This is a genomic window from Marivivens marinus (assembly GCF_035969385.1).
Lineage (GTDB): Bacteria > Pseudomonadota > Alphaproteobacteria > Rhodobacterales > Rhodobacteraceae > SELP01.
In genome coordinates, this window is the sequence record NZ_JAYKKJ010000002.1 from 171,832 (window position 1) to 226,863 (window position 55,032).

The 55,032-nt window shown below is 60.1% G+C and carries 58 protein-coding genes and 2 tRNA genes (1 of these 60 only partly in view); 37 read left to right on the plus strand and 23 right to left on the minus strand.

Annotated features, from left to right (window positions below):
* Positions 1-82: 82 nt before the first annotated feature.
* Positions 83-1,471, minus strand: coding sequence for a sensor histidine kinase RegB (gene regB, locus U3648_RS03455; protein ID WP_420858098.1), 1,389 nt, complete (start codon positions 1,469-1,471; stop codon positions 83-85).
* Between the two features lie 88 nt (positions 1,472-1,559).
* On the opposite strand from regB, the gene U3648_RS03460 reads away from it, so the two are divergent.
* Positions 1,560-2,189, plus strand: a complete 630-nt coding sequence (locus tag U3648_RS03460; protein WP_420857848.1) for an SCO family protein — start codon at positions 1,560-1,562, stop codon at positions 2,187-2,189.
* 61 nt (positions 2,190-2,250) lie between these two features.
* A complete protein-coding gene (locus U3648_RS03465; RefSeq protein WP_420857849.1) occupies positions 2,251-2,802 on the plus strand; it encodes an ActR/PrrA/RegA family redox response regulator transcription factor in 552 nt (183 codons plus the stop codon).
* Here U3648_RS03465 and U3648_RS03470 read toward each other — a convergent pair.
* Both U3648_RS03470 and U3648_RS03475 read right to left on the minus strand, forming a co-directional pair.
* The gene (locus tag U3648_RS03470; RefSeq protein WP_420857850.1) at positions 2,799-3,275 is read right to left on the minus strand and encodes a GNAT family N-acetyltransferase; all 477 of its coding nucleotides are present in this window, start codon (positions 3,273-3,275) and stop codon (positions 2,799-2,801) included. The genes U3648_RS03465 and U3648_RS03470 overlap by 4 nt on opposite strands.
* Complete coding sequence (locus tag U3648_RS03475; protein WP_420857851.1) at positions 3,275-3,865, minus strand: HD domain-containing protein; 591 nt, start codon at positions 3,863-3,865, stop codon at positions 3,275-3,277. Before U3648_RS03475 ends, U3648_RS03470 begins: the two co-directional genes overlap by 1 nt.
* A 108-nt stretch (positions 3,866-3,973) precedes the next feature.
* On the opposite strand from U3648_RS03475, the gene ahcY reads away from it, so the two are divergent.
* From ahcY to U3648_RS03490, 3 genes are all read left to right on the plus strand, one after another.
* The gene (gene ahcY, locus U3648_RS03480; protein ID WP_420857852.1) at positions 3,974-5,362 is read left to right on the plus strand and encodes an adenosylhomocysteinase; all 1,389 of its coding nucleotides are present in this window, start codon (positions 3,974-3,976) and stop codon (positions 5,360-5,362) included.
* 176 nt (positions 5,363-5,538) lie between these two features.
* Positions 5,539-6,102, plus strand: a complete 564-nt coding sequence (locus U3648_RS03485; RefSeq protein ID WP_420857853.1) for an extensin-like domain-containing protein — start codon at positions 5,539-5,541, stop codon at positions 6,100-6,102.
* Between the two features lie 143 nt (positions 6,103-6,245).
* Positions 6,246-6,587, plus strand: coding sequence for a DUF2853 family protein (locus tag U3648_RS03490; protein ID WP_420857854.1), 342 nt, complete (start codon positions 6,246-6,248; stop codon positions 6,585-6,587).
* 244 nt (positions 6,588-6,831) lie between these two features.
* Here the strand turns inward: U3648_RS03490 and U3648_RS03495 are convergent, their stop codons facing one another.
* The 6 genes from U3648_RS03495 to tsaD are packed head-to-tail and all read right to left on the minus strand — an operon-like array spanning position 6,832 to position 11,311.
* Positions 6,832-8,130, minus strand: coding sequence for an FAD-dependent oxidoreductase (locus tag U3648_RS03495; protein WP_420857855.1), 1,299 nt, complete (start codon positions 8,128-8,130; stop codon positions 6,832-6,834).
* A gap of 12 nt (positions 8,131-8,142) precedes the next feature.
* Positions 8,143-8,535 carry a DUF1761 domain-containing protein gene (locus U3648_RS03500; protein ID WP_420857856.1) on the minus strand — a complete coding sequence of 131 codons (393 nt, stop codon included), beginning with the start codon at positions 8,533-8,535 and terminating at the stop codon, positions 8,143-8,145.
* 40 nt (positions 8,536-8,575) lie between these two features.
* Positions 8,576-8,995, minus strand: coding sequence for an EVE domain-containing protein (locus tag U3648_RS03505; RefSeq protein WP_420858099.1), 420 nt, complete (start codon positions 8,993-8,995; stop codon positions 8,576-8,578).
* Entirely contained in the window at positions 8,995-9,267 is a 273-nt protein-coding gene (locus tag U3648_RS03510) for a YciI family protein (RefSeq protein ID WP_420857857.1), read from the minus strand. The genes U3648_RS03505 and U3648_RS03510 overlap by 1 nt, the downstream gene beginning before the upstream one ends.
* Before the next feature lie 2 nt (positions 9,268-9,269).
* Positions 9,270-10,232 (minus strand): NAD(P)H-dependent glycerol-3-phosphate dehydrogenase, encoded by a 963-nt coding sequence (locus U3648_RS03515; protein WP_420857858.1) that lies wholly within the window; start codon positions 10,230-10,232, stop codon positions 9,270-9,272.
* Positions 10,229-11,311, minus strand: coding sequence for a tRNA (adenosine(37)-N6)-threonylcarbamoyltransferase complex transferase subunit TsaD (gene tsaD / locus U3648_RS03520; protein ID WP_420857859.1), 1,083 nt, complete (start codon positions 11,309-11,311; stop codon positions 10,229-10,231). The genes U3648_RS03515 and tsaD overlap by 4 nt, the downstream gene beginning before the upstream one ends.
* 73 nt (positions 11,312-11,384) lie before the next feature.
* On the opposite strand from tsaD, the gene U3648_RS03525 reads away from it, so the two are divergent.
* From U3648_RS03525 to U3648_RS03560, 8 genes are all read left to right on the plus strand, one after another.
* Complete coding sequence (locus tag U3648_RS03525) at positions 11,385-12,083, plus strand: uroporphyrinogen-III synthase (protein ID WP_420857860.1); 699 nt, start codon at positions 11,385-11,387, stop codon at positions 12,081-12,083.
* A gap of 69 nt (positions 12,084-12,152) precedes the next feature.
* A complete protein-coding gene (locus U3648_RS03530; RefSeq protein WP_420857861.1) occupies positions 12,153-13,358 on the plus strand; it encodes a hypothetical protein in 1,206 nt (401 codons plus the stop codon).
* Positions 13,359-13,365: 7 nt separating this feature from the next.
* The gene (locus U3648_RS03535) at positions 13,366-14,817 is read left to right on the plus strand and encodes a heme biosynthesis protein HemY (protein ID WP_420857862.1); all 1,452 of its coding nucleotides are present in this window, start codon (positions 13,366-13,368) and stop codon (positions 14,815-14,817) included.
* Positions 14,818-14,889: 72 nt separating this feature from the next.
* Positions 14,890-14,965: transfer RNA gene (locus U3648_RS03540), tRNA-Thr, on the plus strand.
* 271 nt (positions 14,966-15,236) lie between these two features.
* Positions 15,237-15,695, plus strand: coding sequence for a hypothetical protein (locus U3648_RS03545; RefSeq protein WP_420857863.1), 459 nt, complete (start codon positions 15,237-15,239; stop codon positions 15,693-15,695).
* A 141-nt stretch (positions 15,696-15,836) separates the two neighbouring features.
* Complete coding sequence (locus U3648_RS03550) at positions 15,837-16,058, plus strand: hypothetical protein (RefSeq protein WP_420857864.1); 222 nt, start codon at positions 15,837-15,839, stop codon at positions 16,056-16,058.
* Between the two features lie 602 nt (positions 16,059-16,660).
* Positions 16,661-17,074, plus strand: a complete 414-nt coding sequence (locus U3648_RS03555) for a hypothetical protein (protein WP_420857865.1) — start codon at positions 16,661-16,663, stop codon at positions 17,072-17,074.
* Positions 17,075-17,394: 320 nt separating this feature from the next.
* Entirely contained in the window at positions 17,395-18,549 is a 1,155-nt protein-coding gene (locus tag U3648_RS03560) for a tyrosine-type recombinase/integrase (RefSeq protein WP_420857866.1), read from the plus strand.
* Between the two features lie 169 nt (positions 18,550-18,718).
* Here the strand turns inward: U3648_RS03560 and U3648_RS03565 are convergent, their stop codons facing one another.
* The gene (locus U3648_RS03565; protein ID WP_420857867.1) at positions 18,719-18,934 is read right to left on the minus strand and encodes a hypothetical protein; all 216 of its coding nucleotides are present in this window, start codon (positions 18,932-18,934) and stop codon (positions 18,719-18,721) included.
* Between the two features lie 255 nt (positions 18,935-19,189).
* A complete protein-coding gene (locus tag U3648_RS03570) occupies positions 19,190-19,501 on the minus strand; it encodes a hypothetical protein (RefSeq protein WP_420857868.1) in 312 nt (103 codons plus the stop codon).
* Between the two features lie 123 nt (positions 19,502-19,624).
* On the opposite strand from U3648_RS03570, the gene U3648_RS03575 reads away from it, so the two are divergent.
* Positions 19,625-20,128 carry a hypothetical protein gene (locus U3648_RS03575; protein ID WP_420857869.1) on the plus strand — a complete coding sequence of 168 codons (504 nt, stop codon included), beginning with the start codon at positions 19,625-19,627 and terminating at the stop codon, positions 20,126-20,128.
* Positions 20,129-20,304: 176 nt separating this feature from the next.
* On the opposite strand, the gene U3648_RS03580 is transcribed toward U3648_RS03575, so the two are convergent.
* The 3 genes from U3648_RS03580 to U3648_RS03590 form a co-directional block, all read right to left on the minus strand.
* Positions 20,305-23,268, minus strand: coding sequence for a type I restriction endonuclease subunit R (locus U3648_RS03580; RefSeq protein WP_420857870.1), 2,964 nt, complete (start codon positions 23,266-23,268; stop codon positions 20,305-20,307).
* Between the two features lie 229 nt (positions 23,269-23,497).
* Complete coding sequence (locus tag U3648_RS03585; protein WP_420857871.1) at positions 23,498-24,823, minus strand: restriction endonuclease subunit S; 1,326 nt, start codon at positions 24,821-24,823, stop codon at positions 23,498-23,500.
* Positions 24,820-26,841, minus strand: coding sequence for a type I restriction-modification system subunit M (locus tag U3648_RS03590; protein WP_420857872.1), 2,022 nt, complete (start codon positions 26,839-26,841; stop codon positions 24,820-24,822). The genes U3648_RS03585 and U3648_RS03590 overlap by 4 nt, the downstream gene beginning before the upstream one ends.
* A gap of 280 nt (positions 26,842-27,121) precedes the next feature.
* On the opposite strand from U3648_RS03590, the gene U3648_RS03595 reads away from it, so the two are divergent.
* The 7 genes from U3648_RS03595 to U3648_RS03625 all read left to right on the plus strand — a co-directional run bounded on the left by U3648_RS03595 (position 27,122) and on the right by U3648_RS03625 (position 34,412).
* Positions 27,122-28,471, plus strand: coding sequence for a hypothetical protein (locus U3648_RS03595; protein ID WP_420857873.1), 1,350 nt, complete (start codon positions 27,122-27,124; stop codon positions 28,469-28,471).
* The gene (locus U3648_RS03600) at positions 28,468-29,310 is read left to right on the plus strand and encodes a hypothetical protein (protein WP_420857874.1); all 843 of its coding nucleotides are present in this window, start codon (positions 28,468-28,470) and stop codon (positions 29,308-29,310) included. Before U3648_RS03595 ends, U3648_RS03600 begins: the two co-directional genes overlap by 4 nt.
* Positions 29,310-30,419: a hypothetical protein gene (locus U3648_RS03605; protein ID WP_420857875.1), complete on the plus strand. Its 1,110-nt coding sequence runs from the start codon at positions 29,310-29,312 to the stop codon at positions 30,417-30,419. The genes U3648_RS03600 and U3648_RS03605 overlap by 1 nt, the downstream gene beginning before the upstream one ends.
* 2 nt (positions 30,420-30,421) lie before the next feature.
* Positions 30,422-32,242, plus strand: a complete 1,821-nt coding sequence (locus U3648_RS03610; protein ID WP_420857876.1) for a thermonuclease family protein — start codon at positions 30,422-30,424, stop codon at positions 32,240-32,242.
* A gap of 424 nt (positions 32,243-32,666) precedes the next feature.
* Positions 32,667-32,870: a helix-turn-helix transcriptional regulator gene (locus U3648_RS03615; RefSeq protein WP_420857877.1), complete on the plus strand. Its 204-nt coding sequence runs from the start codon at positions 32,667-32,669 to the stop codon at positions 32,868-32,870.
* Positions 32,870-33,376 (plus strand): helix-turn-helix domain-containing protein, encoded by a 507-nt coding sequence (locus U3648_RS03620; RefSeq protein ID WP_420857878.1) that lies wholly within the window; start codon positions 32,870-32,872, stop codon positions 33,374-33,376. Before U3648_RS03615 ends, U3648_RS03620 begins: the two co-directional genes overlap by 1 nt.
* On the plus strand, positions 33,354-34,412 hold the full coding sequence (locus U3648_RS03625; protein WP_420857879.1) for a tyrosine-type recombinase/integrase: 1,059 nt from the start codon (positions 33,354-33,356) through the stop codon (positions 34,410-34,412). Before U3648_RS03620 ends, U3648_RS03625 begins: the two co-directional genes overlap by 23 nt.
* A gap of 6 nt (positions 34,413-34,418) precedes the next feature.
* On the opposite strand, the gene U3648_RS03630 is transcribed toward U3648_RS03625, so the two are convergent.
* From U3648_RS03630 to U3648_RS03640, 3 genes are all read right to left on the minus strand, one after another.
* Entirely contained in the window at positions 34,419-36,269 is a 1,851-nt protein-coding gene (locus tag U3648_RS03630) for a 7-cyano-7-deazaguanine synthase (protein ID WP_420857880.1), read from the minus strand.
* Positions 36,244-37,023 carry a hypothetical protein gene (locus U3648_RS03635; RefSeq protein WP_420857881.1) on the minus strand — a complete coding sequence of 260 codons (780 nt, stop codon included), beginning with the start codon at positions 37,021-37,023 and terminating at the stop codon, positions 36,244-36,246. Before U3648_RS03635 ends, U3648_RS03630 begins: the two co-directional genes overlap by 26 nt.
* Before the next feature lie 134 nt (positions 37,024-37,157).
* Positions 37,158-37,233, minus strand: a tRNA-Lys gene (locus U3648_RS03640).
* A gap of 96 nt (positions 37,234-37,329) precedes the next feature.
* Between U3648_RS03640 and dapF the strand changes: the two genes are divergently transcribed.
* Genes dapF through U3648_RS03665 form a run of 5 tightly spaced genes read left to right on the plus strand, consistent with a single transcriptional unit; the run spans position 37,330 to position 41,312 of the window.
* Positions 37,330-38,145: a diaminopimelate epimerase gene (dapF, locus tag U3648_RS03645; protein ID WP_420857882.1), complete on the plus strand. Its 816-nt coding sequence runs from the start codon at positions 37,330-37,332 to the stop codon at positions 38,143-38,145.
* Positions 38,146-39,399 carry a tRNA (N(6)-L-threonylcarbamoyladenosine(37)-C(2))-methylthiotransferase MtaB gene (gene mtaB / locus U3648_RS03650; RefSeq protein WP_420857883.1) on the plus strand — a complete coding sequence of 418 codons (1,254 nt, stop codon included), beginning with the start codon at positions 38,146-38,148 and terminating at the stop codon, positions 39,397-39,399.
* Positions 39,396-40,031 (plus strand): glutathione S-transferase, encoded by a 636-nt coding sequence (locus U3648_RS03655; RefSeq protein WP_420857884.1) that lies wholly within the window; start codon positions 39,396-39,398, stop codon positions 40,029-40,031. Before mtaB ends, U3648_RS03655 begins: the two co-directional genes overlap by 4 nt.
* 34 nt (positions 40,032-40,065) lie before the next feature.
* On the plus strand, positions 40,066-40,713 hold the full coding sequence (locus tag U3648_RS03660; protein ID WP_420857885.1) for an FMN-binding negative transcriptional regulator: 648 nt from the start codon (positions 40,066-40,068) through the stop codon (positions 40,711-40,713).
* On the plus strand, positions 40,710-41,312 hold the full coding sequence (locus U3648_RS03665) for a glutathione S-transferase family protein (protein ID WP_420857886.1): 603 nt from the start codon (positions 40,710-40,712) through the stop codon (positions 41,310-41,312). Before U3648_RS03660 ends, U3648_RS03665 begins: the two co-directional genes overlap by 4 nt.
* Before the next feature lie 4 nt (positions 41,313-41,316).
* Here the strand turns inward: U3648_RS03665 and U3648_RS03670 are convergent, their stop codons facing one another.
* Genes U3648_RS03670 through U3648_RS03680 form a run of 3 tightly spaced genes read right to left on the minus strand, consistent with a single transcriptional unit; the run spans position 41,317 to position 43,103 of the window.
* On the minus strand, positions 41,317-41,679 hold the full coding sequence (locus tag U3648_RS03670) for a hypothetical protein (protein WP_420857887.1): 363 nt from the start codon (positions 41,677-41,679) through the stop codon (positions 41,317-41,319).
* Positions 41,680-42,270, minus strand: coding sequence for an MlaC/ttg2D family ABC transporter substrate-binding protein (locus U3648_RS03675; RefSeq protein ID WP_420857888.1), 591 nt, complete (start codon positions 42,268-42,270; stop codon positions 41,680-41,682).
* A complete protein-coding gene (locus tag U3648_RS03680; RefSeq protein WP_420857889.1) occupies positions 42,267-43,103 on the minus strand; it encodes an MlaA family lipoprotein in 837 nt (278 codons plus the stop codon). The genes U3648_RS03675 and U3648_RS03680 overlap by 4 nt, the downstream gene beginning before the upstream one ends.
* A gap of 168 nt (positions 43,104-43,271) precedes the next feature.
* On the opposite strand from U3648_RS03680, the gene U3648_RS03685 reads away from it, so the two are divergent.
* The 7 genes from U3648_RS03685 to U3648_RS03715 all read left to right on the plus strand — a co-directional run bounded on the left by U3648_RS03685 (position 43,272) and on the right by U3648_RS03715 (position 49,976).
* Positions 43,272-45,008: a type I secretion system permease/ATPase gene (locus U3648_RS03685; protein WP_420857890.1), complete on the plus strand. Its 1,737-nt coding sequence runs from the start codon at positions 43,272-43,274 to the stop codon at positions 45,006-45,008.
* Positions 45,005-46,300 carry an HlyD family type I secretion periplasmic adaptor subunit gene (locus tag U3648_RS03690; protein WP_420857891.1) on the plus strand — a complete coding sequence of 432 codons (1,296 nt, stop codon included), beginning with the start codon at positions 45,005-45,007 and terminating at the stop codon, positions 46,298-46,300. Before U3648_RS03685 ends, U3648_RS03690 begins: the two co-directional genes overlap by 4 nt.
* A gap of 84 nt (positions 46,301-46,384) precedes the next feature.
* Positions 46,385-46,849: a RidA family protein gene (locus U3648_RS03695; protein ID WP_420857892.1), complete on the plus strand. Its 465-nt coding sequence runs from the start codon at positions 46,385-46,387 to the stop codon at positions 46,847-46,849.
* Between the two features lie 3 nt (positions 46,850-46,852).
* Positions 46,853-47,608 carry a glycerophosphodiester phosphodiesterase family protein gene (locus tag U3648_RS03700; protein ID WP_420857893.1) on the plus strand — a complete coding sequence of 252 codons (756 nt, stop codon included), beginning with the start codon at positions 46,853-46,855 and terminating at the stop codon, positions 47,606-47,608.
* 48 nt (positions 47,609-47,656) lie between these two features.
* Positions 47,657-48,838, plus strand: coding sequence for a GNAT family N-acetyltransferase (locus tag U3648_RS03705; RefSeq protein ID WP_420857894.1), 1,182 nt, complete (start codon positions 47,657-47,659; stop codon positions 48,836-48,838).
* Positions 48,835-49,134, plus strand: a complete 300-nt coding sequence (locus U3648_RS03710) for a 4a-hydroxytetrahydrobiopterin dehydratase (protein WP_420857895.1) — start codon at positions 48,835-48,837, stop codon at positions 49,132-49,134. Before U3648_RS03705 ends, U3648_RS03710 begins: the two co-directional genes overlap by 4 nt.
* A complete protein-coding gene (locus tag U3648_RS03715) occupies positions 49,134-49,976 on the plus strand; it encodes a mechanosensitive ion channel family protein (RefSeq protein ID WP_420857896.1) in 843 nt (280 codons plus the stop codon). The genes U3648_RS03710 and U3648_RS03715 overlap by 1 nt, the downstream gene beginning before the upstream one ends.
* 6 nt (positions 49,977-49,982) lie before the next feature.
* Here the strand turns inward: U3648_RS03715 and U3648_RS03720 are convergent, their stop codons facing one another.
* Positions 49,983-50,468, minus strand: coding sequence for a peroxiredoxin (locus tag U3648_RS03720; RefSeq protein ID WP_420857897.1), 486 nt, complete (start codon positions 50,466-50,468; stop codon positions 49,983-49,985).
* A gap of 86 nt (positions 50,469-50,554) precedes the next feature.
* On the opposite strand from U3648_RS03720, the gene U3648_RS03725 reads away from it, so the two are divergent.
* Positions 50,555-51,766 carry an NAD(P)/FAD-dependent oxidoreductase gene (locus U3648_RS03725; protein WP_420857898.1) on the plus strand — a complete coding sequence of 404 codons (1,212 nt, stop codon included), beginning with the start codon at positions 50,555-50,557 and terminating at the stop codon, positions 51,764-51,766.
* Positions 51,763-52,323 (plus strand): 16S rRNA (guanine(966)-N(2))-methyltransferase RsmD, encoded by a 561-nt coding sequence (gene rsmD, locus U3648_RS03730; RefSeq protein ID WP_420857899.1) that lies wholly within the window; start codon positions 51,763-51,765, stop codon positions 52,321-52,323. Before U3648_RS03725 ends, rsmD begins: the two co-directional genes overlap by 4 nt.
* Positions 52,324-52,333: 10 nt before the next feature.
* Here the strand turns inward: rsmD and map are convergent, their stop codons facing one another.
* The gene (gene map, locus U3648_RS03735; protein WP_420857900.1) at positions 52,334-53,176 is read right to left on the minus strand and encodes a type I methionyl aminopeptidase; all 843 of its coding nucleotides are present in this window, start codon (positions 53,174-53,176) and stop codon (positions 52,334-52,336) included.
* Positions 53,177-53,197: 21 nt separating this feature from the next.
* The gene (gene sfsA / locus U3648_RS03740) at positions 53,198-53,899 is read right to left on the minus strand and encodes a DNA/RNA nuclease SfsA (RefSeq protein WP_420857901.1); all 702 of its coding nucleotides are present in this window, start codon (positions 53,897-53,899) and stop codon (positions 53,198-53,200) included.
* A 41-nt stretch (positions 53,900-53,940) separates the two neighbouring features.
* Between sfsA and U3648_RS03745 the strand changes: the two genes are divergently transcribed.
* Positions 53,941-54,663, plus strand: coding sequence for a competence/damage-inducible protein A (locus U3648_RS03745; RefSeq protein WP_420857902.1), 723 nt, complete (start codon positions 53,941-53,943; stop codon positions 54,661-54,663).
* Positions 54,660-55,032 carry the 5' portion of a GNAT family N-acetyltransferase gene (locus U3648_RS03750; RefSeq protein ID WP_420857903.1) on the plus strand. It continues 353 nt past the right edge of the window, so the window shows 373 of its 726 coding nt (coding positions 1-373); the start codon lies at positions 54,660-54,662; its stop codon lies beyond the right edge, outside the window. The genes U3648_RS03745 and U3648_RS03750 overlap by 4 nt, the downstream gene beginning before the upstream one ends.

Below are 55,032 nucleotides of genomic sequence, written 5' to 3' on the forward strand. Positions count from 1 at the left end.
CACCATGGCCCGACTCCAATATGAACAATTGGAAACAGAAGGTGCGTTACTTTGGTTAACGGGGCGTTAAGCGCCGGAACCGCTACGAGAATTCGATTTGTTTGTTGTCGCCCAAGGGCCCATGGCCGTCGTCCCGTCCGGGGTCGACGCTGTCGCGCGGCCAGCGGACAAGAACGATCGCTCCACCGCCCGCCCGACCCAGCGCGCGCGCGCCGCCATTCGAAAACGATAGCTCTGCCCCGGACCGTTCAAGAAGGGTCTTGGCGATGAACAGCCCGAGCCCCATGCCCTCGTATCCGGGCCGCCGTTCCGCGTCTTCGCCGCTGCGTCGGCGCCGAACAAAAGGATCGCCGATCCGGCCGATCACCGATGTGGGATAGCCCGGACCATCGTCGCTGATCCGGATCGAGATGGTGTCGGCGTCCCAACTCGTTTCAACTTCGACCGCGCTTTCCGCGAAGTCGACCGCGTTTTGAACGAGGTTGCGCAGGCCGTGGATGATCTCGGGCCGCCGCCAGATGACCGGCTGCCGCTGCGGGTGGTCGGTTTCGTCCGATACGCGGATGATGATCGTCTTTCCCCGGTTCATATGGGGTTCGGCGGCTTCGTTGATCACCCCTTCAAGCGGGACGCGCCGCATGTGCAGGTCGTCTTTCCCCGCCCGCCCCATGGACCGCAGGATGTCGCGGCAGCGGTCGGCCTGACTGCGGATCAGGGCCAGATCCTCGGCAAGTTCCGGATTGTCCTGCACCTCATCAAGAAGTTCAGAGCTGACCAGTTTGATCGTCGCCAGCGGGGTGCCCAATTCGTGCGCCGTTGCGGCGACAACCCCGCCGAGGTCGGTCAGTTTCTGTTCGCGGGCGAGGGCCATTTGTGTGGCCAGCAGGGCATCGCCCATCGAATGCATCTCGCTTGTGACCTGCCGAGCATAGACCCCAAGAAACAGAACCCCGATCAGAAGCGATACCCAAAAGCCGAACAGGAACAGGCCAGGCAGCCGCAGTTCTGTGCCCGCCGTGGTCAGGACGGGATAGTGAAACTGACTGAGCAGGGAGAGCATCAGGATCGCTACTGAAGCGATCAGAACCGTATAGCGCAACGGCAGGAAGGTGGCTGCAATCGTCACCGGAACCAGCGCCAGCAGGGCAAAGGGGTTGTTCAGCCCGCCTGTCAGAAGCAGGAGCATCCCGAGCTGCAACAGATCGAACAAAAGCATCAGCGTGGCGTCGCGGTCCGACAGCTTTTGGTTTCCGGGGGCAAGGAAGGTTGAAAACAGGTTGGCGAGGATCGAGGCGCCGATGACGATCGAGATGAACCCGACCTCAATCACCAGATCGAAGAAACGAACCGCAACCACCAGCGCGGCAATCTGCCCAAGGATCGCGATCCAGCGCAGGATCACCAAGGTTCTGAGCCGCACCCAGTTGCTGCGGGTCCGGTCCTGTAGGAATGCCGGGTCGGACATGGCCATGGGCGGGCTTTCGGTCTGCGTCAAGCTGATGCATTGTTAAGCGCAGGGCGAGGCACGATCAATGCGACCGACAAGACAGGAGCAGTAGATGGACCGGAAACTTATTGCGATCGGGGGCGCGTTGTCCCTTGCGGTGCTGATTGCCGGGACCGGCATCGCCATCATGACAGGGCGCCAGAACGACCAGTTCGCGGATTGCGGGGGCAGTGCCGTTGCCGGTAGCGCCATTGGTGGACCGTTCGAGTTGCTGAACGCCCAGGGGCAAACCGTGACAGATGCCGACATCATCACCGGGCCAACGATCCTGTATTTCGGCTATACCTTCTGTCCGGATGTCTGCCCGCTGGACAATGCGCGCAACGCACTTGCCGTCGATATTCTTGAAGAACAGGGGATTGATGCGACCCCCGTTTTCATATCGATCGACCCGGACCGCGACACGCCCGAGGTGGTCGGAGAGTTCGCCTATAACTTTCATGACCGGATGATCGGCCTGACCGGATCGGCCGAGCAGGTCGCCGCCGCATCCCGTGCCTACAAGACATTCTACCAGAAAGAGGCGGATGGCGATCCGCAGTATTACCTCGTCAGCCATTCGACCTTTAGCTATCTGGCCCTGCCCGGATACGGGGTCGTCGACTTCTTCAAGCGCGACGACAGTGCCGAGGTTGTGGCGGATCGCACAGCCTGTTTCGTCGAAGCCGCCGGGGCAAGCTGAATTGACCTGACCCCGACCGGGCGCTACCTGTTGTTTGCGCGAAGACTGAAGGGCCTTTGAAATGGATACAGACCAACTGGATCTGGGCGATGATACGTCCCTTCTTCTTGTGGACGATGACGAGGCGTTCCTGAAACGTCTGGCCCGCGCCATGGAAAAGCGTGGATTTTCCGTGGAAACTGCCGGGTCCGTCGCTGCGGGAAAGGCGATTTCAACCGCCCGCCCACCCGCCTATGCGGTCGTCGATCTGCGGCTTGAGGACGGCAACGGGCTCGATGTCGTGGAAACCCTGCGTGAAAAACGGCCCGATGCCCGGATCGTGGTGCTGACCGGATATGGCGCGATTGCGACGGCTGTTGCCGCGGTGAAGATCGGCGCGACCGATTACCTGTCCAAGCCCGCCGACGCGAATGATGTGATCCATGCCCTGCTGGCGAACGGTGATGAGCTGCCGCCGCCGCCGGAAAACCCGATGAGCGCCGACCGTGTGCGGTGGGAGCATATCCAGCGGGTTTATGAATTGTGCGACCGCAACGTCAGCGAAACCGCCCGGCGGCTGAACATGCACCGCCGGACCTTGCAGCGCATTCTGGCCAAGCGCAGCCCGCGCTAGGGCCGATAGGCCTTGGATATGGTTTCCGTTCCTTCTGCGTGGTCGACAAATCCCATCCTTGAATAATAGGTCAGCCCGGCCCGGTTGTAGCGCCGAATGGTTGCGTCGATTGCGGCGACTCCGACCTGCCTGGCCATTCGGCGGGTTTCGTCGAAAAGCGCCGCGCCAATGCCCTGCCCCTGTGCATCCTTGCTGACGAAGCTGGCGATCACGGCCCAGTCGTCGGGCAACTTGCCCGCGCCCGTCCAATCTGGGTCAGCCCACTCAAGCGCCTGAAACCCTAGCGGCACGTCGTCCGACAGGGCAACGGCGCAGGAAATGGACCTTTGTGGCGCAATGTAGTGGCGGATCATCCGGTCTGGCGTGAAGGGTGTCTTGTGGGCGGTGGTGCCCCCGGCGGCAATCAGCGGGTTGATGATGTCGCACAGGTCCGGGGCGTCAGCGATGACCGCTTGTCGGATCAGGATAGGCATCAGAGCTGCCGCAACAGAGTGTTGTGCCGCGCGGTGTAGTCGGCACGCACCTCGACCGGCGGGCGCAGGCGGATTTGCAGCGATTGGGCCATGTCAGGGTCTATTTTTCCAAAGAACCTGTTCGACTCTTCGACCGAAAACCCGGCGATCTGGGTCGCCTCCAGCCAGGCGCTGATCTTGTCGGCTCGCTTGATCTGTTTCTTGACCTGAACCGGGATCTGGGCCGGCAGGCCGAACCGGATGTGGATAGCGGCGGTCAGGCGAAGGTCCAGCTCTCCATAGCCTGGACCAACGGCGGCCTTCACCGGGCTGATCATATCGCCGATCACGTATTCGGGCGCATCGTGCAGCAGGGCGGCCAGACGCCATTTTGCGGGGGCGGCAGGGTATAGGCGGGCGTAGATCTCTTCGACCAGAAGGGAATGTTCTGCCACCGAATAGGCATAATCACCCTTCGTCTGGCCATTCCAGCGCGCAACGAAGGCCAGCCCATGGGCGATATCCTCGATCTCGATATCCATCGGGGTCGGGTCCAGCAGGTCCAGCCTGCGACCCGACAGCATCCTTTGCCACGCACGCGGTTGTTTCATTTTTGCCCCCATTCTTCGGGCCGCCAACCTACGCCCGGGGTGCGGACGTTGTCGAGATGGGATGCCAGTGCTATCTGACCCTCAAACCGAAGTGAAGGAGTTTGGCCAATGGCCGAGGATTACGTCGTCAAGGATATCTCGCTGGCCGAGTTTGGCCGCAAGGAACTGAACATCGCCGAAACAGAAATGCCGGGCCTGATGGCCTGCCGCGAAGAGTTTGGCGACAGCAAACCGCTGAATGGCGCGCGCATCGTCGGGTCGTTGCACATGACCATCCAGACGGCTGTTCTGATCGAAACGCTGGTGGCGCTGGGCGCCGATGTGCGCTGGGCATCCTGCAACATCTTCTCGACGCAGGACCACGCCGCGGCGGCGATTGCGGCGGCGGGCGTGCCCGTTTTTGCGGTGAAGGGCCAGACGTTGGAGGAGCATTGGGACTATCTGGACAAGTCGTTCATGTTCCCCGAGGGCGCGAACATGATCCTGGACGATGGCGGCGATGCGACGCTTTACGTTCTTCTGGGCGCGCGGATGGAAGCAGGCGAAGACGTGCTTGCCGTGCCAGCATCGGAAGAAGAGGCCGTAATCAAGGCCCAGATCCAGAAGCGGATGAAGGAAAGCCCCGGCTGGTTCGCCAAGACCAAGGCAGCGATCAAGGGCGTGTCCGAGGAAACCACCACCGGCGTTCACCGCCTGTATGACCTGCACAAGAAGGGCCAGCTTCCCTTCCCGGCGATCAACGTGAACGACAGTGTGACCAAGTCGAAGTTCGACAACAAATATGGCTGCAAGGAAAGCCTTGTCGACGGCATCCGCCGCGCCACGGACACGATGATGGCCGGCAAGGTCGCGGTGGTTTGTGGCTATGGCGATGTGGGCAAGGGATCGGCCGCCAGCCTGCGCGGCGCGGGTGCCCGCGTGAAGGTGACCGAAGTGGACCCGATCTGCGCGCTTCAGGCCGCGATGGACGGATTCGAGGTTGTCCTGCTGGAAGATGTGGTCGACAGCGCCGATATCTTCATCACTACCACCGGCAACAAGGATGTGATCCGCATCGAGCATATGCGCGAGATGAAGGACATGGCCATCGTCGGCAACATCGGCCATTTCGACAATGAAATTCAGGTGGCCAGCCTGCGGAACCACAAGTGGACCAACATCAAGGATCAGGTGGATATGATCGAGATGCCCTCGGGCAACCGGATCATCCTTCTGTCCGAAGGTCGCCTGCTGAACCTTGGCAACGCCACCGGCCATCCGTCCTTCGTGATGTCGGCCTCGTTCACCAACCAGGTCTTGGCGCAGATCGAGCTGTGGACCAAGGGCGAGGATTATGCCCCCGGCGTCTACATCCTGCCCAAGCATCTGGATGAAAAGGTGGCCCGCCTTCACCTTGCCCGGATCGGTGTGAAACTGACCGAGCTGCGGAAGGAACAGGCCGATTATATCGGCGTGACCGTCGAGGGGCCATTCAAGCCCGAGCATTACCGCTACTGATGGGTCAGCCGGACCCGACACATCCACGCCGCCCAGCATTGCGCTGGGCGGCGTTCTTATTTTGCCTGATCGGTCTTGCCCTTGGGGCCCATCAATTGCTTTTCCATCCCAGAACGCCCCTGCCGCCGGAATGGAATCCCACTTTTCCGCTGCGGGTTGCTGACCCGATTACCCCATTGACCGATTGGAAATTGTCACGCGCGGCCGCAGACGACGCCATGTGCCTGTCCGCACTGACAGAGGCGGCCCGGGCAGAGCCAATGCCCGATCTTCTGGTTTCGGACGACTGCGGTGTGACCAACCGCGTTTCGGTTACCGAAGTCGGCAGTGCCCGCATTGACCGGATCGAGACAACCTGCGCAATCGCGCTGCGCATGGCGATGTGGGAACGTCACAGCCTTCGCCCCGCCGCGCAGCGCCATTTCGGCCAGGACATTGCGGTGATCCGCCAAATCGGCAGCTACAATTGCAGGCGAATGCGGACCAGCGCGGGTGTCGGGCGCCAGATGAGCACGCATTCGACCGCGGAGGCGATCGATATCACCGGCTTTGATCTGTCCGACGGGCGGTCCGTTCGTTTGCTGGGCGGCTGGAACGGTGATACCGACGAAGCGGCCTTTTTGCGTGATATTCGCGACGGCGCCTGTGACTTCTTTCGAACCACGCTTTCGCCCGACTTCAACGCCCTCCACGCGGACCATTTTCACCTGCAATCTCGTGGATGGGGAACCTGCCGCTAGAACAGAAAGCGGTGCGAATGGGCCGAAAATTCCCCCCGGAATATCCTTTACCGCCGGATGTTTCGCGTCCTAGGGTCGGGCCAGCCGGTTAGCCCGGTATTGGTGAACGGGCCTTTGGCCCATGCAAAGAGTGGGGATTGCTTATGGGCAAGAGAGATGACCTGATCGCGAAATACGCGGACGACCTGAAGTCCAAATGCGGCATGACGCCGGACATGGACCTGCTGACTAAGGTGACCATCGGCTGCGGCCCGTCGATCTATGACGCGGATGCCTCGACCGTCGCCGCCTCGCAGCCGAGCGAGCTGGAAACTGTCAAGAAGAACTTCCTGATGAAGAAACTGGGCCTTTCCGACAGCCCGGACCTGATGGCTGCGATCAAATCCGTTCTGGAAACCTATGGCATGTCCGAACGGAACAAGTATCGCGCTGTGGTCTATTACATGCTGGTAAAGCACTTCGGCAAAGAAGCCCTCTACCGCTGAGTTTGCCGTAGATCTGGACCTGCGCCCACCGGCCACCGGTGGGCGTCTGCATGTCGAGTTGACTAAAATCCTTCCGGCAATTCCTTTGCGGAATCGGCGCTGGCTGCGCTAGGCATAAGTCACGGCCAGGACGGCCCGGACCTAGAAATTCAGATCGCGTGTGGTGCGTAGGGAGCACGCGGGGTGAGAGGGGTCCGGCCGGGGTGGCTGGACCCCTTATTTGTCAAAGAAGGCTTTGCTGCGGTCAGGCGAGCGCATCTTGTCCCAACCCCCGAACGCCTTGCGCCTGTAGGAGGGCAACGACCTTTTTCACGTCCACGTTCTGGATCGCCGTGCCGGACGCGATGGCCAATGCCGCCGCCGTTCCCGCTGCCTGCCCCATTCCCATGCATTGCGGCATTCCCCGGACCGAGGCAAAGGCCGTAGCATCCGCCGAAATGATCCGACCCGCGAACATCAGGTTTTCAACATCACGCGGCATAAGGGACCGAAGCGGGATGGTGTAATATCCGCCCTGCCCGACGATAGCGTCATGGGTCATTGCGTTCGATGTGCGCATCACATCGTCAATCGGGTTGTCGCAACAGACGATCCCGTCATCGAACCGGGTAGACGCGGCAAGATCCGCCCCGGTGACCCGATAGACCCCTTCAAGTTTGCGCGTTTCACGGACACCGACCGTTGGGCCAAGGGTTGTCAGATAGGCGTTTTCAAAGCCCGGCACATCGTTGCGCAGGAACGTGGCGAGTTGATGGGCCCGCCGCCGGCCCTCTTGCGTCGCGCGACTGACGGCGGCCGGGTCGGTTCCGTCCACACCGCGGATCACGACGGAATTGCAAAAGACCGTCCCGGCGTGAAATCCCCGCATCAGGTAAAGCTGGGCAAGGTCCGGATGCAGCCGACCTTCGGCGATGCCCTTGGCGGCAAATTCGCGGAAGTAAGGGTCCGGGTCGGCAAAGACCCTGTCCCAATCGGCGTTTGCCATGAAGAAGGACAGGGTGACGCCCATCATCGCCCCGGTTTCATCCCCAAGCGAATAGGGAACACCAGCTTTGGCCGAGATATCGGCGTCGCCCGAACAGTCGATCACGAAGCGGCAGGAAAACCTGATCGGGCCGCGCCGGTCGCAGGCCTCGATCCCGGCGATCCGTTTGCCAGACATCACCGGGGACAGGGCGAAGGTGTTCAGGTGCAGATCTACCCCCGCCTCCTCCAGCATGTCGAACATGGTCAGCGTGGCAATGTCGTGGTCGTACTGGATTTCAGGACCAAAGTTTTCCAGCGCGCAGGGCCGCATTTCAGCAGCGGGCGGTGACATGGCGAAAAGCCGGTCGGCAAGTTCTTCCATGATACCGCCGATGATAACGCCCTTGGGATAGGCTGCGCCCCAGGGCATGCCGGGACAAAAGGCCATAACGCCGCCGATCTTGCTGGTTCCTTCCAGAAGCCGGACAGACAATCCCTGCCGTGCGGCGGCGATGGCCGCGCCAAATCCAGCAGTGCCGCCGCCGACCACAACGACATCTGTTTCGATTTCAGTCATGAAACCCGCCGATCAGAACAGGGTCAGGACCGCCCCGATGATCGCGCAGCCAAAGGTGGAATAGCCGCCGTCGATCAAGGTGAGTTTGAAGGGCCGCATACCGTAGGCGTTGTTGATCATCGTCCAGGGCGCGATGAAGAACAGCCCGATCCCGAGCCCAGCAATCACCCCTTTGCCGACCGTGTTGATATCTGCCATGCCGAAGATATGGCGCATCATGCCGGCGACGATGATCATGCAGATGGCCGAGAGGATGAAGGGTGTCGCGCTGCCCCCTTTGGGGCGGCCGTTTTCATCACATTCAATCCCTGATGCCTCCAACCATGGCTTCGACAGCGCCATGTACCAGACAGCCCCAAACACCCAGGATGCCGCCGCGGCGGCCAACACATTGATCAGTTCCATTCGTCCCTCCGAGTTTGTTTTCGGAAGTCTAGGCCAAGGATCAGGGCTCTGTCTTGCCCAATTCGCAGATCAGCTGCCATTCTGTATCGCTGACCGGCTGCACGGACAGGCGCGAGTTCTTGACCAGGACCATGTCGGCAAGGCGTGGGTCCGCTTTGATCGTCTGCATCGAGACAGGTTCGACGAAGGGGCGCAGCGCCCGGACATCAACACAGTCCCAACGCGGATCGTCGGTGCTGCTGTCGGGGTGGGCGGGGGCGATCACCTCGACAATACCGACGATCTCGAGCCCGGACCGGGAATGGTAGAAGAACCCCAAGTCGCCAACGTCCATCGCCCGCATATTGTTGCGGGCCTGATAGTTGCGGACCCCGTCCCATTCTTCGCCTGCCGCGCCTTTGGCGACCAGATCGTCCCAGCCGAAAACGTCGGGTTCGGATTTGAACAGCCACTTGGCCATCAGCCGATCACCTTTTTCCATTCCTGGATACGGACATCCGAAAACAACCCGGCCTTGGCGTAGGGGTCACTGGCGGCCCAGTCGTGGGCGGCGGCAAGGTCGGCAACATCCAGCACGATCAGGGACCCGCACATGGTGCCCGCGTCGTTCAGGAACGGCCCCGCCATTTCGACAACGCCGGTTTCTTCGATATAGGCAAGGTGGGCTGCCCGGTTGTCGAGACGGGTCTGAAGCGCCCCGTCCTTATCCGTCGTCATGATTGCAACACGCATTTCTATTCCTCCTTCAATGGCCGGGACAAAAGCTGCCGCAGCGCCTCTTCCACGGTGATGTTTCGGCCAACAAGATCCGCGACGACAAAGCTGATTGGCAGCTCCAGCCCATCGCGTTTGGCCAATTTAGTGACTGCTATTGCTGTTTTCGCGCCTTCAACCGTGACCGATGGATCAAAGTCTTCGCCGCGACCGATGGACAGTCCGAACTGGTAGTTGCGCGACAGGTCAGACGTGCAGGTCAAGGCCAGATCTCCCAGACCCGACAAGCCCATCAGCGTTTCAGGCCGGGCGCCGTTCGACAGAGCAAGCCGCTGCATCTCGGCAAAACCGCGGGTCAGAAGCGCGGCGCGGGCGCTTTCCCCAAGGCCGGCGCCGATGCAGGCGCCACAGGCAATGGCCATGACGTTCTTCAACGCGCCGCCAAGCTCTGACCCGACCACATCGGTTGTTCGGTAGAGCCGGAGGGTGGCTGTCGACAGGGCGGACTGAAGATAGGCCCCTTCGCTGTCATCGGCACAGGCGAGCGTCAGAGCGGTGGGAAGCCCGCTTGCAATATCCGCCGCAAAGCTCGGGCCTGTCAGGGTTGCAACAACCGCATCCGGGACAAGCGATTCGATGCTTTGGCTTGGCCCGCGCATCGTTTCGATATCGATGCCCTTGCAACAGGCGACAAGCCGCTTGCCCGCAAGCCAATTCGCGTTTGCGGCAAGGAACCCGCCGATGGCCTGTGCTGGCATCGCCAGAAGAACCACGTCGCACCCCGCCAGACGGTCGATATCATCGGTTGGGTGTACCGTTCCGGGAATGGTCTTCCCGGCAAGGCGCGGGCTTTGCCGGGTTTCGCGCATGGTCTGAACTGTGGCCTGGTCCCGCGCCCAAAGAATGACCTGTCGGCCATCCAGCCCGATTGTTATGGCGAGCGCCGTGCCGAACGCGCCCGCACCCGCGACACCAATCTTCATGCCTTCGCCCCCTTCTTGCCGGACCCGAGAAGCGCCGGGGCGGTCTGATCCAGTGGCCAGCGTGGCCGTGCCGAAAGCGTCAGATCGTCCACTTGTCCCATGCCATGCAACGCACCGCCCGCATAGGCGATCATCGCGGCGTTGTCGGTGCAAAGATCAAGGGGCGGCGCGGTGAAGACAGTCTCTGTATTGGCGCAAAGCTGTTGGAGTCCCGCCCGGATCGCGCCGTTTGCCGCGACCCCGCCAGCCACCGCAAAGCCCCGGTTGACGGGCTTATCCTCCAGATAAATCGCCAGCGCGCGGCGTGTCTTTTCCGTCAGGATGTCGACAACGGCCTGTTGAAACCCTGCAGCAAGGTCGGCCTGATCCTGTTCGGTGATCCCGCCCTTTTCCGCACCGATTGAATCCCGTGCCCGCAACATCGCGGTCTTCAGCCCGGAAAAGGACATGTCGCAGCCGGGACGATCCAACAGAGGGCGCGGCAAGGCGAACCGCCCGGCATCGCCAGACTGCGCGGCCCGTTCCACATTCGGCCCGCCGGGCTGCGGCAGGCCAATCAGGCGGGCGGTCTTGTCAAACGCCTCTCCGGGGGCGTCGTCAATGGTGCCGCCGATCCGGCGGAAGCTGTCCGGCCCCTCCACGATCAGGAACTGGCAGTGCCCCCCCGATACCAGCAGCATCAGATAGGGAAACGGAAGATCGTCGGTCAGCCGGGGCGTCAGCGCGTGCCCGGCAAGGTGGTTGACCCCGATCAGCGGTTTGCCAGTGGCCGCGGCAAGCCCCTTTGCGCACATCACGCCAGACAGCACTCCGCCGATCAGCCCCGGACCGGCGGTCACGGCGATGGCGTCGACCTCGGCCAGAGTCAGTTCGGCACTGGCGAGCGCCTGTTCGACAGCCAGGTCGATCTTTTCGGCATGGGCGCGTGCCGCGATTTCCGGCACCACGCCGCCAAAGTCGGCGTGCAGTTCCGTCTGACCAAACACCACCGAAGACAGCACCGTCCGACCGCGCACCACAGCGGCGGCGGTGTCGTCGCAGCTTGATTCGATGCCAAGAATAGTCAGCGGGTCTGTCATCGGGGTTCCGGTTGCGTCTGTCGCTTTCGCAGGTAACACTCGGGCGTTGCGCAAACAATGGTTGCGAGGGGCGATGGCGACACTTCTGATCACGCGGCCAGAGGCAGCGGCCCGAAGGTTCCTGTCGGCCGTCGAGGGCGAGATGAGGCCCGGCGTTCGGGCGGTTCTTTCGCCCGTGATGCGGATCGTCCCGATCCCGGACCTGTCCGCACCCGCCTGCGATGCGCTGGTTGTAACCTCGGAAAATGGGGTGAGCGCCGCGCGCGCGCTTGGGGTCCCCGCCGGAACCCGGTGCTATTGCGTCGGCGACCAATCAGCCCTGACCGCCCGCGCAGCAGGATATGACGCCATTTCGGCAGGCGGTGACGCCGAGACGCTTTTGGCGCTGTTGGCGAAAGAGCGGCCGACGGGCCGCCTGCTGCACCTTCGGGGCGAACACGCGCGGGGCGCCGTCGTTTCGCGGCTTCGGTCGATGGGCCTTGAGGCGCAAGAGGTGATCGCCTACCGGCAAGAGCCAATTCCGCTGACCGATGCGGCCCAAAAGCTGCTTGCGGGGAATGATCCTGTCGTCCTTCCCCTGTTTTCTCCGCGCTCTGCCTCCATATTCGTTAAAGCCGTCGATATTCGTGCACCGCTGCACATCGTGGCGATGAGTCACGCGGTCGCGGCAGAGGTGGCGGATCTTGGGGCCGATACCGTTGTGGTTGCCGACCGGCCGGACGGACCTGCGATGATTGCGGCGACGTGTCGCCGCTTGGACGCGGTGGATTGACTGTGGGTGCCGCTTGAGGCTGCCACGGGGGCGGTCTAGGCTGATGGAGCATCAGGAAAGGGGTTGCAGGTGGCGAAGCGAGGAACAAAGGGGCAGGACGCAGCGCAACCGAATGGCTCGGACGAGGGTGTGACAATCGAGGTTGAAGCAGCGGAAAATGCGGCGCCAGAACCAGAGATCCTGCCGGATCCTGAAGACGAGGTGGCGCAGCAGGATGAACCGCAACCAGAAGCGGAGGCTGAACCGTCGATTGAAGACACGACGCCTGTTGCCCCTGAGCCATCAGTAGAACGGCAAGTCGCCCGGCCATCTCTTGTCCTGCCGATGGCGGTTTCGATTCTTGTGGGCGCCGGGCTTGGCTATGGCCTTGCCTATTTTCAGTTCGGGCCAGTGGAACAGCGGCTAGAGGCGACGATCGCTCAGCAGGCCGCTCGCATCGACAACCTTGACTCCGGCCTTGCCGCGCTGGCGGAAACGCAGGCAAACCTTGATATCGATGGGGCGCTGGCGGGTGTCGAAGCGGGCGCGGCGGCGCGGGTGGCCGAGGTCCGGTCAGAGTTGGATGCCCTGCGCGGGCAGGTGACGGAACTGGAACGGCAACCCAACGCCGATGGCACCCTGTCGCCCACGGCGCTGGCCGCCTACGAGGCTGATATCGCTGCCCTGCGGGGCGAGATCGCGGCGCAGGAGCAGCGGATGCAGGCGCTTGCCGCCGATGCAGCGGCCCAGCTGGAAGAAACCCGCGAGCAGGCCGAACAGATTGAACAGACCGCCGCGGGCGCCGCCAATGCCGCCGCGGCCCGCGCCGCGTTGGCCCAGATTCGCGCGGCGGTGGAAAGTGGCGCACCCTTCGACAGCGCCCTGCCCGATCTGCGGGCGGCAACAGGTGACATTCCACCCGCCCTGACACGCGCTGCCGCCGACGGGGTGCCAACGCTGGACGATCTTCAAGCGACATTCCCGGACGCGGCGCGTCAAGCGCTGTCAGTTGCGCGGGCCGAAGGCGTGGCGGGTGAGGACGAAGGCGGGATCGGATCGTTCCTGCGGGAACAGTTCAACGTCCGCTCTGTCGAACCCCGTGACGGCGAAAGTGCCGATGCGATCCTGTCCCGGGCAGAGGCGGCGTTGCGCGGCGGGCGCCTGACCGATGCCTTGGCCGAGCTGGCCGCGCTGCCCGAGGTCGCCCGTGCCGAGCTTTCGGAATGGATGGGCATGGCAACCGTTCGCGCAGATGTCGTTTCGGCCCTCGAAGCCCTGACCCTTAGCCAGGATTGATGAACTGATGTTGTGGTCCCTGATAAAGATTCTCGCCTTCGTCGTGCTGGTCACCGCCCTGACCTACGGGGCTGTCCAGCTTCTGGAGGCCTCGGGTCAGGCAAAGATTACCGTGGCCGGATACGAGATCACGCTGAACGCGCTTGAAATGGCGGCGGCCGGTTTGGCGCTGATCCTGCTGGTCTGGATCGGCTTGAAACTGCTGGGCATCCTTGGCGCTGTATTCCGGTTCCTGAACGGGGATGAAACCGCCCTGTCCCGCTATTTCAGCCGCAACCGGGAACGAAAGGGATTCGAGGCGCTGTCCGAGGGGATGATGGCGCTGGCGTCCGGCGAAGGGCATCTTGCGTTGGCCAAGGCAACGAAAGCGGAACGCTATCTGGAACGGCCGGAATTGACCAACTTGCTGACGGCACAGGCCGCTGAACTGGCCGGGGATCGGAAGAAGGCGGAAGAGACCTATAAGAAGCTGCTGCAGGACGACAAGACCCGCTTTGTCGGGGTGCGCGGCATCATGAAACAGAAGCTCGCGGACGGAGATACCGACACCGCGATGAAGCTGGCACAAAAGGCCTTTGCCCTTAAGCCAAAGCACGAAGAGACACAGGACATCCTGTTGCGGCTTCAGGCGGACAAGGGGGATTGGTCCGGGGCCCGCACCACCCTTGGGGCCAAACTGCGACATGGAACGCTGCCCCGGGACGTGCACAAGCGGCGCGATGCGGTCCTTGCCCTGTCCGAGGCGAAGGCGATTCTGGAAGAAGGCGCAACGGTCGAGGCGCAAGAGGCTGCGATTGCCGCCAACCGGCAGTCACCCGATCTGGTCCCGGCGGCGGCGATGGCAGCCCGCGCCCATCTGGAGAAAGGAGACAAGCGTAGCGCCGCGAAAATCCTGACAAAGGCGTGGAAGGCACAACCCCACCCCGACCTTGCCGCCGCCTTTGCCGAGGTCGAACCGGACGAGGACATCGCGGCAAGAATTAAGCGGTTCCGCGCGCTGACCAAGCTGCATCCCGAACATTCGGAAACCCGGATGTTGCTGGCTGAACTGCATATTGCGGCCGAGGATTTCCCCGAGGCGCGCCGTGCGCTGGGCGATCTTGTCGAAACAGACCCGAACGCGCGGGTTCTGGCCCTGATGGCGGCCATCGAAAAGGGCAGCGGCGCCACTGAGGCGGCGGTGCGCGGCTGGCTGACCCGGGCCCTGTCTGCCCCACGCGGCCCGCAGTGGGTGTGCGACAAATGCCACAGCATCCACGTCACCTGGACCCCGGTCTGTGGAAACTGCCAGGCCTTCGACACTCTGTCGTGGAAACGGCCACCAGAAGATGCGACGCCCGTCGCCAGCACTGCCGAACGCCTGCCACTTTTGGTCGAACCGGCAGGGCAAACGGCGGAAGACCCTGTCGATACGCCCGAGATCGAAGTCATCGACCCGGACTCGGACCCGGAAAAATAGGCCTTTTCCACTCCCGACAGGGGTGCTATGAGCCGCGCGTTGGATGTTCCTGACGTCCAACAAAAGAGGAGTGCCGCTGTAGCTCAGCTGGTAGAGCACGTCATTCGTAATGATGGGGTCGGGGGTTCGAGTCCCTTCAGCGGCACCATTCCTCACCAAACTCTCAAAGAGCCATACCCACTGAAAGAAACACGACCATCTGCAATCTGCGTGGCGTGTGTAGCCTTAGGAGGTCCTCTGGACCGGGGTTTGGCCTTTTGGGTCTTGTGGTAACCTGATGCAATGATTGGTGCTTTGGTCTCCCGCTCAGCCTGAGTGGCGATTGAGCGGGTCCGGTTTTCTCTGCTTCCCCGCGTTTCCTGGGTGCTTCCCCGGGTTTTGCGTGGGTGTGTTTCCTGAAGCGGAGAAGGATTGCCCCAATGGCACAATCACAAAGTAGAACCCGCGCAGCGCGGCGGGCGAAGACCCCGCGGACCCGGCCAGACAGCCGGGACGCGTTCATCTGGGACACGGAGGTTCCGCAACTGGCCGAGCGTCGGCGCGGCGCGGCCCGCAGCTGGATCGTCCAGACCCGCGCGGGCGGGCGCAGCCTGCGCCGCAAGATCGGCGATGTGGAGGAGATGCCCTCAGAGGTCGCCCGGGCACTGGCCCGCGAGGTGCTGGCAGTGCTCTCGTCGATGATGCGCCATGCGGAGCTGTTGGGTCTGCGTCCCTCCGGTGCCAACCCCTGCGCCGGGCTGCGGCGGCACAAGTCCGACTTTGCCGCCGATTTTCTGGACCCGGCGGGATATGCGGTTCTGGGCCGAGTGCTGGACCGCGCCGCAGACCGCTTTCCGCTTGCCGTACCCTTCGTCCGCTTCGTGGCCCTGGGCAACTAGCATGTCGGACCAGATGGCGGAACCCATATACGTCATCCCAATCACCGGGGGCGAATTTGGACAGCGGCATGGGCGGAAGGTGCAATGAGACGCGCTTCGTCAGAATTGCCATTCTATGGTCGAAACACGCCAAGCATGTAGGTGACCAAGGAGGACGGCGACATCACATATGTTAACGGGCGTGCATACCTCCGCGAGACCGCGCGCCACGACCCTGACAACACGATCACGCCCGATGAACAGAAGGTGCTTCGACAGAGCCAATTGGCCGAGGCGAAGGATCGGCAAGCCCGCAAAGAGGCGATTCTCGCCGGCGTGCTGCGCCTTGGTGAAGCGTTGCGCGTGTTGAAGGGCGAGACTTGACCGCATGCCAAGCGCCCGCACCCTCTTGAACGGTGTCGCTCGACTGGAACACGCACGAGCGCCCAAGCTCTCGCGCATCGCTCGCGCCTAAGGGAGCTTTGATACCTTCGCAGAGCTGGTGCGCGCTGAAATCGAAGCTGGTGTGTTGGACCGCGACTTTCCGTTGCCGCACTTCAAAAGGTGGGAACGGGAGAAATTGAATTGACCGGCGAGTTGGAGTGGCGCATAGCCGATGCAGGTTCGCCACCTGCCCGTCCCAAAGGAAACCGTTGGATGCGAAACAAACGGAACCAGCTCGAGCGGGTCATCTCCTTGTCCGTGATCTAGTTAGCGCCCCGGAACATGGTTCCAAGGCGTTTCGCATAAGCCCTTATCGTCGTTGAGTTATGTCGCTTGGCATGGCACAGATGAAACGCGGAGCAGCCAATTCTGCCCGTGGGGCGTAGAATCCCCTCGTTGCGCATCTCGGTCGAATCTTCGGCCGGGTGACCGTCGCGTATGTCCGGGCGCACGCTTAAGGCGGCGGTGCCTCGGGCTACGCACGGGGATTCCAACACCGGGCTTTGATCCTGGCAGCCTCTCAGTTGATGAAGGCTGCGCCCATGAACACTGGAAGCTCACCGCCAAAGAGGCACCAAATCACCGGCAACTCCGGCCTGAACTATGCAGCATGGCAGCTCTCGCGTCGAGGTTGGCACGTGATGCCCACCATACGAAATGCACGCGGCTCAGACTTGATCGTGACAGATGCAGCCGAGGTCGTGTTTTTTGGTGTTCAGTCCAAAGCGCTTGCCAAGCGCGGTGCCGTTCCTCTCGGAATGAGCCTCGACAACCTGCGATCCGAATGGTGGATCATTACGATGAACGCCAATTCGGATGAGCCAACCTGTTACGTGTTGCGGCTCGAGGAGGTGCGTAGGCTTGCCACCCAAGACAGGAACGGCGGCAGATGGTGGCTAGAACCGAAGGACTATGATCGCGATGAATATCGCGAAGGTTGGAATCGCCTGCCCTGATGGGAGCAGCGAGGCTCGTATTGCGCTGGTATGGGGAAACACACCGCCCCACCGGGTGGGCGCCACTCTCGCTAAGCCTATGTTTTTGCTTGGTAAAAGTGGTGAGCCGTGCAGGATTCGAACCTGCGACCCACTGATTAAAAGTCTTACGGACAAAAATTCTCCGCACTTCTACATACCGCTCTTCAGGTCTTTAGATGCATGATAAAGAAAGCAAATTTCCGAAGTCAAACGCTGGGAACCTCGACATACCTCTTGAGGTTTCGGTCTCATATGCTTACCTCTTGCTTACCCAATAAGGAATCCTGCGGAGCCAGCCCATGCCAAAACTGAAGCTGTCGAAGTTCGTTGTTGAGAAGCTCAGCACTGAAGGTCGAGAGAACATTTTTTGGGATGATGCCCTTCACGGCTTCGGTGTTCGGGTGAAACCTAATGGCACCAAGAGCTATATCGTTCAGTATCGCAACCGCACGACAGGCCGGTCCAGACGCCAAACGATCGGACCGGTTGGTCCGCTCCTCTCGTTTGCCAATGCACGCAAAGAAGCCATGCGACTTCTCAGTGAAGCCGTGCAAGGCCGTGATCCTGTTGAAACAAGACAGACTGCACGCAAGGCGGAAACCATCGCTGATCTAGCTGAGCAATACCTTACACATCACGCAATGCCCAAGAAGCGTGAAAAGAGCGTTGCAAACGATGTTTCAATGCTGAATGCCATTATCATTCCTGAATTGGGCGATCGAAAGGTCGCCGAAGTTGGCCATCGCGACATTCAGGCTCTGCACAACAGTCTGCGTGAAACGCCCTATCGGGCAAACCGAACGCTGGCGCTGCTTTCAAAGATGTTCGCCCTTTCGGTCCGGTGGGGATGGCGACCTGATAATCCCGCCAAAGGCGTCGAGCGCTTCCGAGAACAAAAGCGCTATCGGTGGCTCTCCGATGCAGAGCTGGCCCGTCTAGTTGCAGTCCTTGACGAACATCCAAATCAGAAAGCTGCAAATGCCGTCCGCCTGCAGCTTCTTACCGGCGCACGTATTGGAGAGGTTCTGCAGGCCGAATGGAAGGATTTCGATCTTGTCCGAGGCGTGTGGGTGAAACCATCCCACCACACAAAACAGAAGCGCACCGAACACCTGCCACTATCCAACGCTGCGGTCACATTGCTACAAGCAATTCATGAGAGCGCCGACCCTAGCGATAGGTTCGTCTTTCCAGGCAAGCTGCCTGGGCAACCTCTCAAGGAACTGAAGCGGTTCTGGCAAGGCGTCACGGCTTCCGCCGAGCTTTCAGATTACCGCATCCACGACAATAGGCACACCCACGCATCACATTTGGTTTCAAGCGGCCTAAGCCTTCCAATCGTCGGTCGGCTTCTTGGTCACACGAACCCGCTTACGACACAGCGATATGCGCATCTTGCAGACGATCCACTCAGGGCTGCTGCAGAAATCATGGCCCAGAAGTTGGAGCGTTGATCTGCCGGACGCCAGAGCAATCGGACCTGTCTGGTCAAATAGCGCTACGTTGCGGAGAAATCGAGGATTGCAAGATCAAACACCTCGACGGGTCTCCAACGTAGCTCCATGCTGATAGGTAGCGTTGAAGGTTCGGAACGAGGTTCGGAACAGGCACAAATTGTATTGGCTATTCGTCACGGTCATCTAGGTCGAACCCATCCGTTGAGGCTGTCTGGCTAATTGCCGCTTGACCGAACTCAGCCTCAAAAGAACTCCGAAAGCTTTCTTCGGTTTTCTTGAAGTAGGCCAAAATGTCATCGGCACGCTGGTAGCCATCTTCAAAATAGCTCACGAGTTTTGACTGGGAGGTGGCTGCAAGCTCGGACGTCTCAAGCGTTGCCATCCAAAGCGCTACTAGTCCAATTGGCTCTGCCCCAACTTCCCCACATTTGTTGCACCTCAAGTACGAAACGGGCGCGATGGAGCTTGAGACTGTCTCAATCTGGCTGGAAACAGTTCGAGCGCAAACATCGCAACGCAAGCACGATTCTGTCATTTTGACCTCTGAGTGAATGACTCTAGAAAACCTGTTCGCGCTTTTTTCGATGTTGGTTCCGTTGGCTATCGAAGTTCGAGCTGTCTAGTCGAGAAGCAGAGCCTAGTGGTCTCTGGCCCGGATGGTAACAAAGCGATCAATCAATTCGGGAAAACCAACTTCGCGCCAGTATCGACCGCTTATCCAACCCGAAGACATACCCATGCCGCTATCATACTTCTCAAGGTGAAAGTCTTCTGCAAAAGCCAAGCTCTGGTCCGTCAACTCCCAGAACGCAACCTCAAGAAGCCGCTGAACATCTTGAATAGTCTCTGGCATGGTCGCGTCAGCAAATCTCTGTCGTAAATCGCGCCAAAGAAAGGGGTCACCTCTCAGCCCCCAGCTTTCTGGCTCTTCTGCAAATATATCGCCCAACCTCAAGAGATTCCCTTTCCGCATTCAGGTGTGTCTGGGTTGTCCGACAATACCCAGCCTAGATTATTTCGAGGTTTCTCTGTAACGAAACACCCTGGACTTGATGATCTGGGACAATTGTAGATGAAAACACAGATTTCCAAAAGTGATCCGATCTACAGGCGTGCTGCATTCTTGCTTGGTGAGGCTCTGCAAGAAGCCAAGAGAGATCAGGCGATAACTTACGTGATGCGCGTCCTTTCCAACTATGCGGCAATTGGCAAGGACGCAGGGTCTGGTCAAATCAAGAATGAGAACCTACGGGTCAGCCAAGGTGCACTTGAGCTCCTTGGAACAGTTGAAAGCGTCAGGGCGTGGCAACGAGGCACGATCAACGAACACCCGCTGCCCTTGAAGGCAAGTTGGGCGTTCATCCTGGCAGAGGCTGAGCGGCTAACGGTCAATGACGTTTGGGAGCACTTTGCTCAAAATCCAATGACCACGATAACCGTTGAAGAGGACAGCCGGTTAAACCGTATGAAACTTCAGTCGGCAACAGGGGTAGATCGTTACAAGCTCGCGGATATTCGCGTATCTCATCTGGGAGAAAGTCCGATAGAGCGACTCAAAAGCCGGGGAGTCAAATGATTCAAGGGCCTTGGCCACAAGACCGAGCGAGTAATCCGCTGACTGTCCGTAGTCAGATCTTTTGGGATGTTTGAGCGTCTTCCGTAAGCCGTGCGCCTCGAACATAATCCATGACCTTGTCATCGAGGCAACTTGGCCCTTATCCGGTTAGTGTCCGGAGACCGAAGCAAGTCGGCCTACCCCTCCCTAGCCTGACGTTGCGCCCTCATGAACCAGTGTCGGGTCGCCTGCGCCCGTGCTGCTGGGTCAGTCATAAAGATGTTTCGCATCTCGTTGTCCTGTTGGAATGCCCGGACGATGCCTTGGAAGAACGCCTGAGAGAACGCCGTTTCGACCACGTCTGCGGGATTGTTTCGCATCATCTGGGTCATGTCGTCGTCCATGATATCGCGAGTGACGCGTTCAAACCGAAGGAAGTCTTCGCGGGAGAACTGGGTGCCGTGCCGTTCGTTGAACGACTCGATGATCTCGGACAGCGATCTTTCTTCTTCCTCGGTGTAGGCGTTCGCACCGAACTCGGTGATCGGTTGCAGGGTTGCGATTTCGCCCGGTGACAGTGAAGCGCTGCCTTCTTCGCCCTTCTGTAACTTGAAGGCGGACAGGTTCAGCATTTCATCGGTGATCGCAATGTCGGCAGGCACGTCACGAGACGGCAACAGGCGCGACAACCACGATGTGTAGGCATAGAGTTTTTCCAACCACGCATCGTTCAGCGACACGACCTGTGCCACGAAGGCGTAGAACCGCTGGAAACTCTGCAGGAGTTGGCGGAACTCTTCCTGTTGCGCCTCGTCTTCATCAAGTTCGAAGCGCCCCACCGCGAGTCGGACAGTGCCTTCCAACTTGAGACGATCCTGTGTCGTCAGATCCCCCTTGAAAAACTGATCGGCGAACCGTTCGACCTCGTCTTTGTGAAGGTAGGTCGACGACGAGATGCGCTGTTCGAGGTCGTAGATTTGGTTCAGGTCAGTGCGTTCTTCGAGCGCGGTTGCCTCGAAGAAGGGGGAGAACGCCTCTTTCACGTCTTCCATCTCGTTTTGGAAGTCGAGGACGAAGGTTCGGGTCTTGCCGGGATATGTCCGGTTGAGACGGGCGAGCGTCTGCACCGCCTGCAACCCGGCGAGTTTCTTGTCCACATACATGGCGATGAGTTTCGGTTGGTCGAACCCGGTCTGGTATTTCTCGGCAACGACAAGGATCTGGAACTCGTCGGTGTCGAACTTCTTCGGCAATTCGGTCTCAGCGAACCCGTTCGCGGTCGCCTCGGTCCAGACATCGCCATCGATGTTCAGATCGCCCGAGAACGCGACCAGCGCCTTCAGATTCGTGTATTCCTTCTGCGCGATATATTCGTTCAGGCGCTGCCAGTAGCGGAGGGCGTGTTCGCGACTCTGGGTCACGATCATCGCCTTCGCCTTGCCGTCGAGTTCCTTCGCAACGTGGCGGCGGAAGTGTTCGACGATGACCTCGACCTTCTGATCGATGGCGGTCGGGTGCAGCGAGGCATAGCGGGCGACACGCGCCTGTGCCTTACGTCCCTTGAAGGCAGGATCGTCTTCGATGGTCTTTTCGAGTTGGTAGTAGGCGGAATAGGTCATGTAGTTCTGGAGCACGTCCAGAATGAACCCTTCCTCGATTGCCTGACGCATCGAATAGAGATGGAACGGGTGCGGCTTGTCGTCTGATCCGACGCGACCGAAGCGTTCCAGCGTCACGTTGCGGGGCGTCGCGGTAAAGGCGAGGAACGAGATGTTCTCCTGCGGTCCACGCGCCTTCTGGAACGCGAGAATCATGTCCTCAATGTCCTCGGAACTTGCATCGTCGCGGGTCAAAGCGTCGGTCAACCCCTGTGCCGCCTTGCCCGACTGGGACGAATGCGCCTCGTCGATGATAACGGCGAAGTTCTTGCCTCCCTGACCGGAGATCGCCTTCAGATGCTCGGTGCCAAACTTCTGGATCGTCGTGATGATGATCCTCGCGCCTTTCAGGATCGCCTCTTTCAGATCGCGGGATGTGCCGTCGATCTTCCTCACGACGCCCTCAGTCTGGGCGAACCCGCCGATAGTGTTTTGCAGCTGTCGGTCTAGCACCAAGCGATCGGTCACGATGATCGCGGTGTCGAAGAGCGGTTGGTCGTCCTCGTCATGCAGGTTGATGATCTGATGAGCGGTCCAGGCGATGGTGTTCGACTTGCCTGACCCGGCGCTGTGCTGGATCAGATAGTTCTGTCCTGCGCCGTTGGATCGCGCGTCCGCCAAGACCTTTCGCACGGCGTCCAGTTGCTGGAACCGTGGGAAAATAAGCACCTCTTTGCCGTTCCCGCGTTCGAGATGGATGAACCTCCCGATCAGGTCGAGCAACGCTTCGCGCGAGAACACGGCCTTCTCGCCGGGCAGGTCTTTGTAGAGATACGCGACCCGGTTCTCTCCCGGCACATCGGGGTTTCCGGCACCGCCATCGCGCCCGCGATTGAAGGGCAGGAACCGCGTCTTGCCGTTCATCAGGCGCGTGGTCATCGACACGTTGTCCTGATCCACCGCGAAATGGACGATGGCACCGCGCTTAAAGGTCAGGAGCGGCTCGCCAGCGGGGGATCTGTCTTGCCGATACTGCTTCTCGGCATGTTTGACATTCTGCCCGGTCAGGTGGTTCTTCACTTCGAGCGTCGCGACCGGGATGCCGTTGACGAAGGTCACAAGGTCAATGGCGTTCTTGTTCTTCGCCGAATAGGTCACCTGCCGCATCACGGACAGGATGTTCGCCTGATACAGGCGCGTCAGATCGGGGTTCAGGTTCGATGCGGGTTTGAAAAAGCACAGCGTGAACCGGATGTTCGGCACCAGTTTCAGCCCTTCGCGCAGCACGACATGGGTGGGGTTGTCCTTCAGCGCCTTGTCGAGACGTTTCAAAACCTCCGCTTCGGCCTGTGCGCTGTAATGATCTTCCAGCGTCTGCCACGCCTCGGGTTGCGTCGTCTTGAGAAAGCGGAACAGCAACTCGGTATCGAGGGCATGGGCAACGTCATAGTGGGACGGGCAGTCGCGTTCGATGTATCCCTGATCGCCGGACAGGCAGGCGACGATATGCGCTTCGAAGACCTTCTCTTGATGAATGTCGGCGGTGGTGTGGGTGTCGGTCATAAGCTTTTCTTGTCCGGTTCTTGAGACTTCGCCATCCGTGTGCGCTGCGCGAAACCTGCCTTCGACCTCTCGATAATCCGAGACTTGATGCCCGCTTTGTCGTTCTTGTTTTGGATGACCTTCGAAGGAAGGGGCTTTTTCAGAACGATGCCCCCGCCCCGCGCGAGGTCGCCACGACCCATGCCCACGAGTCCAATGCCTTTGTGCCGACGTGGTCCGATGGGTCCTTTCACGCGCCCATCTCCTCTTGAATGGTGTCGAGGTGGCGGTCGGGGGTGTCGGATTTGGCGTAGGTCGATACGTCGATCTGACCCGTGACGGCGGCGGTGATCAGGGCGGAGCGGTATTCTTTGAGGCGGTCGATGGATGTGCTCAAGGTCTTGGCGCTGGCATCGAATATCCCGTCACGTTCACGCAAATGCTTGCATATCTCCTCTTGTTCTTCAGGAGGTGCGAAAGGGACGACAAGATTTGAAAGTGTGGAGATCGTCAGTTGGTTGATCGTGGAAGTAAGGAACGAACCTGCCTGATGGTCGAAGATCGGAGATTGCAGAACCCAATACAGAAAGTCTGAATACTTGGATCTGAGGACTGTATTGAATGCGCCAAAGGTCATCCCGCTAAACTCGGAACTCACCATAGCATTCTTGCCGATTAGGTTTCTGCTGCCATTCCGGGAGCATATCAGAATGTCGCCTTCGCGTAGTCTGAGTTTTTGCGATACGGCACTCGATACATAGACCAAGTTTTCTGATTGAAGTTTGCCCGCTTGAATGTTGTTTGCTCTCAGAACAGGAGTTCCCTCGCCCTCCGAGACCAAGTCATCAGGCGCATAGGTTAATCCGATGATCGGTTTTCCAAGGTATTTGATTTTTCTTAGTTCCCAATGCTTGGGGATCTGGGGAACCCAAGACACACCAGTGTCTTTCAAGTCCACCCTCTCATTGAGACCAAGTGTTACTGCACTGACAATGCCAGATTGACGCTTCTCCCCCAGCAACGCCACCAACCGCTGCTTTTTCTCGATCAGCAGGTCTATTCTTGCGGTCTCACGGTCCAAAAAGTCGGCGATTTGGCGTTGGGTCGCGAGGTCGGGGACGGGGAGGACGATGTTGGCGAAGTTCTCGAACTTGACCGACTTTCCGTCGCGAATCCCCGTCACGGTGGTTTGAAGATGCGAGATAAAGACCTGCGACTTCAGCAGATATTGAAAGAACGTCGGTTCGACTTCTCTTGATGGTGCCAAGACCGTATACGCGGGACTGATACAACCGGGTTCCGTCGCACGTTCAATGCCACCTTCGAACGTGCGAAGACTGATTACAAAGTCATCTTGATCGACGTGGTTGAAGTTGTCGGTCCCCGCGAGAGCAGCGACAACCTTGTTCCCAGTGATCTCCATATAGCGTTTTTGACTGAGAACGCCGTGTGACTGCGTTGCCGCAAGTTGTTCGTCGTCTGCGCGTGCCTTCTCACTACGGACACGAAACAGAAAGCGAGCGCGCTTTTCGGGTATGCCATCTGCGATGGGTAGCGAAAGGAACGGTTCGCTCACTCGACCACCTCCTGCAGCAGACCCGCGATTTCTGCTTCGAGCGCCTTCAACTCGGCGTCGATCTCTTCGAGCGGTCTCGGGGGCACGTAATTGTAGAAGTAGCGGTTGAAGTTGATTTCATACCCGACACGCCCGACGCCGCCATCCTGTGCGTCGGTGTAACTCTCATCCACCCAGGCATCGGGGACGAAGGGCAGAACCTCGCGTTTGACATACTCCCGCCAGTCCTCGTTCAGTGGAACCAGTTCGTGATCGCGCAGATCGGTGTCGGGTTCGGGATTGCCGTTCTTGTCGATGCAGACTTGCGCCGCCTCGTCGCGTTCGGACAGCGCGGACAGGATCGCCTTTCTGACCGGCACACCGATCTTGGCGCCTTTGCTGCGGAGGGCGGCGGAGAGCGCCTTGTCGAAGTCGTCACGACAGGTCCATCGCTCGTCAGCGGGCAAGTGATCCTGCAACGCCCCAATAACGCGGGACTGGTCGTCTTCGTCGAGTTTCTGGAACGGTTTCGCCTCGCGCAGCGTCTCCAGCGCCTCGGGCGTGACGGCGAAGGCAAGTTTCAGCGGGCGTTCAACACGGATTTCGCGATACCCGAAGTCGGTCGTGGCGAAGATTTTCGACACGTCGCCCCAGTCGCCGTCGCCGCTCAGCATGTCGTGGTAGATGCGGGCGATCTCATCACATGCCTCGGGCGGGATTTCGCGGCGCTTGGACCCGAGCGACTTGCGCATCGATTTCCAGAACCGCTCGCCGCTGGCGTCGATCAGTTGCACCTTGCCGCGCCGCGCCGTGTCTTTGCGATTGGTGAGCAACCAGACATAGGTCTGAATGCCGGTGTTGTAGAAGAGGTCAGTCGGCAGCGCGATGATCGCCTCGACCCAGTCGTTTTCGAGCATCCAGCGGCGGATCTCGCTTTCGCCCGACCCGGCACCGCCGGTGAAGAGGGGCGACCCGTTCATGACGATGCCGATGCGCGACCCTTGCTCATCGTTGCGCATCTTCGAGATCATGTGCTGCAGGAACAGCAACTGCCCGTCCGAGATGCGGGGCAGACCCGCACCGAAGCGACCGTCCATGCCGTCATTCGCTGCCTCGTCCTTGATCGGGTCGGCGTATTTCTTCCAGTCCACCCCGTAAGGCGGGTTCGACAGCATGTAGTGGAAGCGTTTGGTGGCATGGGCGTCTTGGGTCAGCGTGTTGCCGAAGGCGATGTTCTCGGGGTTGTGCCCGGTCACCAGCATGTCGGACTTACAGATCGCGAAGGACTCGGGGTTCAGCTCCTGCCCGAAGAGTTCGACGCGGATGCGGTCGTTCAGCGCCTTCATCTCCATCTCGGCGATGGAGAGCATCCCGCCCGTGCCTGCGGCGGGATCGTAGACTTGGCGAATGATGCCCGACCCGGTCAATGCGTCGCGGTCGTTGACCAGCAGCAGCGAGACGATGAGGCGAATGACCTCGCGCGGGGTGTAGTGTTCCCCTGCTGTCTCGTTCGAGATTTCCGAGAAGCGGCGGATGAGGTCTTCGAACAGATACCCCATCTCAAGGTTGGAGATTTCATCTGGATGCAGATCAATCTGTGAGAAGCGATCGAAGACCAGATACAGTAGGCCTGCGTCGTTCAGACGCTTTAGCTGATCTGTGAACAAGAACTTCTCAAGGAAGATGTCCCGGACATTGGGCGAGAAGCCGGTGATGTAGTTGACCAGATTGCCGTGAATGTCTTTGGCATCCTGGCCTTTCAGTGTGGCAAAGGTGAAGCGGGATGTGTTGTAGAGCTGAATGTCCTTTCCAGCAGCGCTTGATAGGAGGGCATCTCGGGCTTCGTCATCAATGTCTGCGGGAAGGGACTCGGCCATCGAAAGGACGGCCGCCTTGGTCGGCTCGAGGATGCAGTCGAGCCGTCGCAATACGACGAAGGGCAGCACGACTTTTCCATATTCGGATTGCTTAAAGTCGCCCCTCAGCAGCTCGGCAACGGACCACACGAAGGAACCAAGTGTCTTGATATCTGCGGTCATTTCGAAAACTGCCCTCTAACCGGTTGTTGAAAAACGCAAACTTGCACTCTCGCTCCGGTAGCAAGCTAACAGGACACTTGGGGCATTCCAAGAAGAGAGACGCGTGAGGGATTACATCTTGCAAACACCCGCAAGAGTTGCCGAGTATGACTTTGGGGTTAGACTCGGGTGCTGGGGGAAGCGGATGTTGTCGCGTCTATCAAGAATATTGAACTCCGAAGGCTTTGCGCCGGGAACAGAGGTCTTTCCTGATATCAACGCTGATCTAATCGCGGATCGGATGAAGCTGAAGCAGTTGGCCACCGAGCGCGGCGCGAAGAACCAACCCGGACCGCAGGAGACCTCATTTGACAGCGTTGAGATGCAGGTCATCGATGAAGTTGAAACACTGCGTCGGCGCGGGCTCCAGCAGTTCGAAGATCACCTGCGCGTATATCGCGAGCGGCTGAGCAGAGCGACAGAGGTCCGGAAAGAAGTCGAAATAGTTGCTGGCAATGCCCGGACAGACTTCATTGCTGAGGTTGAGACCTGGAAGGCCCATTTCTCAAATCCGGTTGAGAAATTAAAGGAGTCTTTCGACTGGCGTCAGACATTCAGGCAGAGACACCGACTTATGAGGCCAGCGGTCGAATTCAGCGGCTGGCCCAAAACCATTGCGATTGGCATGCTCCTTTTGCTGATAGAGACAGTGCTCAACGGCTACTTGTTCGCTCAGAACAATGTGCTCGGCATGCTCGGCGGAATTCTAGCGGCTTTGCTGGTATCGATCTCCAATGTTGGTGTTTCAAGCCTCGCCGGATATTTTTCCAGATACCTGAACCATCGCAACCTGCTTTGGAAGCTTCTCGGACTTTTGGTTCTCGTTTTTTGGATCTGCTATGCGGCAGGATTCAATCTCGCCGTGGCCCATTTTCGCGATGGTGTCGAGCAGACTGGCGACTGGACATTTGCAGCCGAAAACGCGCTTGAAACATTGACGACTGAGCCGCTGGGCATTGCAAGTATCGAAAGCTGGCTACTCGTGCTGATTGGTGTCCTGATTTCGTTGTTGGCATTCCTGAAGGGGCTGCATACTGACGACCCCTATCCTGGCTATGGAAAGGTGAGCCGCGCAGTACTCGCGGCGAGAGAAGCCTATGCTTCTGAACTGGAGGCCGCGATCGGAGAATTGGAACACAAGCGGGACGCCGCTATCGACGAACTTCGCGATGCGCATGATGAGGTCCGTCAAGGGATAGGCGAGGCAGTTGATGCGCTCTTTGGCCAAAGTTCGTTGAGATCCCAACTTTCAAGCTTCCTCGAGCAGTGCGACGTCAAGGTTGGTCGTCTGCTCAGCATATACCGGGATGCGAACAACGAGGCCCGACAGGAGGCGAGTCCGCCGTCGTTCTCGAAGCAATACAGCTTTGCAGCCTTCAAGTTCCCCAACGAGGAGAAGGGTCGTAAACTGAATGCCGAAAAAGAAGCCGCTAAGGTCGGCGATCTCGTTGATGCCACGATCCGCGAGATATTCGAGGCCTTTGAGGTCTCGGTCGGCACCTATCGGGAAATCGACGAAATTCAAGGTACCGAAAGTTACAAAGCGCGGCGTGCTCAAGCTGAGGAACCAAAGCGGGAGACCATGCAATGAGCCGGTCGGCGATCCGCAGGGCAAGGCGTGGCGCGGGTCGTGGCAAGCGCCGTTCCAGACGCAATGGATCAGACCTAAAATGGTTCGCCCTGATTGCCGTGTTGGCATCGATAGTAGTCGGCGGGTTTTTGGCCTCCGATTACTACATGCGTGAGCTTGCAGTAGACGATGAGACACTGTGCCCAGTTGATGGACCAGAACATGCAACACTGGTTCTACTCGACCTGACGGATCCGATATCGGCGGCGCAGAGCAGTCGCCTGAGAACGATCTTGGGAGGAGAAATTGCTAGAGCTCCAGCCGGGACCATGTTCTCTGTAGGTGTCGTCAGCGAGGACCCCACGAATTGGGGCGCCAGATTTGCGCGATGCAAGCCACAACAAGAGGAAAACGCCAATCCGCTCATTCAGAACCCAAGGATGATCGGCGAGCGCTACAACGATGAATTCATTGTTCCGTTTGATCAGGCCATAGGGACCCTACTAACCGTTGAAGCGGAAAACTCCTCACCGATCATGGAGAGCTTGCAGGCCCTAGTTGCCGACAGTCCAAGTATCGAGACCGTTCCAGGGCGCCGCAAGTTAATCGTCGTATCCGACCTTCTGCAGAACAGCCAAATCTTGAGTTTCTTCCGTGAGGAGTACTGGGAGGAATTTGCGAGCGTTGGCGGGGTTACCCGCTTGGCCGGGGACCTTCACAATGTCGAAGTGATGATCCTGCGCATTCCAAGACAGACGTCGCAAACCGGTGAAGATCGGGTCGACCAATTCTGGATTCGCTATTTTGATTTCCAAGGAACCAACGGCAGTTTTGACGTCCGCATCCTGGGAGACCTGTGATGGCGCGTCCGAAGTCACTTCGAATCCACGGAGTCCGTACTAAGGACTGGGCTGAGCGCCTTACCTTCGTGATCGTCTTCCTCGTCGGCGCTGCGGGGATCATCTTCCTCAAAGCCATATCTACCAACCCCTATCTCGTGGCCTTTTTTGCGGGGGCGATGATCGTCGCATACATGCTCATCGCAATGCTGTTCGGGCGAGTGCAGATCGAGCCGGAAATGGTTGGTGACAACTGCTATTATCTCGGCTTTCTCTTCACGCTCACGAGCCTCTCATATACACTTAGTGAACTTGCATCGACCGGAGCTGATATTGACGCACGAACCGAGATGATCGGGCGCGTTATTGGCGGTTTCGGAGTCGCGCTCTCTTCGACGATTGTTGGTGTCTTCTTGCGCGTCGTGCTCATGCAGATCCGTCCCGACATTGTTGCACGTGATCGTGAAATGCACATAGAACTGCACGAGTCTGTGAGAGAGCTTCGGCGGCAGCTTGCGTCAAGTATTGTTGCGATCAAGCAATTCACTACCGAGTCCATTCAGCATGCTCAGGAACGCGATGCATGGGTCGGCGAAAGCCTATCGGCCGCGGCCGAAAGCATCAGCAAAAAGAATGACGAAACTGTCCAAGAAATCATCGAGACGATTAAGGCTACTAACGTAGAGGCCGCCAAGTCCGCCGCCGCTGGACTTTCGGCGCAGATCGGAAACCTGTCTGAGAATGGTCTGAAACAGGTTGAACAAGCACTTAAGAGGTTTGCGGAGGCTTCCGGGAAACTCGCCGATACCCAAGAGAAGGCGTCTGTCGATCTAGCTGATCGCTTCCATACAATCGACGAACGCCTCGGCAAGATCGCTACCAGAATTCAAGAAGCTGAAACGGAACTTGAGAAGGCGCCGGAGCGACTGGACCCGACCAACGTTGGGAAGGCCTTCTCAACCTTGGAGACAGACGTTTCATCCAGCGGCGATAGGATCCGGGAAGCAAGCGAAAAACTGGAAAGAGCCATTCACGATAGTGCCCAAAGGATTGAACTGGCTTCGACTCGGCTGGCTGAGGAGATTGCCAACCGTCCCAGAGGGCGCTTCTGGTTCAGTCGAAGGAGCTGAAGTTGGCGGCGCTGGATGAAGTGACCAAACAGGCGAATGACCGCAACTTTCGACGGGGTGCGATCATGGGCCTTACCATCGCGGAATCCTTTGTCCTCCTTGTTTTCTGCCTTTTGTTGCTCTTTGCCTTTTGGCAACTGAACACTCAGCGTGAAATCAGCGCATTGAGAGAAACACATACCGATCCAGAACTCGTCAGGGTGGCCACAGAGCTCCGCTCAAGCGGTACGCTCGACGCGGTTCAGCAGATGCAGGCATCTGGCATCGATATTGCAGATCTAGGTGCAAATGGCACTTTGAGCGCCCTGATGGAACTGCAGGCGGCAGGAATTGATATCCGAGACCTATCGGGGTTTGCGGAGGCGGAGCAGTATTGGCGGTTCATCTCAGAACCTGAACTACGGCGTCTGATGGCAGGGGCCGTTCAACTCGAAGATCCACAACTCAAAGCTCTAGCGGATGCTGTCGAGGCTCCTCCAGTGCTTGCCCGGCTCGACAGTCTCCAAAATCAAACAGTTGCAGATGCAGTGGATACGCTGAATGCTTTCTCTGAAGAAAAACGGCAGGCCTTTGTCGAGGCTGCAACAGAAGAACGGTTAGACGCGCTTCGTGCGCTGGAGGAGGCTGGATTGGAACCGGGGCGGGCGGGCTTCTCAGAGGTGACCGCACTCGCGGGAAGCGTCATCGAAGATCCAGCTCTTTTAGAGCTGATCTCTTCGCTTCAGGCTCTGCCACCTGAGTCAAGGGAGGCACTTGCTCGTCTCGCGACCGGGGGGGCGAATAGTGATCTTTCTACTAGTCTTCAGAATCTGGCGAATGCAGAGGCAACCTTGCGAGGCATTTCCGCCGCACTCGTGGCATCGGCGGAAGCGGAAGCGCGACTAACGTCTTCTCTACGCAGTGAACTTGGAGATTTTGTCGCCAGCGTAAACGGCCAGATACTTGATGATGGATCGATCGTTCTTCCCGAAGACGTAGTTTTCGAGCAGGGGCGGGCAGAAATCCGACCCAATCTAAAGAGGTTTCTTGAGCAGGCCTGTCCACCTTGGCTGGATCTATTGAGGGGCTCCGGACTCGAGATTGCCGCCGCCGAGATCCAGGGGCACGCGTCCAGAGAATGGCGTCAGGGCACACCCGTGGACTTGGCATATCGAAATAACTTGCAGCTATCACAGGAGCGAGCACGTAACGTTCTGAACTACTGCCTCGACCAGCTTTCGAACGAGGAAACCGCTGAGTGGTCACGCGGGCATGTGGTGGCTGTGGGGTATTCTTCGTCTCGGCCGGTAAGCGTCGATGGAGAAATCGATGATGACTTGTCGCGTCGGGTCGTCTTTTCCATTGAGCTTGACCGAGAGCAATTGCTCGACGACCTAGAACGAGAAAGTACGGCTACCCTGGCTCAGGGGCTTTCGGCTGGCGATGTAGTCAGAGGCATTCCGAGGGTGATTGACGGCGACACAATCGAAATCAATGGTATCAGCTTCCGATTGTTTGGCATTGACGCCCCTGAAATGGGGCAAGCCTGCACAGACGAGAATGGAAATACCTTCGACTGTGGTCTGGTCGCGAAAGAACAAATGCTCACATGGGCTGAAGGGCGGGAGATTTCATGTGAACATCAGAGTCTAGATCGTTACTTCCGATCAATCGCGACGTGTCGCGTAGATGGACAGGATCTCGGAGGCCTGATGGTGGATGAAGGTAAGGCCATGGCTTTCCGGGAATATTCCAATCGCTACGTTGCAGCCGAAGAATCCGCCAGGGAAGGCAACGTCGGCTTTTGGGCTGGCAGTTTTACGGAACCTTGGGCGGCCAGGTGAACTGAGGTCTCTTTGAATCTCTAAGACAAGAACGGTCACGAATCCGAAGCGAAGACCTTCGCATTTGTTTGCTCAAGACCAACCGTTTTTGCCGCTCAGTGCGTAGGTCCTCTTCTCGGGCCAGAGGCTGGAATCATATGATGTCTTCATGTGCGGCACATGAATAACATTAGCACCGTATGTTGGATCTTCTGGATAGGGTTCGGCGCCGATTTTCAACGTGAGCCTCCAATCGAAGGTCACTTCTTTTGACGCGCTCGTCACGCTTCGTTGTCATTAGGGTATACGAAACAATGTCTTAGAAAATATTTTGTCACATCTTTCCAAATCGTGACCACATACTGTCTGAGCAAACGAAGTGCATCCTGAGATCCACAAGTGAACCGCAATGGCGCGGCTCGCAGCGTGATCAGGAGAAGCTCAGATGGCGAAACTTACTCAAGCCCAGCTCGCAAGTCGCTGGCACATATCTCCCCGCACCTTGGAACAATGGCGCTGGCTCGGAAAGGGACCAAAGTTCCTGAAGATCGGCGCACGGGTCCTCTATGACGAAACCGAAGTTGAGGCTTTCGAGGCCGCGCAGCTCTGCCAGAACACCCATGGCCGACTTGCGTCGGAACGTCTGTGATGGCGAAGAAATTCCCTGCGCACAGAATCAAGGCGAATCTCGTCTATGATGTCTGGGACGCCGCTCACGCGTTGGGCTGCCACAAACAGACCGTCATTCGCTGGATCAAGAACCAAGGACTTGCGGCAGACACAACCCGCAAGCCTTGGCTGATCGACGGGAAGGAACTCAAGGTCTTTCTCGGTGCCCGTCAGACGAAGGTCGCCGCGAAATTGGTCCTTCATCATTGCTATTGCTTCGGCTGCAAGGCCCCCCGCGAACCCGACGGCAAGATTGCCGACTACACGCAGCAAACACACGAAACAGGGCGCTTGACCGGCCTGTGTCCCGCCTGTGGCGCGCTGATGAACAAGGTCGTCAAACGGTCCGATCTGGAGGTCATCCGGGCAAGAATCGAGGTGACGGTTCAGAAGGCGTCCCCAAGAATAGTGTCCCGTGCCGATCCCCGTTCAAATGTCACCATTCAGCAGAAGGGCCAGACCGATGGCAAAACGCAACAAGGATAACCTGCGCATCAAGCGGAAGTATCTGCTTTGGCGCAAGGATGCGCAGGGTCTTTCTGAGGCATCCCTTGACAAGTCCGCCGCCGCGATCACGCTTTACGACGGCTGGCTAGGCGGCAAGGATTTCCGCGCATTCCACGCCGAACGCGCCCGCTCATTCAAGCGCCACTTGGCGAGCCTGAAGAACGGACGCACCGGCTCGCCGCTTTCCGCCGCGACCACCAATGGCACTCTGCGCGAGTTGAAAGCATTCTTTTACTGGATGGCAGATCAGCCCGGCTACAAGTCCAAGATCAGCCGCTCGGATGCCGACTATCTGACGCCGGATCGCAAATCTGAAAATGCTCGGCGCGGGACATTGTGGAAACCGCACCCCTCTCCCGCCCAGGCACTTCACGTCATCAAGATGATGCCCTCAAGCACTGTCATAGAACGTAGAAACCGCGCCCTCTTGGCGTTTCTGTTCTTGACGGGATCGCGCGAGGGGGCCGCGATTTCTTTGCCTCTGCGCAACCTCGACCTAACGAACCGATGCGTGCAATTCGATGGTCGATACGTCGATACCAAATTCGGAAAGTCCTTCTCGACTGGGTTCTTTCCTCTGGGCGCTTTCGCGGAAAGCATTCTCCAGGATTGGGCAGCCGAGTTGACACAGGTTCACCTTTTCAGCGCGACCGATCCGCTGTTTCCGAAGACCAAAGTTGTAGTTGGAATGTACCGCAGATTTGAGGCCGTGGGAATTTCGCGGGAACCTTGGAAAAGCGCGTCCAGCGCAGCCAAGATCTTCAAGCAGGCATTCGCCGACGCAGGTCTGCCGCCGTTTTCGCCGCATCGGGTGCGAGATACGATAGTTGATCTGGCAAACGACCACTGCCGCACGCCGGAGGAATTCAAGGCATGGTCGCAGAACATGGGCCACGATGACGTCCTGACGACGTTCAGTTCCTACGGAGCGGTCCCACCGGGGCGGCAAATGGAGTTGATGAGCCGTTTCAGGATGAGCAGGGTCCATGCTGACGGTAGCGATAAGATCGAATGATCCTAGTCATTCCGTCTTGGCCTTCCGGACCGTTATGCGGTCTGGGTTCAACCGATACCCTTCCCATGGTTGGTTCTCGATTATCGCATCGGCTTCTTGTGCATCCCTGCCGCTAGAGGCCATTTTCTTTTTCAGCTCCAATTTCGCGCGATTGACCCGTTGGCGCACAGCTTCATCGCTCTCCAGTTTCAACGCTTCTGCCAGAAAGGCCGAACGAGCAAACGGGTAGTCAAGAGGTGCCTTGCCCTGTCCCGCCCCTTCAAGCCACTTATCCGCCAATACAATCAACAGATCGGCCGTAGCATTGCGTTCAACGAAAATTCGGTCGTCGATCACGACGCGCCGCCGTTGCGCGTTCACTTCCATCACCGTGAGTTTCGCGGATTCTGAGTCGGGGGGAGAGGGAACGGGGATATGCGGTAGAAGGCTCGGCCTTTGTGCTTCACCGTAAAGCTTTGGCAGGCTCCCGTCTGGGAAGTCCTCCGCGTCCTTCGCCTTCAAGGTCGCACGCATCACATCGGACACCCCGGTCCCGTGCCGTTTCAACAAGCGGGTGATCATCTCAAGCGCCGTTTCCGGGGGCTGCTCCAAGTGAGCGACAGCGCTGACGACGGAGGGCAAGGCGCGTTCCAGCTCCGATGGGGTGACGTGTTCGTAGGCCTGAGCGCTGCGCAGGTAGGACAGTGCGATCTCGCGGTCGCGAACATCATTTCTGGCGTCATCCATCAGTGCCACCCGATAGGCCTCTTCAGGGTCGAACCTTTTCAACCCGGCAGCCAGTACGGCAAAGCGCCTGTCGATGCATTGCGAACACCGCCCGCAGTGGATGTGCTGCTTGGTCTGGTTGTGCACGTCGGCGCAACTGCGGGTCTGCGCTATTAGTTCGGACATGCCCAGACGGGCTACCGTCTCGACCACTTCCCTCTTTGTCCGCCAGAAGAACGGATTGTCGATCCTGGTTTCCGACTCGAAAACTCGGCCAAGGAAATCCGAGAGCCGGGACAAAGTTTGCGGATGGGTCGTTCGGGTAGCCCTAGTGCCAAGGACGCTGCCAACCGGCGACAAGTTCAGGCTGACGACACCGTTCTCGTAGAAAGAAACCCGGTTCAGCCCAAATGCCTTTGCATTTACGGCGCCCAACGCCGCGAAGAGGAACGACCGAGCCCGGTGCGTCCCTTCCTTGAGGCCCCTACCGACCATCTGAACCTGCACTGGGAAATGACGGCAGCTTTTCTCGCCGAACCTCATAGCCAAGGCCTTGTGAAGTTGCCGCTGAACAGGCGCGATCTTCGACGCCGAAAAATGGCTGACCAGAGCGACGCGCTCGCCTTGATCTGCGATTTCTTGGAGCGCCCCTGCGAAGGAATCGAGGCCGCCCGAGAACATGAGAACACGCGTCGGCTGCCATGCGCTGCCCTCGTCGAACTTGAAGAACAGTGATCTCTCGGCTTCTTCGCCCTCTTTGGCGACGAACTGAAACACGAACCGGTCCCCTGACAGGAACATCAACATTTCTTCCAGCGCCAGAACGGCTTCTGTGCTTTGCCAGAAAGCATTATCTCGAACAGGCATCTCGACCTCGAACCGTCGATGCCACTGCGTGCCCATGTGCTGATCTGCCGTTCCACCACGACTGATGGCGGCATCGGCCCCGTAGACCACGGCTGCAACTTCCAGCAGGTCTAGCGCGCGATCCGGCAGATCGGCCACAAGCTGGGCGTTCAGGTGGCTGATGCAGACCTTGACGCCAACTGACTTCCCGTCAATTTCAAGGCGCAATTGGGCATCGCCACCGCTCTTGGTCAGCGGCGGCAGGCATCGGACCCGATGCTCAGACGGTTTCGCGCCGCCGCCCAAGCTCGGACCTCATTTTCTTGAATGCATAGTCGGTGAAGCGGTTGATGGCGTCCTGATCCAACGCTTGACGCTGCCAAACTGTCTTGCCCAGCCAGCCGCCCGCAAACTCCTGCACGATGCGCGACGCTTCGAATGTGTGCTGGGCCAAAGCTTGCTGAAACGCGATGCGCTGGGCATCAGTCGCAAATTGACGATCCTGCCCGATGTGGTTGGCCAGTTCCCGGCTAAGGTAGTAGTCCAGAGATCGGTAGGTCAGTCTTGCAAAGAAATCTCGCGCCAAATGGGCAAACTTTTCGCCAGATGCAAATTGGCCCAGCGCCATCCGGATCTCGTGCGAAGTTGGTTCAAACAAGCTCGGCAGCTGATCTCGCAGATGAACCGACAGAGACTCGAGCAAAGCGGATTTGGCCAACAATCCTGCATCCGATGCATGTCCTTCCTTGAAGCTTTGCCGTTCAATGGCACCATCCAAACCGGCCAAAAAGCTCGCGACTGAAGCCAAAGGGGCATCGCCGCACCCCAGGTCCACCAATGCGTCCTCAAAGCCTGGCGCACGGGCCAAGAGCGGAAGCCGCACAAGAAGCGATGCTACGAATTGAAAGCGTGAGTCCTTGCTCGCAGTGGAGAGGTCCCGCTCCGAGGCTCGTGCAGCTGCCTCGGCGATCGCGTCAACAGACGCGCCAGAATCAATTAACCCAACGACATCGCGCCACTTTTTCGACTGTGGCAACGTGCCGAGCCTAATATGGCCCATCATCGTCTCCCTATATGCTGACGCTGACGCAACCTTTGAGGGAAAGCAAAGGAAATCAAAGATCAAATGCTTACCTCTTGCTTACCCAATCAATCTGGGAAGCGAGGTAGATCTCTGTAAGTCTTTGATTTCAGTGGTGAGCCGTGCAGGATTCGAACCTGCGACCCACTGATTAAAAGTCAGTTGCTCTACCAACTGAGCTAACGGCCCACTGGCGCGCTACTTAGAAAGCCCTACCCCTGCGGTCAACCCCGGAAATGCACCAATCTCTGGAAATCTTTCCGGGGCTCCGCTATACGCCCGCCTATGGTGACGAAGCAGAAATTCCGCCTTCCCTTCATGAAGATGCATGGGCTTGGCAACGATTTTGTGGTCGTGGACGAACGGGGGCAGCCGCCGCGCGTGACGCCGGATATCGTCACGGCCATCGCGGACCGGCATCGAGGCGTGGGCTTTGACCAGTTCGTCGTCATGACCGAGACCGATACCGCCGATGTCCACCTGACGTTCTATAATTCCGACGGGTCCACCTCGGCGGCCTGTGGCAATGCGACCCGCTGTATTGCGCGTCACCTTTTTGACGAGACCGGCAAGGCGGAGGCAGTGATCCGCACCGCACATGGTCTTTTGCCGGCGTTGGATGCAGGGGACGGTCTGACATCGGTGAACATGGGCCACGCCCGGACCCGCTGGGACCTGATCCCGCTGGCAGAGCCGACGGACACGCTGGAACTGCCGATCGAGGGCGGGCCGACTGCCACGTCGATGGGAAACCCGCATTGCACCTTCTTCGTCGAGGATGCCGAAGCGGTTGATCTGGCCGAGATCGGACCGAGGATTGAGCACCACCCGCTGTTTCCCGAACGAACCAATGTGCAATTCGCCACGCTGACCGGGCCGAATGAGCTTCGGATGCGGGTCTGGGAGCGTGGTGCGGGGATCACGTTGGCCTCTGGCTCGTCGTCCTGCGCGACGGCGGTTGCTGCGCATCGTCGTGGGCTTGTTGGCGACGATGTCACGATCCGTCTGGATGGCGGCGATATCCGGATCAGGATCGCTCCGGATGGGGTCTGGATGACCGGCCCGACCGCGCATGTCTTTGACGGGGAATGGATTCTCTAGATGTCCGCGCCAAAGTTCACGACCCTTGGCTGCCGTCTGAATGCCTATGAGACGGAGGCGATGAAGGACTTTGCCGCCCAAGCGGGCCTGTCTGATGCCGTCGTGGTCAATACCTGTGCCGTGACCGCCGAAGCGGTTCGCAAGGCGAAGCAGGAAATCCGCAAGCTGCGCCGTGAGAACCCGGATGCCCCCCTGATCGTGACGGGCTGCGCCGCGCAGGTGGAGCCGGAGACCTTCGCCGCCATGCCGGAAGTAACCCGCGTGATCGGCAATACCGAGAAGATGCAGCCGGAAACATGGGCCGGGATGGTTCCCAACCTGATTGGTGAGACGGAGAAGGTCGCGGTGGATGACATCATGTCAGTCACCGAAACCGCCGGTCATCTGATCGACGGATTCGGCACCCGCAGCCGTGCCTATGTGCAGGTCCAGAACGGCTGTGACCATCGCTGCACTTTCTGCATCATCCCCTATGGCCGGGGTAATTCCCGGTCAGTTCCGGCGGGCGTTGTGGTGGACCAGATCAAGCGGCTGGTGGACCGTGGCTATAACGAGGTGGTGCTGACCGGCGTGGACCTGACCAGTTGGGGCGCGGATCTTCCCGCGCAGCCAAAGCTGGGGGATCTGGTCATGCGCATCCTGAAGCTGGTGCCGGACCTGCCGCGTTTGCGGATCAGTTCGATCGATTCGATCGAGGTGGATGAGAACCTGATGCAGGCCATCGCGACCGAGCCGCGGCTGATGCCGCATCTGCACCTGTCCCTTCAGGCGGGCGACGACATGATCCTCAAGCGGATGAAGCGCCGCCACCTGCGCGATGATGCGATCCGGTTCTGCGCAGAGGCAAAGGTGTTGCGCCCGGACATGACCTTTGGCGCCGATATCATCGCGGGTTTCCCGACCGAGACCGAAGCGATGTTCGAGAACTCGCTGCGGCTGGTCGAGGAGTGTGACCTGACCTGGTTGCATGTCTTCCCCTATTCCGCCCGGCCGGGAACGCCGGCGGCGCGGATGCCACAGGTAAACGGGCGGGCGATCAAGGACCGTGCGGCGCGACTGCGCGCGGCGGGTGACTCGCGCGTGGTGGCACATCTGGCGGCACAGCTTGGCAAGACCCATCGCATCTTGATGGAGAACCCCCGTATGGGGCGGACAGAGCAGTTCACGGAAGTGACCTTTGCCAGCGATCAGCCGGAAAGCCAGATCGTCACGGCCCGGATCACGGGCGTGGCAGGACAGCAGCTGGTCGCATGACCCGCCCGATCCTTTGGTCTTTTCGCCGGTGCCCCTATGCAATGCGGGCCCGTCTGGCCATTGCCAGTGCCGGAATATCGGTGGACCTGCGAGAGATCCTGTTGCGCGACAAACCGGCGGCGTTTCTGGCGACCTCGCACAGCGGAACGGTGCCCTGTCTGGATACGGGCAAGGAGGTGATCGACGAAAGCCTGGACATTATGCTGTGGGCATTGCGACATGCCGACCCCGAGGGTCTGCTGGCCATGCCCGAGGCCGGTTTCGATTTGATCGCCACGTCTGACGGGCCGTTCAAGGCGGCGCTTGATCGTTACAAATATGCCGTGCGGTTCGACGATGTGGATATTGGCGCAGAACAGGAAAAAGCGGCTCTGTTCCTGCGCAAACTGGAGGACAGACTGGTTGGGCAAAGCTGGTTGTTTGGGGCGCGGCCCAGTCTTGCCGACCTCGCCATTCTGCCTTTCGTGCGCCAGTTTGCCCATGTCGATCTGCCGTGGTTCGAGGCACAGGAATGGACCGGTGTCGCCGGATGGCTGGACCGGTTCAAGACGTCCGAACGGTTCGCTTCGATCATGCGGAAATACCCGGCCTGGAAACCGGGTGACAAACCGGTGGCGTTTCCCGAAGGCTAGGCGATAAGGTTCGGCAACTGCTCAGGACACCGCGATGCACCCGAACCCGATTTACCACACGAAGACCGAAGACCAGAACCTCGCCTTCGCGTCGGAACGGGCGTTCGGTGTGCTGGCTGTCAACGGGCCGGATGGGCCCCTGGTGTCCCATGTTCCCTTCACCCTCGCCCCCGATGGCAAAAGCCTGACCTTGCATCTGGTCCGGTCCAACCCGATTGCGCGCGGATTGGCCGACCCGCGCCCGGCGGTCATCGCCGTCAGCGGGCCGGATTCCTATGTCTCGCCCGACTGGTACGGCGCGGAGGATCAGGTGCCGACATGGAACTATGCGGCGGTGCATCTGCGGGGGCGGTTGATCGGGCTGCCACCGGATGACCTTGGCACCGTCCTTGCAGAGCTTTCCGCCCAATTCGAGGCGCGGCTTCTGCCAAAGCAGCCCTGGACCATGGACAAGATGACACCCGATGTCCTGTCGCGGATGATGCGGATGATCGTGCCCGCGCGGATGGAGATCGACACCGTCGATGGCACGTGGAAACTGAACCAGAACAAGTCCGACGCGGCCCGGGTCGGGGCCGCCACGGGCATCAAGGTGGCGCGGCTTGGGCAGGAAACCGATGCGCTGGCAGATCTGATGATGGCCGCGCTTGATGATGACAGAAGTAAAGGATCAGACCGATGAAACTTGTCGTTTCTTCTACCTCTCCTTTCGTGCGCAAGGTGCGCGTTTTGCTGCGCGAACTTGGACAGGAAGCAGCCGTCGAGGAGATTGGCGTGAAGACCAGCCCGCTGGCGCAGGCGGATGCGGCGGTTTCGGCAAACCCGATCGGCAAGATCCCGGCGCTTCTTCTCGATGATGGCTCGGCGCTGCATGACAGCCGCGTTATCACCCGGTTCTTCGACGATCATTTCGCAGGGGGCTTTTACCCGGTGGACCGGCTGTGGCAGGTTCTGACGCTGGAATCGATGGCGGATGCGATGATCGAGGCGGGCGTCCTGATGACCTATGAGGTCAAGCTGCGCCCCGAGACCGCCCGGTTCGGCCCCTGGGTCGAGGCGCAATGGGCGCGGATTGACCGGACCCTCGACCATCTGGAGGCTGTGGCACAGCAACTGGACGCGCCTTTGGACATGGGGCAGGTCGCGCTGGCCTGTGCGCTGGAATATCTCGATTTTCGGCATGACGCGCGGAACTGGCGCAATGGTCGGCCAAGGCTGGCGGCATGGCTGGGGAAACTGTCGGCACGCCCGTCCATGATTGCGACGGTTCCGGTGGAATAGCGGGCTATTCCGGGATTTCGCAGCGATCATAGCGGAAGGCATAGCCGTTCCAGACCATGATGATCCCCAAACGGTCGGCACTGTGCATCACCATGGCCCGTTCGGCCCATTGGGCGCCTTCGCCCGCGCATTCCATATCGTAGAGCGTGGCGTCCATGTTGACGACGTTGACCGGATTGACCATTCGGCACTGGGTTTCGACGCCGTGAAACAGGCCGTCCCTGATTTCAATCGACCCGCCATCCACCCCGACAAGGGCACAATCTGCGTTGGCAACCTGCCGATAGATGCCGTCATAGGGGGTCGCCAGAACAACGCCCGGCAACAGGGCCGCGATCAGGATGGTCAGCTTGGTCCGTATCTGCATTCAGATACGTTGCAGGTCCGCAATCAAGGCGTCAAGGTTTCCGCGCCGCTGGTCCAGCATCGCACCAATCTCGGACCGTTCCTGGTTGAGCATGTTGACCCCTTCAATGATGATATTGAAGAAAGCCGGCCGCCCAAGCCGGTCGGAAACCCAGAAATCAACGCGAAACGGGGCCTGACCGCGCAGGTTTGCGACGGTTTCGACCTCGATGAAGTTGTTCACCTGGCGGGCTTCGACCACGGTGATCTCGCCCCCGATGAATTCGCGGAACCGTTTGCCATAGCGGTTCGAGACATAATTGTTGAATGCAGCGACAAAGGCGGTCCGCTGCGCCGGGGTCGCCGTGCGGGCATCGCGGCCCAGCGCGGTTCCGGCGATGTATTCGACGTCCGAATAGCGGGCGAAAATACCTTCGAAATCCTGAATCATTGCCGCTTCGGACCGGCCAGAGGCGATCACGGCGTTGATATCGGCGACCAGCCTGTCGACCAGCCGCTCTGCCTCGGTCAGGCCCACGGCAAAGACGGGGGCGGGCAGGACCGCGGCCGCTGCTGCGGCGATCATCATGTTGCGGCGATTGAGCAGGGTCATTGGGCCATCTCCATGCTGTCGGATGGGGTGCAATCGGTAGGGGCTGCCGCGAAAGGATCGGCGAAGGGGTCGATCATCGGGTCCGGAACGCCACATTCGTCTAGGGCGTTCGGATCGACGGGCGGTTCCATTCCCAGTTCGTAGCGACGGTTTTCAAGGTACAGAAGCCGCGCCTGAGCATAGCTGTCCGCGCTGTCATAAAGGATGGAATCGACGGTGTCCGAGAACCGGCCCCGGTCGATCACCTGTTCGACGACCTTTGTACCAAGCGAGTATTCGGCCACCGCTGCGATTTCCGGTTGGTCGATCCAGCCAAGGGGATCCAGAAGGACATCCACGACCAGCCCGGCGGTATCCCGTTCGGTCGAGGGGCCGAAGAACGGAAGTTCCTGATAGGCGCCTTCCGGCACGCCCCAGACATGCAGGGTTTCCCCGAAATCGGTGCTTTCCTCGTGCAGGCCGATTCCGCCCGCGGGGTCGAACAGCCCCCCGACCCCGACGGTGGAATTGATCAGGAACCGCATCGTATTGGTCGCGGCCCCGCCCACATCTCCCTGAAGCAGCCCGTTCACCACCATCCCCGGCAGCGACAGGTTGTCCGAAAAGGATACGACCCTGTCGGTCAGCTCTGGGGGCAGCGCGGCGGTAACGCCGGACACCGGCCGCAGCAGGTTCTGGTCGAGCGATCGGTTGAAGTCATGGGTCGCCCGGTTAGCGGTTTCATAGAGGTCGTGGATGCTGCTGTCGTCTGGTCCGACGGAACAGGCCGAAACCGCCCCCATGAACATGAAGGCAACGGCAAATCGGAAAATCGGTTTCGCTGTTACGGGCAATGGAATTCTCTCGGACCTGACCTTAGACTGTTTCACATAATCGGTTTCAACGGGATGAACAGGGCAGCGCGACAGCAATCCCGGAACGTGGCCGAATGGAAACAATTTATTGAGACCGGCGTGGCAGGACTAGTCCGACCGGTGGCAGGGGCAGGCGGAAAGACGCGCATGGCAGACAAAGCGAAAACAGCGGGGCTGACCGAACTGCGCCGGGTTCGGGCGCGGTCCCGGCTGTTGTATTGGTCGGTGGCCGCGTTCAGCCTTGTGGTGAACGCCCTGATGCTGACCGGCCCGCTGTATATGCTGAACGTCTATGACCGGGTGCTGGGGTCGCGGTCTGTCGAAACCCTGATCGCGCTGACGGTCCTTGTGGTTTTCCTGTACGGGTCGATGGCGGTGCTGGACCTTGTTCGGGGGCGGATCATGTCGCGCGTCGGTGCGCGGTTTCAGGCCACCATGGACGAACGGGTGTTCCGGGCGGTGATGCGGGCGGGCAGCCTTGGCCGCGCAAGGGCCGAGGCCGTCACCGGGTTGCGGGACCTTGAATCGGTCCAACGGTTGATGACCTCGCCCGTCTTGATGGCTGTCTTTGATCTTCCGTGGACGCCGCTGTTCTTCTTCGGGATATTCCTGTTTCACCCCTGGCTTGGGATTCTGGCGCTGTCCGGTGGGGCGGTTCTGATCCTGATCGCGCTGGCCAACCAGCTGGGCAGTCGCGGACCCCTGTCCAGCGCCAATACCCGCATCCAACAGGCTGAGTTGATGGGCCAGCAGATTCGGACCGAGGGCGAAATGGTGCAGGCGCTGGGGATGCGGGGCGCCAGCTTCGGGCGCTGGGCCGCGGCCCGGTCCGAGGCGCTGGAAAGCACGATCCGCGCGGCGGACACGAGCGGCGGCTATACCTCGATCACGCGGGCCCTGCGCCTGCTTTTGCAGTCGGCCATGTTGGGACTGGGGGCGCTTCTGGTCCTGCGCAACGAAATGACGCCAGGGGCCATGATCGCCGGGTCAATCCTGTTGGGTAGGGCGCTGGCGCCGATCGAACTGTTGATCGGGCAATGGGCCGTGGTTCAGCGCGGGCGTGAGGGATGGTTGAACCTTGGCCGGTTGCTAGGTGAAATCGCGCCGGAAGAGCCTCGCACCACGCTTCCCCGCCCCAAGGCAATGCTGTCGGTCGAGGCGCTTTCGATTGTTCCGCCCGGAGAACAGCAACCGGTTCTGCGCAACCTGACCTTCCGCATTCAACCGGGGCAGGCGGTTGGCGTGATCGGCACCTCGGGCGCCGGGAAATCCACCCTTGCCCGCGCCCTGACCGGGGTCTGGCCCGCCACCATGGGCAAGATCCGGCTGGACGGTGCAGCACTGGATCAATACGACCCGGACGTTCTGGGGGCACTGGTCGGCTATCTTCCGCAGCGGGTGCAGCTGTTTGATGGCACGATCCGCGACAATATCGCCCGCATGTCGCTGGCACCCGATGACGAAGAGGTCGTGCGCGCGGCAAAGAAGGCCGCGGCGCATGACATGATCCTGCGGCTGCCCGATGGTTACGATACCCGCGTCACTGCGACGGGCGGGCGGCTGTCCGGCGGGCAGGTTCAGCGGATCGGCCTTGCGCGGGCGATGTACGGCGATCCGGTCATCCTTGTTTTGGACGAACCCAATTCCAACCTGGACAACGAAGGATCGACGGCATTGAACGCGGCGATCCGCGCGGCCAAGGAGGAAGGAAAGTCGGTTCTGATCATGGCCCACAGGCCTGCCGCGATTCAGGAATGCGATATGCTTCTGGTTCTTGAAAACGGCGCGAAACGCGCCTTCGGCCCCAAGGATGAGGTGCTGCGCGATCTGGTCAAGAACGCGGCCGAAATCCAGAAGGCCCGGCAGCCCGGAGGTGTGTCATGACTCCGAACCGTTGGTCCGCCAAGGGGCCAGTCTGGGCCGGCCTTCTGATGCTGGTCGTTCTTCTGGGCGGCTTTGGCACTTGGGCCGTGATGGCCCAGATCACCGGCGCAGTCATCGCGTCAGGCCGGATCGAGGTGGACCGCAACCGGCAGGTCGTGCAGCACCCGGATGGCGGTGTTGTCGCGGCACTGCTGGTCGAGGAAGGGTCAAGCGTCGACGCGGACGATCTTCTGGTGCAATTGGATTCCGAATCCTTGTTGTCCGACATATCGGTGATCGAGGGGCAGCTGTTCGAGGTTCTTGCCCGGCGCGCCCGCTACGAGGCGGAACGGGACGGGGCCGAGACCCTGACCTTCGACCCGCTCTTGACGGACAGTACATCCGCCATCGCGCAGGAACTGATGGACGGGCAGCGCAGGCTGTATGACGCCCGAAGGGAGACCGAGGCGAATGCCATCGAACAACTGACCCGCAGACGCGATCAGATCGTGGACCAGATCGAGGGCATTCACGCGCAGGAAACCGCCATTGGCACGCAACTGGACCTTGTCCGGCAGGAACTTGCGGATCAGCAAAGCCTGCTGGAACGGGGATTGGCGCAGGCGACCCGTGTGCTGGCGCTTCAGCGCGAAGAGGCGTCCCTGTCCGGCCGCGCGGGCGAACTGGCGGCGACGGCGGCGCAGGCGGCGGGGCGGATTACCGAACTGGAGCTTGAGGTTCTCAACATCGGCAGCGACCGGCGCGAGCAGGCCATCTCGAACCTGCGCGACCTGCAATACAACGAATTGGAACTACGAGAACGGCGTCGGGCGCTTCTGTCTCAGCTTGACCGTCTGGATATCCGCGCGCCCGTTGCCGGGATCGTCTATGACTTGCAGGTCTTCGGGGAACAATCTGTCGTCACCCCGGCGGAACCTGTCCTTTACCTCGTGCCGCAGGATCGCCCGCTTGTAATTGCCGTACAGATCGAACCACGCGACATCGACCTGCTGTTCGTGGGACAGGATGTGGCGCTTCGGTTTTCGGCCTTCGACCAGCGGCAGACACCGGAGCTGAACGGCAAGGTCGTCACGATTTCCGCCGATGCGTTCGAAGATCAGGCGACCCGGCTGTCGTTCTACCGGGCGCAGATCGAACTGTCGGAAGGTGAACAGGAGAGGCTGCCCGAGGGCGCAACCCTGATCCCCGGGATGCCGGTCGAGGCCTTCATCAGGACCGAGGATCGCAGCCCGATCGAATACCTTCTCAAGCCGCTGTCGGACTACTTCGCCAAGGCGTTCCGCGAAAGCTGATCAATCGGTCGTTTGCCGGATTGCGGACAGGGGTGCGGGCGGATAGCGTTCGCCAAAATACCGTGCCACCGAAAGGACGAAGACATGTCGGGAACCTATGAAAAGAACCTTGCCGATCTGGGCGTGACCCTGCCCGATGCACCGACCCCGGCGGCCAACTATGTGCCCTTTGTTCAGGTTGGAAATCTGGTGCATGTGTCCGGTCAGCTTCCGGCGGTCGAGGGCGGGTTCATCACCGGCAAACTGGGCGCGGACCTGTCGACCGAGGAAGGGGCCAACGCCGCCCGCGCCTGCGCGATCAGCCTTCTGGCGCAGGTCAAGAAAGCCTGCGGGGGCGAACTGGATCGGCTGAAGCGGGTGGTGAAGCTGGTGGGCTTCGTGAACTCCACTGGCGATTTCGTGGACCAGCCCAAAGTGATCAATGGCGCGTCCGATTTCATGGTCGCGGCCTTTGGCGATGCCGGGCGCCATGCCCGATCTGCCGTGTCTGCGGCATCGCTGCCCTTCGGCGTCGCGGTAGAGATCGAAGGCATCTTCGAGATCGAATAACCCATGGCCCTGCATCCTTCTTTCCTGACACATCCACTGACCCACCGGGCCTTGCACGATGTGAAAGACGGCCGGCCGGAAAACAGCCGTGCCGCGATCCGGGCGGCAATCGATGCGGGTTACGGGATCGAGATCGACGTGCAGCTGTCCAGCGATGGGCAGGCGATGGTGTTTCACGACTACAGCCTTGGCCGTTTGACCGGGGAAAGCGGCGCGGTGGCCCTGCGGTCGGCGGAAGAGCTGTGCAGCATCCCGTTGACCGGAGGTGACGGCGAAGGCATCCCGACTCTGATTGAGATTCTTGAACTGGTCGGTGGCGCGGTTCCCCTGCTGATCGAGATCAAGGATCAGGATGGCGCGATGGGCCCAAACGTCGGCCCGCTTGAACGGGCGGTCAGTGATGCCTTGATGGGCTATGGCGGGCCGGTCGGGGTCATGTCCTTCAACCCGCATTCGGTGGCCGAAATGGCGCTATGTGCGCCCTCGGTCCCGCGCGGGCTGACGACATCGTCGTGGTTGGAAGACGATTGGCCGACAATTCCCGCCGACCGCCGTGCGGAGCTGGCTCCGATCCCCGATTATGACAGGGTCGGGGCCTGCTTCATCAGTCATGAATCGACCGATCTTTATCGGGATCGGGTGACGGAACTGAAGGCGGCCGGGGCGGTGATCCTATGCTGGACGATCAAGTCGGCAGAGGAGGAGCGGGCCGCGCGCCGGATCGTCGATAACGTGACCTTCGAACAATACCTTGCCTGATCCTTGGGCCGGGGTTGACCTGACGGGCGATGCCGCCACCTTAGCAGCATGACCGCGACCCTGACCGTTTCCATGCACCCGACGCTGTCCGAGATAGCGGAACGCGACTGGACCGCCTGTGCCAGCCCGGAAGAGGCCGACGGGTCACGCCCCATGGACCCGTTCACCACCTACCGGTTCCTGAAGGCGCTGGAAGATAGCGGGTCGGTCGGCCCCGGCACCGGATGGCAGTCCAGCTACCTGACCGTCCACGACGGCGATACCCTGATTGCCGCGGCGCCGCTTTATGCCAAGCGCCACAGCCAGGGCGAATATGTGTTCGATCACAGCTGGGCCCATGCCTTTGAACGGGCGGGCGGGCGGTATTACCCGAAACTGCAAATGGCGGTGCCCTTTACCCCGGCCACGGGCCGCCGGTTCCTGACCCGACCGGGCTATGAACAGGCGGGCATGGCTGCAATCCTTGAAGGGGCGGTGAAGATCGGGGCGGACAACGGGCTGTCGTCGCTGCATGTCACTTTCTGCACCGAAGCAGAGGCATTGGCGGGCCGGGAAATGGGCCTGCTGCACCGGACCGGGCAGCAATTCCATTTCGAAAACCCCGGCTATGGCAGTTTCGACGATTTCCTTGCGCAACTGTCCAGCCGCAAGCGCAAGGCCATTCGAAAGGAACGCCGCGAGGCGCAGGCGTTCGGCGGGGCCATCGTGCAATTGACCGGAGCCGATATTCGGCCCCACCATTGGGACGCCTTCTGGCGGTTCTATCAGGACACCGGCGCGCGGAAATGGGGCAGCCCCTATTTGACCCGATCGTTCTTCGATCTGATCGGCGAGACGATGGCGGATGACATCCTGCTGGTGCTCGCCCTTCGGGAGGGGGACCCTATCGCGGGCGCGCTGAACTTCATCGGGGCGGACACGCTGTTCGGGCGCTATTGGGGCTGCACGGAACATCACCCCTACCTGCATTTCGAACTTTGCTATTATCAGGCCATCGATTTCGCCATCGCCCATGGTCTGCGGGTCGAGGCGGGGGCGCAGGGCGAACACAAACTGGCGCGGGGATACCTCCCGGTCGCGACCCATTCCCTGCATTGGATCGCCGATCCGGGTTTTCGCCGTGCCGTGGAGACCTATCTGGAAGAAGAGCGCCGGGCGGTCGATCAGGATATCGAGATCCTGACCAGCTATGGCCCGTTCCGGCGCGTAGATGTGGAGGAACAGGAATGACGGAGCTGTTGAAAGGCCCGGACAGGGACGCCGCCCTTGCGGAGCTGGAGGCGGCAGGCTGGGCGCATGACACGGACCGGGATGCGATCTCGAAAACCTATCGCTTCAAGAGCTTTGTAGAGGCGTTTGGTTTCATGACCCGCGCGGCATTCTGGGCCGAAAAACTGAACCACCATCCGGAATGGAGCAATGTTTACAATCGGGTCTCGGTGGTACTGACCACGCACGACGTGAACGGGCTGACCGAGCTGGATCTTCGGTTGGCGCGGAAAATGGACGACCTGGCGGGGGTATGATGGAAACGATTCTGGGTATCGAGATTTACAACGGCAATACGATCGGAGACCTGCTGACCTTCGATGTGATCATGGGCGCGCTGGGCAGCGTGGCCGGTGCCAGCGCCATTCTGGTTCTTGGGTTTATCGTGGCCGGGTGGCTGCGCCGCCGGATCATCGCCCTTGGTCTCAAGCACGAAGAGCTGGATGACACCCTCTTCAATTTTCTTGGCAATATCAGCCGCTACGCTGTCCTGATCTTTGCCGGGCTGTTTGTCCTGAATACCTTTGGCATCCAGACCACGTCGATCGTGGCCGTGATCGGTGCCGCCGGTCTTGCCATCGGTCTTGCGTTGCAGGGGACGCTGTCCAACGTCGCGGCCGGGGTGATGATCATTCTGTTCCGGCCCATCAAGCTGGGCGATTTCGTCGAGGTGAACGGCCAGATGGGGACGGTCAAGGATATCTCGCTCAACTATACCGAACTGGCAACGGCGGCGAATGTGCAGGTGATCGTGCCCAACGCGCAGGTCTGGGGCAACACCATCGTCAACTATTCGGTCTATGACACCCGGCGCGCGGAGTGGGTGTTTGGCGTGTCCTATGGCGCGAACCTGAAAACGGCCGAGGATGTTATCCGCGACACCATCATGGCCGACTCTCGGTCCCTGTCCGACCCTGCGCCCTTTATTCAGGTAAACGCGCTGGGCGACTTCTCGGTCGATTTCCTGGTTCGGGTCTGGTGCAAAAGCGGTGACTACTTCGCCTATCAGGCGGACATGAAACGGGCGGTCAAGGAAGCGCTGGACAAGGCCGGGGTCGATATTCCGTTCCCGACCCAGACCCTGATCCAGCAATCCTGATCCGCGTCAGATCGCGTCGAGGAAGGATTCCCCGGTCGAGATGTTGCATTCGCCGGGGGCGTCCTGCTGAACGTGGGTCACGACCCCGTCCTCGACCAGCATGGCATAGCGCTGCGACCGGTCGAAAAAGCCGATGGCCGGAACACTGAATTCCATGCCGATGGCCTTGGTAAAGCTGGAATCGGGATCGGCTAGAAGGGTTACGCCGGCCTCGCCCGCGCCGGTCTGATCCGACCAGGCCTTCATCACGAAGGCATCGTTGACCGCGACGCAGATGATTTCATCGACGCCCTTCTTGTCGAACTCGGGCTTGGTGCGCATGAAGCTGGGGAGATGCGCGGCGGAACAGGTCCGGGTGAATGCGCCCGGCAGGCCAAAGATGATAACCTTGCGGCCCTTCAGTTTCGCGCTCAGGTCCACAGGTTCGGGCCCGTTGTCGCCCATTTGCGCCAGCGTGGCATCGGGCAGGTTCTGACCGGTCGTAATCGTCATGATTTTCGTCCCTTCAAGGAATTGCGTGCAGCACGGACATGGATATAGGGTCCGGCGGGCAACTGACCATCGGGAAAGGAACGGACATGGCACATTTTGTTGTCGTCGGAGGCGGACAAGCCGGGGCAACCCTTGTCGCCAAGCTGCGTTCTGAAGGGTTTGATGGGGACATCACCCTGATCGGCGCGGAACCCGTTCCCCCCTACCAGCGCCCGCCCCTGTCCAAGGCCTATCTTCTGGGAGAGATGGAGCTGGAGCGGCTCTACCTGCGGCCGCTGGACTGGTATCTGGACAACAACATCACCCTGCGGCTGAACACCCGTGTGGTCGATATTGATGCTGCCGCGCACAAGCTGACCCTCTCGGACGGGTCAGAGATGAATTATGACGAACTGGCGCTGACCACCGGGTCGCATCCGCGCACCCTGCCCGCCGCCATCGGCGGCACGCTGGACGGCGTCTATACCGTGCGCGATCTGCGCGATGTGGACGCGATGGAGCCTGAATTTGCCGAAGGGCGCCGCGTGTTGATCATCGGCGGCGGCTACATCGGGCTGGAGGCGGCAGCGGTTGCGTCCAAGAAAGGCCTTCAGGTGACGCTGGTGGAAATGGCGGACCGTATCCTGCAACGGGTCGCGGCCAAGGAAACCTCGGACTACGTGCGTGAAATGCACCGCGCCCATGGCGTCGATATTCGCGAAGGTGTCGGGCTTGAGCGGCTGAATGGCGATGCGCGGGTCACTTCGGCCAGCCTGACCGACGGTAGCACGCTGGATGTGGATTTCGTGATCGTCGGCGTTGGGATCATGCCCGCCACCGCCCTTGCCGAAGCGGCAGGCGTCAAGGTGGAAAACGGCATCGTCACCGACGAACAGGGCCGCGCCACCGATCCGCATATCTGGGCCGCGGGCGACTGCGCGACGCTGACCTTCAAGGGTCAGGTGATCCGGCTGGAAAGTGTCGGCAACGCCATCGACCAGGCCGAGATCGTCGCCCAGAACATGCTGGGCAAGGGTGTCGCCTATGTTCCGAAGCCGTGGTTCTGGTCGGATCAATACGATTGCAAATTGCAGATCGCCGGTCTGAACATCGGCTATGACGCGGTCCATGTGAAGGCGGGCGCGGATGGGGCCCAGTCCCATTGGTATTACGCCGGTGACCAACTGATTGCCGTGGACGCGATGAATGATCCCCGCAACTACATGGTCGGCAAGCGTTTGATCGAAATGGGCAAAAGCCCGGCGCCCGAGGTCATCTGCGACCCCGACACCGATATGAAGGCCCTGCTGAAAGGGTGAGGATCATCGGCGGAGAACACCGGGGCATTGCCCTGACCCCGGTCGGCAAGGGGGATGCGGGGGCGCATCTGCGTCCCACGACCGACCGGACCCGCGAAAGCCTGTTCAACGTGCTTCTGGGGGGCCGCTTTGGCGACCCGATCGACGGGGTCCGCGTGCTGGACCTGTTCGCCGGAACCGGCGCGCTGGGGCTTGAGGCCCTGTCGCGCGGGGCTGCCCATGTCACCTTGGTCGACAATGGGCGGGTGGCGCAGCGGCTGATCCGCGACAACATCGCCAAGCTGCGCAGGCAGGCCGATTGCACACTGCTGGCCACGGCGGCCGACAGGTTGCCGCCCGCGCCCACGCCCTGCGGGCTGGTGTTTCTTGACCCGCCCTATGGCAAGGGGATGGGGGAAAAGGCCCTGACCGCGGCGGCGCAGGCGGGCTGGATTGCCGGGGACGCCCTGATCGTCTGGGAAGAAAGCAGCCCACAGGAAGCACCCGACGGGTTCGACATGATCGAAACCCGCCGCTACGGCGATACGCACATCAGTTTCCTGCGGTGCCGGGTATAGGGTCAGGACCCTAATAGGTCGGATGGAACTTGCCGCCGGGCGAAAGGGTAAAGATCTCTGCCCCCGTCGCGGTGATCCCGATGGAATGTTCGAACTGCGCCGACAGGGATTTGTCGCGCGTGACAGCGGTCCAGTCGTCGGCCAGAACCTTGGTTTCCGGGCGGCCAAGATTCACCATTGGTTCGATGGTAAAGAACATGCCCTCTTCCAGAACCGGACCGGTGCCGGGCCGGCCATAGTGCAGCACGTTCGGCGGCGCGTGGAACACCCGGCCCAGCCCATGCCCGCAGAAGTCGCGGACGACGGACATCCGATGCCCTTCCACATAGCTTTGGATCGCGTGACCAATGTCGCCAAAGGTATTGCCGGGTTTTGCCGCTTCGATCCCTTTCATCAGGGAATCGTGGGTGACCTGGATCAGCCGTTCGGATTTCCGCGACAGCTTGCCCGCGACATACATCCGGCTCGTGTCGCCGAACCAGCCGTCAAGGATGACCGTCACGTCGATGTTCAGGATGTCCCCGTCTTTCAGGACCTTGTCGCCGGGGATTCCGTGGCAGACCACATGGTTCACCGAAATGCATGAGGCGTGCTGATACCCCTTGTAGCCGATCGTGGCCGAGGTGGTGCCATGCGCGGTGACCATGTCCGTGATGATCCGGTCGATCTCTGCCGTGGTCTGGCCGGGAAAGACATGTTCCGCGATGTCGTCAAGGATTTGCGCCGCAACGCGGCCGGCGGCATGCATCCCGGCAAAGTCGGATGCGTCGTGAATGCGAATGCCTTCCTTGGTCAGTCGGCCATTGTGCTTGGTCAAACCCTTGGTCCTTCTGGTCGTGATCGAGGCCCACATAAGCGATGCGGCCGCGATGATCTAGAGCACGAAGGGCAAAGCGGCATCAAGCCACACACCTTCGGGTGTGATCCGGGTGCCGCAGGCCAGCACCTCGACCCCTGCTGCGCGGGCGGCGTCAAAGGCCGAGCGATAGGCCGGGTCGATATCGCTGGCGAGTGTCACGCGCTGGGCGTCGGTCCGCTGCACAAGGTAGAGCATGACCGCGCGGTGCCCCTGCCCGACCATATCCGCCAATTCGGCCAGATGCTTTGCCCCCCGTGCGGTCACGCTGTCAGGAAATTCGGCCAGACCGGGCGTTCGCGACAGGGTGACGCTTTTCACTTCGACATAGGTATCGGCACCGCCCCCGGTCAGCAGAAAGTCGATCCGGCTGTTCTGGCCGTACTTGACCTCGGCCCGGACGGTCTCAAAGCCGGACAGGCCGGGCACCCCCCGCGCCTCGAACGCGGCTTTTAGCGCCCGGTTCGGGACAGAGGTATCGACCCCGGTGAAATGCCCGCCCCCATGATCCACCAGACGCCAGCCAAATTTCAGCTTCTTTTTCGGGTCGTCGTTCGGTTCCAGCCAGATCCGCATCCCCGGATCGGCCAGCCCCATCATGCTGCCGGGGTTGGCGCAATGGGCGGTCACCTCGGTGCCGTCGTCCAAGGTGCAATCGGCCAAAAACCGTTTATATCGTCGGACAAGTGTCGCGGGCACAAGGGGTGTAGAAAAGCGCATGGGCGCACCCTATACCGATCCCAAGAGCAAGGAGAAGTCAGATGACCAACCCAACCGCTGCGATGCTGGTGATCGGTGATGAAATCCTGTCGGGCCGGACCCGCGACGCCAATATGCACCACCTTGCACAGGAACTTTCCAAGGTCGGGATTGACCTGAAAGAGGTGCGTGTCGTCAGCGATGATGCAGGGGCAATCGTGGCGGCGGTGAACAGCCTGAGGGCCAAGTTTGACCATCTGTTCACCTCGGGCGGGATCGGGCCGACCCATGACGACATCACCGCCGATTGCATCGCCGCGGCCTTTGGGGCGCATATCGACGTCCGGGACGATGCCCGCGCGCTGTTGCAGGCCCATTATGACCGGTCGGGGCAGGAGCTGAACGAGGCGCGTCTGCGCATGGCCCGGATCCCCGATGGCGCATCGCTGATCGACAATCCGGTCAGCATCGCGCCGGGGTTCACCCTTGGCAATGTCCACGTCATGGCCGGGGTGCCCAGCGTGTTTCAGGCAATGGTGGCGAGCGTCCTGCCCACGCTGACCGGCGGCGCGCCGCTATTGTCCCAAACCCTGCGGGTGATGCGCGGCGAGGGCGATATCGCGATCCCGCTGCGCGATCTGGCCGATGAGTTCGCCGATCTGTCCTTCGGGTCCTACCCGTTCCAGAAGGATGGCGTTTACGGGTCCAACATCGTTGTACGGGGCCATGATGCCGGTCGGATCGACGCGGCAATGGTGCGGCTGTCGGCCCTGTTCTCGGCATGACCGAACCGGACATCCAGACGCTTTATGCCGTGACGGACGCGACATGGCCCGCGGCGGCGAAAGATCGCCTTGGACCCTGGACCATTCGCACTGGGCTGGGTGGCGGGCAGCGCGTTAGCGCGACAACCGCCGATGGCGACTGGACCGAAGACGACCTGCCGCAGGCCGAAGCAGCGATGCGGCGGCTGGGCCAGCCTTGCCTGTTCATGGTGCGGGCCGGGGAAACCAAGCTGGACAAGGTGTTGGAAGACCGCGGCTACCGGATCAAGGATCCGGTCAACCTGATGGTCGCCCCAAGCACAAAGATTGCCGAGCCGCCGCCGCCCCGCGTCACAGCCATCGAAGGTTGGCCGTGGCTGGCCGCACAGG

What these genes read in the sequence shown, in the direction of transcription:
- sfsA (WP_420857901.1), bottom strand. Translation starts at nt 53,899, where the DNA reads ATGCGCTTTTCTACACCCCTTGTGCCCGCGACACTTGTCCGACGATAT.
- U3648_RS03580 (WP_420857870.1), bottom strand. Translation starts at nt 23,268, where the DNA reads ATGACCGACACCCACACCACCGCCGACATTCATCAAGAGAAGGTCTTC.
- U3648_RS03620 (WP_420857878.1), top strand. Translation starts at nt 32,870, where the DNA reads ATGGCGAAGAAATTCCCTGCGCACAGAATCAAGGCGAATCTCGTCTAT.
- U3648_RS03665 (WP_420857886.1), top strand. Translation starts at nt 40,710, where the DNA reads ATGAAACTTGTCGTTTCTTCTACCTCTCCTTTCGTGCGCAAGGTGCGC.
- U3648_RS03465 (WP_420857849.1), top strand. Translation starts at nt 2,251, where the DNA reads ATGGATACAGACCAACTGGATCTGGGCGATGATACGTCCCTTCTTCTT.
- U3648_RS03705 (WP_420857894.1), top strand. Translation starts at nt 47,657, where the DNA reads ATGACCGCGACCCTGACCGTTTCCATGCACCCGACGCTGTCCGAGATA.
- U3648_RS03565 (WP_420857867.1), bottom strand. Translation starts at nt 18,934, where the DNA reads ATGGCAACGCTTGAGACGTCCGAGCTTGCAGCCACCTCCCAGTCAAAA.
- U3648_RS03720 (WP_420857897.1), bottom strand. Translation starts at nt 50,468, where the DNA reads ATGACGATTACGACCGGTCAGAACCTGCCCGATGCCACGCTGGCGCAA.
- U3648_RS03725 (WP_420857898.1), top strand. Translation starts at nt 50,555, where the DNA reads ATGGCACATTTTGTTGTCGTCGGAGGCGGACAAGCCGGGGCAACCCTT.
- U3648_RS03595 (WP_420857873.1), top strand. Translation starts at nt 27,122, where the DNA reads ATGAAGCTGAAGCAGTTGGCCACCGAGCGCGGCGCGAAGAACCAACCC.
- U3648_RS03535 (WP_420857862.1), top strand. Translation starts at nt 13,366, where the DNA reads ATGTTGTGGTCCCTGATAAAGATTCTCGCCTTCGTCGTGCTGGTCACC.
- U3648_RS03700 (WP_420857893.1), top strand. Translation starts at nt 46,853, where the DNA reads ATGGCCCTGCATCCTTCTTTCCTGACACATCCACTGACCCACCGGGCC.
- U3648_RS03690 (WP_420857891.1), top strand. Translation starts at nt 45,005, where the DNA reads ATGACTCCGAACCGTTGGTCCGCCAAGGGGCCAGTCTGGGCCGGCCTT.
- U3648_RS03710 (WP_420857895.1), top strand. Translation starts at nt 48,835, where the DNA reads ATGACGGAGCTGTTGAAAGGCCCGGACAGGGACGCCGCCCTTGCGGAG.
- regB (WP_420858098.1), bottom strand. Translation starts at nt 1,471, where the DNA reads ATGGCCATGTCCGACCCGGCATTCCTACAGGACCGGACCCGCAGCAAC.
- U3648_RS03600 (WP_420857874.1), top strand. Translation starts at nt 28,468, where the DNA reads ATGAGCCGGTCGGCGATCCGCAGGGCAAGGCGTGGCGCGGGTCGTGGC.
- U3648_RS03695 (WP_420857892.1), top strand. Translation starts at nt 46,385, where the DNA reads ATGTCGGGAACCTATGAAAAGAACCTTGCCGATCTGGGCGTGACCCTG.
- tsaD (WP_420857859.1), bottom strand. Translation starts at nt 11,311, where the DNA reads ATGACAGACCCGCTGACTATTCTTGGCATCGAATCAAGCTGCGACGAC.
- U3648_RS03635 (WP_420857881.1), bottom strand. Translation starts at nt 37,023, where the DNA reads ATGGGCCATATTAGGCTCGGCACGTTGCCACAGTCGAAAAAGTGGCGC.
- U3648_RS03510 (WP_420857857.1), bottom strand. Translation starts at nt 9,267, where the DNA reads ATGCGTGTTGCAATCATGACGACGGATAAGGACGGGGCGCTTCAGACC.
- U3648_RS03500 (WP_420857856.1), bottom strand. Translation starts at nt 8,535, where the DNA reads ATGGAACTGATCAATGTGTTGGCCGCCGCGGCGGCATCCTGGGTGTTT.
- U3648_RS03470 (WP_420857850.1), bottom strand. Translation starts at nt 3,275, where the DNA reads ATGCCTATCCTGATCCGACAAGCGGTCATCGCTGACGCCCCGGACCTG.
- map (WP_420857900.1), bottom strand. Translation starts at nt 53,176, where the DNA reads ATGTGGGCCTCGATCACGACCAGAAGGACCAAGGGTTTGACCAAGCAC.
- U3648_RS03675 (WP_420857888.1), bottom strand. Translation starts at nt 42,270, where the DNA reads ATGACCCTGCTCAATCGCCGCAACATGATGATCGCCGCAGCAGCGGCC.
- U3648_RS03715 (WP_420857896.1), top strand. Translation starts at nt 49,134, where the DNA reads ATGGAAACGATTCTGGGTATCGAGATTTACAACGGCAATACGATCGGA.
- U3648_RS03670 (WP_420857887.1), bottom strand. Translation starts at nt 41,679, where the DNA reads ATGCAGATACGGACCAAGCTGACCATCCTGATCGCGGCCCTGTTGCCG.
- mtaB (WP_420857883.1), top strand. Translation starts at nt 38,146, where the DNA reads ATGTCCGCGCCAAAGTTCACGACCCTTGGCTGCCGTCTGAATGCCTAT.
- U3648_RS03560 (WP_420857866.1), top strand. Translation starts at nt 17,395, where the DNA reads ATGCCAAAACTGAAGCTGTCGAAGTTCGTTGTTGAGAAGCTCAGCACT.
- U3648_RS03460 (WP_420857848.1), top strand. Translation starts at nt 1,560, where the DNA reads ATGGACCGGAAACTTATTGCGATCGGGGGCGCGTTGTCCCTTGCGGTG.
- U3648_RS03490 (WP_420857854.1), top strand. Translation starts at nt 6,246, where the DNA reads ATGGGCAAGAGAGATGACCTGATCGCGAAATACGCGGACGACCTGAAG.
- U3648_RS03655 (WP_420857884.1), top strand. Translation starts at nt 39,396, where the DNA reads ATGACCCGCCCGATCCTTTGGTCTTTTCGCCGGTGCCCCTATGCAATG.
- U3648_RS03590 (WP_420857872.1), bottom strand. Translation starts at nt 26,841, where the DNA reads ATGACCGCAGATATCAAGACACTTGGTTCCTTCGTGTGGTCCGTTGCC.
- U3648_RS03515 (WP_420857858.1), bottom strand. Translation starts at nt 10,232, where the DNA reads ATGAAGATTGGTGTCGCGGGTGCGGGCGCGTTCGGCACGGCGCTCGCC.
- U3648_RS03555 (WP_420857865.1), top strand. Translation starts at nt 16,661, where the DNA reads ATGAACACTGGAAGCTCACCGCCAAAGAGGCACCAAATCACCGGCAAC.
- U3648_RS03475 (WP_420857851.1), bottom strand. Translation starts at nt 3,865, where the DNA reads ATGAAACAACCGCGTGCGTGGCAAAGGATGCTGTCGGGTCGCAGGCTG.
- U3648_RS03495 (WP_420857855.1), bottom strand. Translation starts at nt 8,130, where the DNA reads ATGACTGAAATCGAAACAGATGTCGTTGTGGTCGGCGGCGGCACTGCT.
- U3648_RS03605 (WP_420857875.1), top strand. Translation starts at nt 29,310, where the DNA reads ATGGCGCGTCCGAAGTCACTTCGAATCCACGGAGTCCGTACTAAGGAC.
- U3648_RS03575 (WP_420857869.1), top strand. Translation starts at nt 19,625, where the DNA reads ATGAAAACACAGATTTCCAAAAGTGATCCGATCTACAGGCGTGCTGCA.
- dapF (WP_420857882.1), top strand. Translation starts at nt 37,330, where the DNA reads ATGGTGACGAAGCAGAAATTCCGCCTTCCCTTCATGAAGATGCATGGG.
- U3648_RS03685 (WP_420857890.1), top strand. Translation starts at nt 43,272, where the DNA reads ATGGCAGACAAAGCGAAAACAGCGGGGCTGACCGAACTGCGCCGGGTT.
- U3648_RS03625 (WP_420857879.1), top strand. Translation starts at nt 33,354, where the DNA reads ATGGCAAAACGCAACAAGGATAACCTGCGCATCAAGCGGAAGTATCTG.
- U3648_RS03505 (WP_420858099.1), bottom strand. Translation starts at nt 8,995, where the DNA reads ATGGCCAAGTGGCTGTTCAAATCCGAACCCGACGTTTTCGGCTGGGAC.
- U3648_RS03545 (WP_420857863.1), top strand. Translation starts at nt 15,237, where the DNA reads ATGGCACAATCACAAAGTAGAACCCGCGCAGCGCGGCGGGCGAAGACC.
- U3648_RS03660 (WP_420857885.1), top strand. Translation starts at nt 40,066, where the DNA reads ATGCACCCGAACCCGATTTACCACACGAAGACCGAAGACCAGAACCTC.
- U3648_RS03525 (WP_420857860.1), top strand. Translation starts at nt 11,385, where the DNA reads ATGGCGACACTTCTGATCACGCGGCCAGAGGCAGCGGCCCGAAGGTTC.
- U3648_RS03615 (WP_420857877.1), top strand. Translation starts at nt 32,667, where the DNA reads ATGGCGAAACTTACTCAAGCCCAGCTCGCAAGTCGCTGGCACATATCT.
- ahcY (WP_420857852.1), top strand. Translation starts at nt 3,974, where the DNA reads ATGGCCGAGGATTACGTCGTCAAGGATATCTCGCTGGCCGAGTTTGGC.
- U3648_RS03745 (WP_420857902.1), top strand. Translation starts at nt 53,941, where the DNA reads ATGACCAACCCAACCGCTGCGATGCTGGTGATCGGTGATGAAATCCTG.